This window comes from Pseudomonas sp. SHLD1, assembly GCF_028640935.1.
Taxonomy (GTDB): domain Bacteria; phylum Pseudomonadota; class Gammaproteobacteria; order Pseudomonadales; family Pseudomonadaceae; genus Chryseomonas; species Chryseomonas aestiva.
Genome location: NZ_JAQZAD010000035.1, coordinates 167036 through 224706 on the forward strand (window position 1 = coordinate 167036; position 57671 = coordinate 224706).

42 protein-coding genes and 2 pseudogenes (2 of these 44 running past the window's edge) are annotated in these 57671 nt (G+C 68.0%); 18 read left to right on the forward strand and 26 right to left on the reverse strand.

Annotation, left to right across the window (positions count from 1 at the left end; genetic code table 11):
* From PVZ77_RS24410 to PVZ77_RS24425, 4 genes are all read left to right on the forward strand, one after another.
* Positions 1-130: the final stretch of a type III PLP-dependent enzyme gene (locus PVZ77_RS24410; RefSeq protein ID WP_273808617.1), read on the forward strand. The gene continues 1034 nt to the left of window position 1, outside the view; 130 of the gene's 1164 nt are visible here — the last part of the coding sequence; its start codon lies beyond the left edge, outside the window; its stop codon occupies positions 128-130.
* Positions 131-311: 181 nt separating this feature from the next.
* Entirely contained in the window at positions 312-2528 is a 2217-nt protein-coding gene (locus PVZ77_RS24415) for a TonB-dependent receptor (RefSeq protein WP_273808618.1), read from the forward strand.
* Between the two features lie 61 nt (positions 2529-2589).
* Positions 2590-3273 (forward strand): Fe2+-dependent dioxygenase, encoded by a 684-nt coding sequence (locus PVZ77_RS24420; protein ID WP_273808620.1) that lies wholly within the window; start codon positions 2590-2592, stop codon positions 3271-3273.
* Positions 3258-5762 (forward strand): sulfite reductase flavoprotein subunit alpha, encoded by a 2505-nt coding sequence (locus PVZ77_RS24425; RefSeq protein WP_273808621.1) that lies wholly within the window; start codon positions 3258-3260, stop codon positions 5760-5762. The genes PVZ77_RS24420 and PVZ77_RS24425 overlap by 16 nt, the downstream gene beginning before the upstream one ends.
* 8 nt (positions 5763-5770) lie before the next feature.
* On the opposite strand, the gene PVZ77_RS24430 is transcribed toward PVZ77_RS24425, so the two are convergent.
* From PVZ77_RS24430 to zapE, 3 genes are all read right to left on the reverse strand, one after another.
* Positions 5771-6220 (reverse strand): DMT family transporter, encoded by a 450-nt coding sequence (locus PVZ77_RS24430; RefSeq protein WP_241495391.1) that lies wholly within the window; start codon positions 6218-6220, stop codon positions 5771-5773.
* Positions 6221-6436: 216 nt separating this feature from the next.
* The gene (locus tag PVZ77_RS24435; RefSeq protein WP_173148444.1) at positions 6437-7300 is read right to left on the reverse strand and encodes an MBL fold metallo-hydrolase; all 864 of its coding nucleotides are present in this window, start codon (positions 7298-7300) and stop codon (positions 6437-6439) included.
* 91 nt (positions 7301-7391) lie between these two features.
* The gene (zapE, locus tag PVZ77_RS24440; protein WP_273808622.1) at positions 7392-8492 is read right to left on the reverse strand and encodes a cell division protein ZapE; all 1101 of its coding nucleotides are present in this window, start codon (positions 8490-8492) and stop codon (positions 7392-7394) included.
* Positions 8493-8652: 160 nt separating this feature from the next.
* Between zapE and PVZ77_RS24445 the strand changes: the two genes are divergently transcribed.
* Positions 8653-9873, forward strand: a complete 1221-nt coding sequence (locus PVZ77_RS24445; protein ID WP_273808623.1) for a pyridoxal phosphate-dependent aminotransferase — start codon at positions 8653-8655, stop codon at positions 9871-9873.
* Here PVZ77_RS24445 and PVZ77_RS24450 read toward each other — a convergent pair whose 3' ends face one another.
* From PVZ77_RS24450 to PVZ77_RS24475, 6 genes are all read right to left on the reverse strand, one after another.
* A complete protein-coding gene (locus tag PVZ77_RS24450) occupies positions 9874-10665 on the reverse strand; it encodes a hypothetical protein (protein ID WP_273808624.1) in 792 nt (263 codons plus the stop codon). It abuts the gene before it with no gap.
* Between the two features lie 153 nt (positions 10666-10818).
* Positions 10819-12156: a sigma-54-dependent transcriptional regulator gene (locus PVZ77_RS24455; RefSeq protein ID WP_273808625.1), complete on the reverse strand. Its 1338-nt coding sequence runs from the start codon at positions 12154-12156 to the stop codon at positions 10819-10821.
* A complete protein-coding gene (locus PVZ77_RS24460) occupies positions 12141-13586 on the reverse strand; it encodes a sensor histidine kinase (RefSeq protein WP_273808626.1) in 1446 nt (481 codons plus the stop codon). The genes PVZ77_RS24455 and PVZ77_RS24460 overlap by 16 nt, the downstream gene beginning before the upstream one ends.
* 73 nt (positions 13587-13659) lie before the next feature.
* Positions 13660-14811 carry an L-talarate/galactarate dehydratase gene (locus PVZ77_RS24465; protein ID WP_273808627.1) on the reverse strand — a complete coding sequence of 384 codons (1152 nt, stop codon included), beginning with the start codon at positions 14809-14811 and terminating at the stop codon, positions 13660-13662.
* A gap of 23 nt (positions 14812-14834) precedes the next feature.
* Positions 14835-16193: an MFS transporter gene (locus PVZ77_RS24470; RefSeq protein WP_273808628.1), complete on the reverse strand. Its 1359-nt coding sequence runs from the start codon at positions 16191-16193 to the stop codon at positions 14835-14837.
* A gap of 87 nt (positions 16194-16280) precedes the next feature.
* A complete protein-coding gene (locus tag PVZ77_RS24475) occupies positions 16281-17315 on the reverse strand; it encodes a LacI family DNA-binding transcriptional regulator (RefSeq protein ID WP_273808629.1) in 1035 nt (344 codons plus the stop codon).
* A 143-nt stretch (positions 17316-17458) separates the two neighbouring features.
* Between PVZ77_RS24475 and PVZ77_RS24480 the strand changes: the two genes are divergently transcribed.
* The 3 genes from PVZ77_RS24480 to PVZ77_RS24490 all read left to right on the forward strand — a co-directional run bounded on the left by PVZ77_RS24480 (position 17459) and on the right by PVZ77_RS24490 (position 21031).
* A complete protein-coding gene (locus PVZ77_RS24480; RefSeq protein ID WP_273808630.1) occupies positions 17459-18061 on the forward strand; it encodes a LysE family translocator in 603 nt (200 codons plus the stop codon).
* Between the two features lie 18 nt (positions 18062-18079).
* Positions 18080-18937, forward strand: a complete 858-nt coding sequence (locus PVZ77_RS24485; RefSeq protein ID WP_273808631.1) for an AraC family transcriptional regulator — start codon at positions 18080-18082, stop codon at positions 18935-18937.
* 120 nt (positions 18938-19057) lie between these two features.
* Complete coding sequence (locus tag PVZ77_RS24490) at positions 19058-21031, forward strand: BCCT family transporter (protein ID WP_273808632.1); 1974 nt, start codon at positions 19058-19060, stop codon at positions 21029-21031.
* A gap of 141 nt (positions 21032-21172) precedes the next feature.
* Here the strand turns inward: PVZ77_RS24490 and PVZ77_RS26270 are convergent, their stop codons facing one another.
* From PVZ77_RS26270 to PVZ77_RS24500, 3 genes and pseudogenes are all read right to left on the reverse strand, one after another.
* Positions 21173-21880: a methyl-accepting chemotaxis protein gene (locus PVZ77_RS26270; protein WP_405046274.1), complete on the reverse strand. Its 708-nt coding sequence runs from the start codon at positions 21878-21880 to the stop codon at positions 21173-21175.
* A gap of 153 nt (positions 21881-22033) precedes the next feature.
* Positions 22034-23173, reverse strand: a pseudogene (locus PVZ77_RS26275) (cache domain-containing protein); the annotation flags it as partial.
* A gap of 198 nt (positions 23174-23371) precedes the next feature.
* A pseudogene (locus PVZ77_RS24500) lies at positions 23372-24121 on the reverse strand (carbon-nitrogen hydrolase family protein).
* Between the two features lie 217 nt (positions 24122-24338).
* Here PVZ77_RS24500 and PVZ77_RS24505 point away from each other — a divergent pair.
* From PVZ77_RS24505 to dld, 3 genes are all read left to right on the forward strand, one after another.
* Entirely contained in the window at positions 24339-25475 is a 1137-nt protein-coding gene (locus tag PVZ77_RS24505) for an iron-containing alcohol dehydrogenase (protein WP_273808634.1), read from the forward strand.
* Between the two features lie 163 nt (positions 25476-25638).
* Complete coding sequence (locus PVZ77_RS24510) at positions 25639-26982, forward strand: MFS transporter (RefSeq protein ID WP_273808636.1); 1344 nt, start codon at positions 25639-25641, stop codon at positions 26980-26982.
* An 80-nt stretch (positions 26983-27062) separates the two neighbouring features.
* Positions 27063-28832, forward strand: a complete 1770-nt coding sequence (dld, locus tag PVZ77_RS24515) for a D-lactate dehydrogenase (RefSeq protein WP_273808637.1) — start codon at positions 27063-27065, stop codon at positions 28830-28832.
* Between the two features lie 18 nt (positions 28833-28850).
* Here the strand turns inward: dld and PVZ77_RS24520 are convergent, their stop codons facing one another.
* From PVZ77_RS24520 to PVZ77_RS24530, 3 genes are all read right to left on the reverse strand, one after another.
* Positions 28851-29789 (reverse strand): LysR family transcriptional regulator, encoded by a 939-nt coding sequence (locus PVZ77_RS24520; protein WP_273808638.1) that lies wholly within the window; start codon positions 29787-29789, stop codon positions 28851-28853.
* A 195-nt stretch (positions 29790-29984) separates the two neighbouring features.
* Positions 29985-32264, reverse strand: coding sequence for a beta-glucosidase BglX (gene bglX / locus PVZ77_RS24525; protein WP_273808639.1), 2280 nt, complete (start codon positions 32262-32264; stop codon positions 29985-29987).
* 147 nt (positions 32265-32411) lie between these two features.
* Positions 32412-33689 (reverse strand): glucarate dehydratase family protein, encoded by a 1278-nt coding sequence (locus PVZ77_RS24530; protein WP_273808641.1) that lies wholly within the window; start codon positions 33687-33689, stop codon positions 32412-32414.
* A gap of 182 nt (positions 33690-33871) precedes the next feature.
* Between PVZ77_RS24530 and PVZ77_RS24535 the strand changes: the two genes are divergently transcribed.
* Both PVZ77_RS24535 and PVZ77_RS24540 read left to right on the forward strand, forming a co-directional pair.
* Positions 33872-35533: a VRR-NUC domain-containing protein gene (locus PVZ77_RS24535; RefSeq protein ID WP_273808643.1), complete on the forward strand. Its 1662-nt coding sequence runs from the start codon at positions 33872-33874 to the stop codon at positions 35531-35533.
* On the forward strand, positions 35530-37803 hold the full coding sequence (locus tag PVZ77_RS24540; protein ID WP_273808644.1) for an ATP-dependent DNA helicase: 2274 nt from the start codon (positions 35530-35532) through the stop codon (positions 37801-37803). The genes PVZ77_RS24535 and PVZ77_RS24540 overlap by 4 nt, the downstream gene beginning before the upstream one ends.
* A gap of 317 nt (positions 37804-38120) precedes the next feature.
* On the opposite strand, the gene PVZ77_RS24545 is transcribed toward PVZ77_RS24540, so the two are convergent.
* Positions 38121-38504, reverse strand: coding sequence for a glyoxalase superfamily protein (locus PVZ77_RS24545; protein WP_273808645.1), 384 nt, complete (start codon positions 38502-38504; stop codon positions 38121-38123).
* Between the two features lie 232 nt (positions 38505-38736).
* On the opposite strand from PVZ77_RS24545, the gene PVZ77_RS24550 reads away from it, so the two are divergent.
* A complete protein-coding gene (locus tag PVZ77_RS24550; protein ID WP_273808646.1) occupies positions 38737-40371 on the forward strand; it encodes a glucan biosynthesis protein D in 1635 nt (544 codons plus the stop codon).
* Positions 40372-40462: 91 nt separating this feature from the next.
* Here the strand turns inward: PVZ77_RS24550 and PVZ77_RS24555 are convergent, their stop codons facing one another.
* The 5 genes from PVZ77_RS24555 to PVZ77_RS24575 form a co-directional block, all read right to left on the reverse strand.
* Entirely contained in the window at positions 40463-41197 is a 735-nt protein-coding gene (locus PVZ77_RS24555; RefSeq protein ID WP_273808647.1) for a GGDEF domain-containing protein, read from the reverse strand.
* Positions 41194-41583, reverse strand: a complete 390-nt coding sequence (locus PVZ77_RS24560; RefSeq protein WP_273808649.1) for a DUF1987 domain-containing protein — start codon at positions 41581-41583, stop codon at positions 41194-41196. The genes PVZ77_RS24555 and PVZ77_RS24560 overlap by 4 nt, the downstream gene beginning before the upstream one ends.
* 18 nt (positions 41584-41601) lie before the next feature.
* Complete coding sequence (locus PVZ77_RS24565; RefSeq protein ID WP_273808651.1) at positions 41602-42165, reverse strand: SiaB family protein kinase; 564 nt, start codon at positions 42163-42165, stop codon at positions 41602-41604.
* 5 nt (positions 42166-42170) lie between these two features.
* Positions 42171-43397 carry a SpoIIE family protein phosphatase gene (locus PVZ77_RS24570; protein ID WP_273808652.1) on the reverse strand — a complete coding sequence of 409 codons (1227 nt, stop codon included), beginning with the start codon at positions 43395-43397 and terminating at the stop codon, positions 42171-42173.
* A gap of 114 nt (positions 43398-43511) precedes the next feature.
* On the reverse strand, positions 43512-45656 hold the full coding sequence (locus PVZ77_RS24575) for a polysaccharide biosynthesis tyrosine autokinase (RefSeq protein ID WP_273808653.1): 2145 nt from the start codon (positions 45654-45656) through the stop codon (positions 43512-43514).
* Between the two features lie 575 nt (positions 45657-46231).
* Between PVZ77_RS24575 and PVZ77_RS24580 the strand changes: the two genes are divergently transcribed.
* Both PVZ77_RS24580 and PVZ77_RS24585 read left to right on the forward strand, forming a co-directional pair.
* On the forward strand, positions 46232-47809 hold the full coding sequence (locus PVZ77_RS24580; protein ID WP_273808654.1) for a hypothetical protein: 1578 nt from the start codon (positions 46232-46234) through the stop codon (positions 47807-47809).
* A 37-nt stretch (positions 47810-47846) separates the two neighbouring features.
* On the forward strand, positions 47847-49118 hold the full coding sequence (locus PVZ77_RS24585; protein WP_273808655.1) for a hypothetical protein: 1272 nt from the start codon (positions 47847-47849) through the stop codon (positions 49116-49118).
* On the opposite strand, the gene PVZ77_RS24590 is transcribed toward PVZ77_RS24585, so the two are convergent.
* A complete protein-coding gene (locus PVZ77_RS24590; RefSeq protein ID WP_443218063.1) occupies positions 49115-50326 on the reverse strand; it encodes a YeeE/YedE family protein in 1212 nt (403 codons plus the stop codon). The two genes, PVZ77_RS24585 and PVZ77_RS24590, sit on opposite strands and share 4 nt — an antisense overlap.
* A 221-nt stretch (positions 50327-50547) precedes the next feature.
* On the opposite strand from PVZ77_RS24590, the gene PVZ77_RS24595 reads away from it, so the two are divergent.
* Both PVZ77_RS24595 and PVZ77_RS24600 read left to right on the forward strand, forming a co-directional pair.
* On the forward strand, positions 50548-51651 hold the full coding sequence (locus PVZ77_RS24595; RefSeq protein WP_273808870.1) for a DUF1615 domain-containing protein: 1104 nt from the start codon (positions 50548-50550) through the stop codon (positions 51649-51651).
* Positions 51652-51790: 139 nt separating this feature from the next.
* Positions 51791-52144, forward strand: a complete 354-nt coding sequence (locus PVZ77_RS24600; RefSeq protein WP_273808656.1) for a hypothetical protein — start codon at positions 51791-51793, stop codon at positions 52142-52144.
* Positions 52145-52147: 3 nt separating this feature from the next.
* Here the strand turns inward: PVZ77_RS24600 and PVZ77_RS24605 are convergent, their stop codons facing one another.
* The 4 genes from PVZ77_RS24605 to PVZ77_RS24620 form a co-directional block, all read right to left on the reverse strand.
* Positions 52148-53227, reverse strand: a complete 1080-nt coding sequence (locus PVZ77_RS24605; RefSeq protein ID WP_273808657.1) for an SMP-30/gluconolactonase/LRE family protein — start codon at positions 53225-53227, stop codon at positions 52148-52150.
* A 117-nt stretch (positions 53228-53344) separates the two neighbouring features.
* Positions 53345-54592, reverse strand: coding sequence for a diguanylate cyclase (locus tag PVZ77_RS24610; RefSeq protein ID WP_273808658.1), 1248 nt, complete (start codon positions 54590-54592; stop codon positions 53345-53347).
* Between the two features lie 121 nt (positions 54593-54713).
* Complete coding sequence (locus PVZ77_RS24615; RefSeq protein WP_273808660.1) at positions 54714-55967, reverse strand: sensor domain-containing phosphodiesterase; 1254 nt, start codon at positions 55965-55967, stop codon at positions 54714-54716.
* Between the two features lie 83 nt (positions 55968-56050).
* Positions 56051-57671: the 3' portion of a putative bifunctional diguanylate cyclase/phosphodiesterase gene (locus tag PVZ77_RS24620; RefSeq protein ID WP_273808661.1), read on the reverse strand. It continues 137 nt past the right edge of the window; 1621 of the gene's 1758 nt are visible here — the last part of the coding sequence; the start codon falls outside the window, past its right edge — the gene reads right to left on this strand; the stop codon is at positions 56051-56053.

Genomic DNA, 57671 nt, shown 5'->3' on the forward strand with positions numbered 1-57671 from the left:
CAAGTACGGCCTGCCGCTGAACCTGGCCAGCGGTGACCGCCTGTACTGGCTGTCCACCGGTGCCTACACCACCAGCTACAGCGCGGTGGAATTCAACGGCTTCCCGCCGCTGAAGGCCTTCTACCTCTAAGGGCTTTCCGCGTCGATCGAGCCCGCGCCCCGTCAGGGACGCGGGCTTTTTCATGCCTGCGAAAAAGCGCTGTGTCAGGCGGTTTTCCGAATTGTTAAGAATAATTTACATTCGCTATGGATTTGATAATCGTTTGCAAATAGAATCGCGCCGCATTCACATAAGGAGGCGGCTCGCCATCATGTCCAAGGAAATGTCCTCGCTGTCCCAGCGCCGTTTGCTGGTTTCTACCTTCAGTGTCGCCGTCGCCTCGCTGTCCCTCGGGGCGCAGGCCCAGGACGCCAAGGAGCCGGTGACCCGACTGGAAAGTCTGACCATCGAAGGTCAGGCGCAGCAGGAAGGCTTCAAGGCCGAGCAGTCCGCCTCGCGAAAGTACACCGCACCCCTGCTGGACACCCCGCAGACCGTGACGGTGGTGCCGGCGCAGGTCATCCAGGATCAGCAGGCCCTGAGCCTTAGATCGGTGCTGTCCAACGTGTCCGGCATCACCTTCAACGCCGGCGAGGGTGGTGGCGGCTCCGGCGACAGCATCAACATCCGCGGCTTCAGCGCCAACTCGAACATCCAGATCGATGGCCTGCGCGACAGCACCCAGACCAACCGCACCGACACCTTCAACCTGGAATCGGTCGAGGTCATCAAGGGCCCCAACTCGGTGTTCGGTGGCGCCGGTACCACCGGTGGCTCCATCAACCTGATCAGCAAGAAGCCGCAGGAGCGTCAGTTCACCCGCATCGGCGCGGGCCTCGGCACCGACAGCTATCGCCGCCTGACCCTGGACACCAACCAGCCGCTGCAGGGCGTGGGTGAGGGCAGCGCCTTCCGCCTGAACCTGATGGCTCACGAGAACGACGTGCCCGGCCGCGACCAGATCGATCGCGAGCGCTGGGGCATCGCGCCGTCGCTGGCCCTGGGCCTGTCGGACGATACCCGCCTGACCCTGAGCTACTTCCACCAGACCGACAACAACCAGCCCGACTACGGGGTGCCGGCGCTCAACGGCAAGCGCCTGGGCGGGGTGGATCGCGATGCCTATTTCGGCTTCAAGAACATCGACAAGGAAGACATCAACAACAATGTCTTCACCGTGGAGCTGGAGCATCGCTTCAACGACAACCTGAGTCTGCAGAACCTGACCCGCTACAGCCGCATCGAGCGCGACGTGGTGATCTCGGCGTCCCACGTCAACCTGGGCGGCGTCGCCGCGGGCCGCTATCGCCCGGCCGGTCCCCAGGGCTACGGCCGCGACGTGACCTCGGAGATGTGGATCAACCAGACCAACCTGACCGGCAACTTCGACACCTTCGGCCTGGGGCATTCCTTCGTGCTGGGCGCCGAGTTCTCCCGCGAGGACTACGACCGCGACACCTACAGCTATGGCCTGACCTTCCCCGCCGCCGGCTACTCCCTGGCCGCGCCGCCGGAGCGCTATGACGGCGCGACCGACAAGCAGACCTCGGCCATCGCCAACAACGTGCTGACCGACAAGGCGCTCTATGCCTTCGACACCATCGCCCTCAACGACTACTGGGATGTGAACCTGGGTCTGCGCTACGACTGGTTCGACGGCGACAGCGACACCACGCCGGTCGCCAACGGCGTGCGCGGCAGCAAGACCCGGCTGAGTTCCGATGACGCCAAGCTGAGCGGGCGCGCCGGCCTGGTGTTCAAGCCGGCCCCGAACGGCCGGGTCTATGTGGCCTATGGCACCTCCTTCAATCCCTCGGCGGAAAGCCTGACCTCCACCGGCGGCGGGCTGAGCGCGGCCAACCAGGATCTGGGTCCGGAAAAGAACAAGACCTGGGAGCTGGGCACCAAGTGGGAATTCCTCGACAAGCGCCTGGAGCTGGACGGCGCCCTGTTCCGCGTCGAGAAGAGCAATGCCCGGGAAACCCTGGCCGACGGCAGCACCGCCCTGGCCGGCAAGCAGCGCGTGCAGGGCATCGAGCTGGGCGCCACCGGGCGGATCACCCCGCAGTGGAACGTCTACGCCAACTTCACCTTCCTCGACAGCGAGACGCTCAAGGCCGCCGACACCCTGGACGGGCGCAATCGCGAGGGCCAGGCGCTGGCCAACACCCCGCCGCGTTCGCTCAATCTCTGGACCACCTATGAGCTGCCGGCCGGTTGGCGGGTGGGCTATGGCGCCCGCTATGTCAGCGAGCGCAATGTCACCTCCAGCAACGACGGCGCCAAGCTCGACGACTACTGGCTGCACAACGCCATGGTCGGCTATCGCGTCAATCGCAACGTCGACTTGCAGCTCAACGTCAACAATGTCTTTGACAAGGACTACGTGGAGCGGGTGCGCTCGCAACTGGGCGTGAGCACGAGGTCGTCGGCCATCGAATACGGCGATGCCCGTTCCGCCATCCTGACCGCGACCTACAGCTTCTGAGGTCGCCTGCAGCAACCGAAGCCCTGCCTGCGCAGGGCTTTCGGCGTTAGAGGGAATCACCATGATGATCAGCGTTCCGGGCGTGCTGACGCCCGAGCAGGTAAGGGCGTGCCGCCAGCGACTGGAGGCGGCGGCCTGGGCCGATGGCCGGCACACGGCCGGCTTCCAGTCGGCCATGGCCAAGGACAATCTGCAGCTGCCGGCGGACGAGCCGGCGGCGCGCGCAGTGGGCGAGCTGATCCAGCAGGCGCTGCCGCGGCATCCGCTGTTCGTTGCCGCCGCGCTGCCGGCGCGAGTCTTTCCGCCACTGTTCAATCTCTACCAGGGCGGCCAGTCCTTCGGCCTGCACGTGGACAACGCCCTGCGCCCCTTGCCGGATGGCGGCGGCTACCTGCGCACCGACCTGTCGGCCACGCTGTTCCTGTGCGAACCGGACGAATACGAGGGGGGCGAGCTGGTGGTCGAGGACACCTATGGTGCCCACAGCGTCAAGCTGGCGGCCGGCGACCTGATCCTCTATCCGGCCAGCAGCCTGCACCGGGTGCTGCCGGTCACCCGAGGCGCGCGGCTGTGTTCCTTCTTCTGGATCCAGAGCCTGGTGCGCGATGCCGGTCAGCGCAGTCAGCTGTTCGAACTCGACCAGGGCATCCAGCGGGCGGCCGCCGAGCTGGGGCAGGGGCATGAGGCCTGCCTGCAGCTGACCGGCGTCTATCACAATCTCCTGCGCCAATGGGCTCAGCCCTGATCCGCAGGGGCCTCTTCCAGCTGCACAGCCTGCTCGGCCTGGCCGCGGGTCTGGTGCTGGTGGTGCTGGGCGTGACGGGGGCGCTCTACAGCTTCCAGCTGGAATTGCTGGAGCTGCTCAATCCGCCGCTCACCACCGCGACGCCGGACCGGCGTCCGCTGACGCTGCCGGAGGTGCGGCAGCGTCTTGTTCCTCCAGGCCGGGAGCTGAGCTTCGTCTCCAGCATGGCGGGGGAGGGCTACGGCCTGCTCGGCCTGGCACCGGCGAATGGTCAGGGCCGGGGCGAGGTGCAGCTGTTCGATCGCTATACCGGCGAGGTGCTGAGCGCGCCCCGTGGCCAGGCGTTCTTTCGCCTGATCCTGGACCTGCACCGCTCCCTGGCCCTGGGACCGGTGGGCAAGGCCCTGACCGGTGCCGCCACCCTGATCCTGCTGGTGCTCTGCCTGTCCGGCCTCTACCTGCGCTGGCCGCGTCAGGTCCGGCGCTGGCGCACCTGGCTGACCCTGGACTGGGGCCGCCGGGGGCGCAGCTTCCATTGGGACCTGCACGCCGTGGTCGGCACCTGGTGCCTGCTGCTCTATCTGCTGGCGGCACTGACCGGCCTCTACTGGTCCTATGACGGGTACCGCGAGGCCAGCGAGCGCCTGCTGGGCGCCGCGCCGGAGCCCCAGACCACGGGGGTGGTGGCGCGCCGGGACGTGGACCTGGACGCGCTCTGGCGGAGCTTTCGGCAAGAGACCGGTGGACGCGTCGAGGGCTACGGCCTGCTGCTGCCCAATCCGGCGCGCAAGGTCAGCCATCCCACCCTCTGGTACCTGCCCGACGATGCCGACCATATCCGCGCCCTCAATCGCATCGTCTTCGACGGCGCAGGGCGGGTGCTCGATCATCGCCGCTATCGCGAGCAGCCGCTGGGCGCCCGGTTGCTGCTCAGCGTCTATGCCCTGCATTCGGGGGAGTACTTCGGCCTGGCTGGGCGGGTGGCACTGCTGCTCGCCAGCCTGGCCATGCCGCTGTTCATGGTGACCGGGCTCTGGCTCTATCTGGATCGCCGGCGCAAACGCCGGCAGGCACGCCAGGCGCAAGGCGGGCTGACACCGGCCGCGGCGGGCGCCGCCGACTGGCTGATCGGCTACGCCAGCCAGAGTGGCCAGGGCGAGGCGCTGGCCTGGCAGGCCGCCAGCCAGTTGCAGGCGGCGGGACTGAGCGCCGAGGTGGTCGCGCTCGGGCGGCTCTCGGTCGAGCGTCTGCAGCGGGCTACCCGGGCGCTGTTCGTCGTCGCCACCCACGGCGACGGCGAGGCGCCGGATGCGGCGCGCGGCTTCGAGCGGCGGATGCTGACCCAGGCGGCGACGCTACCAAGCCTGAGCTATGGGCTGCTGGCCCTGGGCGACCGGCGCTATCCGGCCTACTGCGCCTTCGCCCGACGGCTGGATGCCTGGCTAGGTGGGCAGGGCGCCCGGCCGCTGTTCGCCCCGGTGGAGGTGGACAATGGTGACGCTCAGGCACTTGCGGTCTGGCAGGCTCAGCTCCAGGCCCTGGGCGCGGTGGCCGGCGCGCCCGCGGTCGAGCGGCCGCTGCAGGCCTGGCCGCTGGTAGCGGTGCAGCCGCTCAATGCCGGCAACCCCGGTGGCGCGGTCTTCGAGCTGCAGCTGTCGCCACCGCCCGGGAGCAACTGGGCACCTGGCGATATCCTCGAGATCGCCCCCCGCCAGGGCGCCGAACGCGTGGCGGCCTGGCTGTCGTCCCTGGGGCTGCCCGCGAACAGCGTGGTGACGCGCGACGGCATCACCCAGGCCCTGGCCGTGGCCCTGGAAACCCGTCTGCTGCCGGAAGACCAGACCGCGCTGCCTGGCCTGGACGCCCAGACACTGCTCGACGCCCTGGTGCCGCTCGCCGTGCGCCAGTACTCCATCGCCTCGCTGCCCGACGAAGGCGTGCTGCGATTGCTGGTGCGTCAGGAGCGCAAGGCGGATGGCCGCCTGGGTATCGCCTCCGGCTGGCTGACCACGGGGCTACGACCCGGTGACCAGGTGCAGGCGCGGCTACGTGCCCATCCCGGCTTCCGGCCGCCGCTGGACGAGCGCCCGCTGATCCTGATCGCCGCCGGTACCGGGCTGGCCGGGGTGCGCCCGCTGCTGGCGGCGCGTATCGCCGCCGGGCACCGGCGCAACTGGCTGCTGTTCGGCGAACGCACGGCGGCGCATGACGATTTCTACGGGGCTGAGCTGGATGCCTGGCAGGCGCGGGGCGAGCTGGCCCGGCTGGACCGGGTGTTCTCGCGGGACGGCGACGGCTATGTGCAGGACCGCCTGCGGGCGCAGCGCGAGTTGCTGCTGGACTGGCTGGCGGCGGATGCCGTGATCATGGTCTGTGGCAGTCTGCCGGGCCTGGGGCGCGGCGTCCAGGCCACCCTGCAGGCGCTACTTGGCGAGGCCGAGGTCCAGCGGCTGATCGACGAGGATCGCTACCGCCGCGATCTCTATTAGACCTGGACCTAGGCCCGGGCGATGCACCAGACGCCGGCACCGATCAGCACCACGCCGGCCAGCTTGCCGAGGGTGACCGGATCCTGGCGAAAGCCGGCCCAGCCGAAGTGATCCAGGCTCAGCGACATGGCCAGCTGTCCGGCGATCACCAGCGCCATGAATAGGGTGGCGCCGATGCGCGGACCGGCGAAGGCGGCCATGGCGATAAAGAACATGCCCAGCAGGCCGCCGCACCAGTGCCACCAGTGCAATTCGCGCAGGGCACCCAGGGTGGGGACGCCACGCTGCCAGAGGGTCAGGCCCAGCAGGGCGAGCAGCCCGACCATGAAGGAAATGGACGCCGCGGCGAAGACGCTGCCGAGGTGCCGGGCGAGTTGGCCATTGATGCCGGCCTGCAGCGGCAGGCAGGCGCCGGCGATGAAGGGCAGGACGAGCAGCCACCAGACGGGCATCGACAGGACTCCAGGGAAAAAGGGGCGCGCAGTATGCCCCAGGGTGGGGCGAGACGGTCGAATCGGCGACTCGCGGTTGGATGCCCGTTTCCCGAGAGTCATCGTCAGGGCATCCGCCAGCGGAAGCGCGAATGCCTGTCACGCCGCCAAAGGTCAGGACACGGCGGTGTCGCTGCGGCCAACGCCTGTCGCTATTCGCTTGTACGACGGATGGTGCCTGCCCTAGAAGCCGTCGATGGGAATCTTCAGGTAACGGCGGCCATTGGCCTCGGCCGGCGGCAGGGTACCGGCGCGGATGTTCACCTGGATGGCCGGCAGGATCAGCGTCGGCATGGACAGGGTGGCGTCGCGGCGGGTGCGCAGGGCGACGAAGGCGTCTTCGTCCACGCCATCGCGGACGTGGACATTGAGGGCGCGCTCTTCGCCCACGGTGGTTTCGTGGCGCGCTTCGCGGCCGGCGGGCGGATAGTCGTGGCACAGATAGAGGCGGGTGGCCTCGGGCAGGGTCAGCAGCCGGCGGATCGAACGATAGAGATCGCGGGCGCTGCCACCCGGGAAGTCGCAACGCGCCGAGCCGACATCGGGCATGAACAGGGTATCGCCGACGAAGACATGGTCCTCCTCCACCTGGTAGGCCATGTCGGCCGGGGTGTGGCCGGGCACATGCAGGGCGCGGGCGGTCAGGGCACCGATATGGAAGACCTCGTCGGGCTGGAACAGGTGATCGAACTGGGAGCCGTCGAGGCGGAATTCCGCTTCCAGGTTGAAGACGTCCTTGAAGGCGCCCTGGACCCGGCGGATGCCCTCGCCGATGGCGATGCGGCCGCCCAGTTGCCGACGCAGATAGGGCGCGGCGGAGAGGTGGTCGGCGTGGGCATGGGTCTCCAGCAGCCACTCCACGGTCAGCCCCTGGTCGCGCACGAAGCGGGCGACGCGATCCGCCGACAGGGTGGCGGTGCGGCCCGAATGCGGATCGTAGTCCAGCACCGAATCGACGATGGCGCAGCGACTGCCGGGCGCTTCGTAGATCACATAGGTGAAGGTGGACGTGGTGGCGTCGAAGAAGGGTTCGATGCGCGGGGTCATGACCGGGCCTCGTGAAGAGATGGGATGTCCCACCTTACCACGAGGCTCCGCCGCTCCGCGGCGTGCCTCGTCGCCGCAGGTCCGCCCCGGCCTAGTACCGCGCCTGCTGCATCTCCCTCAAGCGGCTCAGGGTGCGGCGGAAGGGGAATTCCAGAAATCCGCGGGTGTACAGCCGTTCCAGGGGGACGGCGGCGTCCAGGTAGAGCAGGTGGCGGCGGTCGTAGGCTTCGTCGACCAGGGCGATAAAGCGGCGCACGGCGTCATCCTGGGGCGCCAGGCGGGGCAGTTCGCGATCGCCGGCGAGGACGTGCGTCGCGCCGTCTTCGGTGCCGCGGGCGATCCGACCCGCGCGGGGATCGCCGGACAGGCAGGGGACGTTGCCCAGCAACAGGGCAGGGAAGCGGGTGCAGAGATCGATGTAGTCGGTGGTGGCCCAGGCGCCCTGGCAGAGTACGGCGAAGTCCAGCCAGATCGCGCTGGAGGCCCGCTGCACCACGGGCAGGGGGCGCTCGCCGAGGATCAGGGGCGCGGTCGTCACGGCTTCCCCCGGGGTGAGGCGGGCAAAGGTCGTGACGAGGGCGGTGGGGTCGTTGACCCAGAAGCGGGGCTCGGGCTGACCCTCATGCAGGCGGTGATCCTGGCCGCCGTCCACCTCCAGCACGTCCAGCTGCGCCTGCAGCGCGGCGATGGCGGGCAGCAGGCGCTCGCGATTGAAGCCGCCGGCATAGAGCTGCTCGGGCGGCTGGTTGGAGGTGACCACCAGCACCAGGCCCTGGTCCAGCAGGGCGCGCAACAGGCCGCCCACCAGGATGGCGTCGCCGATGTCGCTGACGAAGAGTTCGTCGAAGCACAGCACCCGCACCTCGGCGGCCAGTTCCCGGGCCAGCACCTGCAGGGGATTGCGGGTGCCGCTGAGCTGGAACTGGCGCTGGTGCACCCAGCGCATGAAGTGATGGAAGTGCTGGCGGCGGGCGGGCACCGGCAGGCTGGCGTGGAACAGGTCCAGCAGCCAGGTCTTGCCGCGCCCGACCGGGCCCCAGAGATAGAGCCCGCGCGCCGGCCGGCCCGCCAGCAGCGCCGCGTGACAGGCCTCCAGCCGCAGGGCAGCGGCCTCCTGGGCGGCATCGGGCAGGCGTTCGCCCTGGGCCAGGGCCTGGCGGTAGGCGGCGAGGGGAGAGCGGGCGTTCGACATGGTCGCCACTCTAGCGCCCGTGCGGCCAGCAGACCATGCCCCGGCGGAATGACGTGAGTCCTTTATAGCGTTTGAAGGCCGGCCGCGGCGGTTCGATAGTGCGAGACGACGCTGCCGGACGCCGCCGGCACCCGCTTTCATCTCTGCCTGGAGCCCCGTCATGGCCGCCGATTCCACCCTGCACCTCGCCCAATGCTTGTCGTCCGTGGGCGTCTCCGAGATCCTCAAGATCACCGAGCGGGCCAACGCCCTGCGCCGCCAGGGCGCCGATCTGCTGGTACTGGGTGCGGGCGAGCCGGACTTCGATACCCCGGAGCACATCAAGGAGGCGGCGATCCAGGCCATTCGCGCCGGCCAGACCAAGTACACGGTGCTCGACGGCAGTCCGGCGCTCAAGGAGGCCATCCGCCGCAAGTTCGCGCGGGAGAACGACCTGGTGTTCGCCCAGGACGAGGTGACCGCCTCGGCCGGTGCCAAGCAGGTGATCTTCAACGCCATGATGGCGACCCTGGACGCGGGTGACGAGGTGATCATCCCCGCGCCCTTCTGGGTGACCTATGCCGACATCGTCACCATCCTCGGCGGCACGCCGGTGGTGCTGCCGTGCCGTGAGGAGGATGGCTTCCGCCTGACCGCCGCGGCCCTGGAAGCGGCCATCACCCCGCGCACCCGCTGGGTGATGCTCAACTCGCCGTCCAACCCTTCGGGTGCGGCCTATGGCGAGGAGAACTATCGCCCGCTGCTGGAGGTGCTGCTGCGCCATCCGCAGGTCTGGCTGATGGTCGACGACATGTACGAACACATCCTCTACGACGGTTTTCGCTTCGTCACCCCGGCGGCGCTGGAGCCCCGGCTGCGCGAGCGGACCCTGACCATCAACGGCGTCTCCAAGGCCTATGCCATGACCGGCTGGCGGCTGGGCTATGCCGGTGGACCGAAGGCGCTGATCCAGGCCATGGCCAGTGTGCAGAGCCAGGTGACCTCCTGCCCCTGCTCGGTCAGCCAGGCCGCGGCCATCGCCGCCCTGGATGGGCCGCAGGACATCGTGCGCGAGCGCTGCGAGCTGTTCCGCGAGCGACGGGATCTGGTGGTGGATGCCTTGAACGCGGTGCCGGGTCTGTCGGCGCGACGGCCCGAGGGGGCCTTCTATGTCTACGCCAGTTGCGCGGGGATATTGGGTCGGCGGACGCCGAACGGGGCGGTGATCGACAGCGATACGGCCTTTGCCCGCTACCTCATGGACGAGGGCGGGGTGGCGGTGGTGCCAGGCTCGGCCTTTGGCCTGGCGCCTTACTTCCGGGTTTCCTACGCCACCTCGCACGAGGTGCTGGAGGAAGCCTGCCGCCGGATCGCCGAAGCGACCCGGCGGCTGCTGGCCTGATCAGCCGGCCGGCGGAGCGGGGGGCGCCGGCGGTTGGGCACCCGGGGCGACCGGCTGGACGCCGGGGGGCGGGGGCGGCGGCAGACGGCCGGGACCGCGGGGTGCCGGCGGGGTGTCCAGGGTCTGCAGCGAGTTGGCGTCGGCGCCCAGGGCGCTGACCCGGAAGGCACGACCCTGGGCATTGGCCACCAGCTCGCCGCGCACGGCCACGTTCTGACCGGTCTTGAGCAGCGCTTGCAGGCGCAGGGCTTCATGGGGCGGCAGGCGCAGGGCGGTACCGTCCTGCAGCAGGGCGCCGTTCACATCGCCACGGGGACCGTGCAGCAGCTGGACGATCTGGCCCTGGAGGCTGTCGCCATCGCGCTCGGCGCCAGGTGCCGGGGGTGCCGGGGGCGCCGGCGGACGGCGACCGCCCACGCGATCGGGACCTTCATCGGTGACCGTCTTGCCGGTCTGGACATTGGTCAGGGACACCGCCTGGACCAGTGGCAGGCTGGCGGCGCGCAGGCCGGCGACGTTGATGCTGTCACCCGGCTTGAAGGTGGCGGCCAGTTGCTCGGACAGGTGCGGCGGGGTGTTGACCTCGGTGCCGTCGGCCAGGATCAGGCCGTCGATATCGCCGCGAGGATTGAGCAGGAACTGCTTGAGCTGGCCCTGCTGGGTGGGGATCTGGGCGCTGGCCGCGGTGGTGGTGGCGGTGCTGCCGGCGGGTGCGGTTTGTGCCAGGACGAGGCCGCTGACGGACAGCAGGGCGAAGGTCCCGATCACGAGGGTTTGGGTCTTGGTAGGCATGGATGACTCCTGCGGTGGTTGACGACTAGGCTATTGCAGGGCCTGTGCCAACTTTTATTTTATAGATAAATCAATAACTTGTGATTTTAAGCGGCCATTCGGGCCGGGCATGGCGTCCGGCTGGCGGACAGGCCTGTCGGCAAAGCGGACAGCCTATTTAGCATTGTCGTCTTCGCCGACACCCAGGCCCAGCCGGCTCAGCTTGGTGTAGAGCAACTGGCGATGGATGCCCAGGCGACGGGCCGCCTCGGCGCGATTGCCGCCGCTGCGCTGCAGGGCGCGCTCGATCAGCAGGCGTTCCAGGCGCGCGGTGGCCTCGGCCAGGGTCTCCTCCGGCCAGCTGGCGTCGATGGCTAACTCATCCGGCGTCTCGCCCTGCAGGAAGGCCAGGTCGGCGGCGACGATGCGCTCGCCCTGGGCCAGGGTCGCGGCGCGCTGGATGGCGTTGCGCAATTCCCGCACGTTGCCTGGCCAGGGGTGGCGCAGCAGCAGGGCGGCGGCATCGTCCGCCAGCACGCGCCCGCTGGTGGCGAGGAAGTGCTCGGCCAGCGGCAGGATGTCGGCCCGCCGCTCGCGCAGGGCCGGCAGGTGGATGGGCACCACATGCAGGCGATAGAAGAGGTCCTCGCGGAAGTCGCCACTGGCGACACGCTGGGCCAGGTCGCGGTGGGTGGCCGCTACCAGTCGCACGTCCAGCCGTACCGGTGCGCCACCCACTGGGGTCACCTCGCGTTCCTGCAGGGCGCGCAGGATCTTGGCCTGCATGGGCAGCGGCATGTCGCCGATCTCGTCGAGAAAGAGGGTGCCGCCCTGGGCTTCGCGAAAGGCGCCGAGGCGATTGGCGGTTGCCCCGCTGAAGGCGCCGCGCACATGGCCGAAGAGTTCGCTTTCCAGCAGGTCCGGCGGGATGGCCGCGCAGTTGACCGCCACGAAGGGCGCCCCGCGTCGCTTGCCGTGCTCGTGGATGGCGCGGGCCACCAGCTCCTTGCCGGTGCCGGTCTCGCCGGTCACCAGCACCGTGGCCTCGCTGTCCACCAGACGGCCGATGGTCTTCTGCACCTGGCGCAGGGCGTCGCTGCCGCCCACCAGGGTATGGCCCTCGACCGCGGCCGGTGGCGCGCTGGTCGGGCCGCGCTGGGCGGTCATCCCGGCCAGCGCCCGGATCAGTTCTTCGCGGCCGATGGGCTTGGTGAGGTGGTCGAAGGCGCCCAGGCGCATGGCCTCGATGGTGTTGCCGGCGCTGGCGAAGGCGGTCAGCACCGTGACCGCGGGCGGCTCGGGGCGGGTGCGGATGCGCGCCAGTACCTCCAGGCCATCCAGCCCGGGCATGCGCAGGTCGAGCAGCACGGCGTCCACCGTTTCCTGCGCCAGGAGCTGCAGGCCCGCTTCGCCCCCGTCGGCCTGCAGCACCCGGTAGCCCTGGTCCGCGGCGGTTTCCGCCAGGGCGTCGCGCAGACCGGCGTCGTCATCGATGATCAGCAGGGTTGGCATGGCAGGAGGATCTCGAAGCGAGTGGGGACGGAGGGTTCGATCAGTCGCGCCTCGCCGCCGTGGGCGCGGGCGGTCTCGCGGACCAGGGCCAGGCCCAGGCCGGTGCCCTCGGGGCGACCGGTGACGAAGGGCTCGAAGAGCTGGCCGCGCAACTCGGCAGGCGGTCCCTGGCCCGCGTCTTCCACCGCCAGCACCAGCCAGTCGCCACGGCGGCTGGCGTCGAGGCGGATCTCGCTGGCGGCCGGGGCGGCCTGGAGGGCGTTGAGCAGCAGGTTGTCCAGGGCGCGGGCCAGGGCGTCGCGATCGAAATAGCCCTGCTCGACGGCCACCCTGGCGGTCAGGCGGATGCCGCGCTGGGCGGCCTGGTCTTCGTGACCGGCCAGCACCTCGCGGCAAAAGGCCGGCAGCGCGATGGCAGTGGGTTGCAGCTGCAGCGGCTGGGTGAGGTCGAGCAGACGGCGCAGCAGGCGGTCCAGCCGGGTGACCTGCAGCAGGATGGCGTCCAGCGCGCGTTGCTGACGGCCGCTGTCGCCGGCCAGGGCGTTCTCGGCCTTGAGGCGCATGGCGGCCAGCGGATTGCGGATCTCGTGGGCGACCCCGGCGGCCACCCGACCGAGGGCGGCCAGCCGTTCACTGGCGTGGACCTGGGTGGTCAGCCGCTGGGCCTCATCCCGTGCCTGGGTCAGGCGCTGCCCGGCCTGGTTGAGCGCCGCCAGCACCCGATCCAGCTCGCGTTCGCCGGTGAGTGCGAGGGTGGGCAGGTCGTGGCTGGCACTGGCTCCCAGATCGCGCTCGACGCGCGCGACATGGCGCGACCACTGCCAGGTGAGTCGACCGAGCAGCAGGGTCGCCGCGAGCATGGCCAGCAGCAGCAGACCCAGGCCCAGTTTCAGCTGGCGCTGACCGCTGCCCTCGGCGAAGGTCAGGCGGGTCAGGGTCCAGGCGGCGAGATCGGCAATGGGCCCGGACAGCGGGCAGGCGGCGACCAGTACCGTGGCGCCATCCGCGCTGAAACTGTCGCTCAGGCTGCGCGCCTCGGCCAGGGTGGCGGCGGAGAGATCGGCCAGGTGCTGGCGTTCGGCGGTGGTCAGGGAAAAGGGACTGGCATCGGCCAGCAGTCCCGCCTGCTCCTGCCAGAGACCGCCGCCCATGCCGCGATAACGCAGCAGGGCGACACTGGCCACGCCGACGAGACTGCGCTGCAGTACCGGATCGGCGAGGCCGGCGGTAGGGCCGGACCAGCCATTGCTGTAGAAGCGATAGCTGCTGGCGATGGCCTGGCAGGCCTGCTCGGCTTCCACCGTGGCCTGGCCGAGCTGGGCGCTTTCCGACTGGCGCAGCAGCAGGATCATCAGCCAGCCGACCCCGACGGCCATGCCGCCGAGCATCAGCAGCAGGGCAATCAGACGACTGCGCAGCGATCCGAACATGGGGTTTCTCTATCCAGGCCTTGGCCTGGATAGAGTGCCACACCCCGGCGGAGTTCGAGTGCCAGAGCGGGTGTCAGGCGCGCCGGCCGAATTCCGCTTCCTGCGCCGTCCAGCCGGGCACCCGCTCGCTCAGGGACAGCCCGAGCCCCGGACGGGTCGGCACCTGCATCCGCCCGTCACGGGTTTCCAGGCGTTCGTTGAACAGCGGCTCCAGCCATTCGAAGTGTTCCACCCAGGGCTCGGTGGGATAGGTGGCGGCCAGGTGCACGTGCAATTCCATGGCGAAGTGCGGCGCCAGCATCACGCCGGCCTGCTCGGCCAGGGCCGCTACCTTGAGGAAGGGAGTGATGCCGCCAACCCGGGGCGCGTCGGGCATCAGGAAGTCGGCACCGCGCAGGCGGATGAACTCCTGGTGTTCGGCGAGGCTGGTAAGCATCTCGCCGGTGGCGATGGGGGTGTCGAAGGCCGCGGCCAGGGCGGCGTGGCCCTCGGCGTCGTAGCAGTCCAGCGGCTCCTCGATCCAGATCAGGTCGAATTCCTCGAAGCGCCGGCACATCCGCTGGGCGGTGGGTCGGTCCCACTGCTGGTTGGCGTCGACCATCAGCGGGAAGCTGTCGCCCAGGTGGCGGCGCACGCGGGCGACGCGCTCAAGGTCCAGGGCGCAGTCGGGCTGGCCGACTTTCAGCTTGATGCCGCCGATGCCCTGCTCGCGGGAGCGGTCGGTGTTGACCAGCAGCTGCTCCAGTGGCGTGTGCAGGAAGCCGCCGGAGGTGTTGTAGCAGCGCACCGAGTCGCGCTGGGCACCCAGCAGGCGTGCCAGGGACAGGTTGGCGCGACGGGCCTTGAGGTCCCAGAGGGCCACGTCGAAGGCGCCGATGGCCTGGGTGGCGAGGCCGCTGCGACCCACCGAGGCGCCGGCCCAGCAGAGCTTGGTCCAGAGTTTCTGGATGTCGCTGGGATTCTCGTCGAGCAGCACCGGGGCGATTTCCCGGGCATGGGCGAACTGGCCCGGGCCACCGGCGCGCTTGGAATAGCTGAAGCCCAGGCCGCGCTGGCCATCGCGGGTCTCGATCTCGACGAAGAGGATGGCGATCTCGGTCATCGGCTTCTGCCGGCCGGTGAGCACCTTGGCATCGCTGATGGGGTTGGCCAGCGGCAGGAACACGGAAGCCAGGCGGACCCAGGCGATGCGGTCCTGGTCGGCGCTGTAGGAGGTGTCGGACATGGGGGAGTCTCCAGGGTGAGGAATCAGGGACGGGTGGCAGGCAGGGCGGCGTCGGCGGTGGCGGGTGGCTCGTCGTTGAGTTCACCGAGGTCCAGGCGCCTGAGCGGGCCGACGATGACCAGGTAGGAGAAGGCGCCGAGCAGGCCCATGGCGGCGACGTAGGTGAGGGCCACGTCGAAGGAGCCAAGCCTGTTGATCATCAGGCCGATCGCCAGCGGGGTGACGATGCTGGCGATGTTGCCGCAGAAGTTGAAGAGGGCGCCGCTCACGCCCATGGCGCGCTTGGGCGAGACATCGCCGACGATGCACCAGCCCAGGTTGCCCACGCCCTTGGCGAAGAAGGCGATGGACATCACCAGGGTGACCAGGGCGATGGACTGGGTGTAGTTGGCCACCACGATGCTGCTGGAGAGCAGCAGGCCGACGATGATCGGCGTCTTGCGCGCGGCGGTGAGGCTGTAGCCGCGGCGCAGCATGCCGTCCGACCAGAGTCCGCCGAGGACGCCGCCCAGGCAGCCGGCCACCGGCGGGATGGCGGCGATCAGGCCGACCTTGAGCATCGTCAGCCCCTTGGCCTCGACCAGGTAGGTGGGAAACCAGGTGAGAAAGAACCAGGTGATGGTGGTCAGGCAGAACTGCCCCAGGTAGATGCCCAGCATCATGCGGTTGCCGCTGATGGCCTTGAAGGTGCGCCAGCTGAAGGGCGCCCGGGTGTCGCCCAGGTCGGGCAGGCCGCCGCCCGCCTCGATATGGTCCAGCTCGCGCTGGCTGACGCGCCGGTCATGCCGGGGCTCCTGCACGGTGGCGAACCACAGCAGGCCGATGAGGATGCCGGCGCCGCCGGTCCAGAAGAACACGTGTTCCCAGCCGAACTGGTTGAGCAGGATCACCATCAGCGGCGTGAACACCGCCAGGGCGAAGTACTGCGCCGACTGGAAGATGGCGGTGGCCAGGCCGCGCTCCTGGCGCGGGAACCACATCACCGTGAGGCGGTTGTTGGCCGGAAAGGCCGGCGACTCGGCGACGCCCATGAGAAAGCGCAGCACGAACAGCGCCAGCAGCGCCGAGGAGAAGAATTCGACGTAGCCCTGCAGGAAGGTCAGCACCGACCAGAGGATCAGGCTGGCGCCCAGTACCAGCCGCGAGCCGAAGCGATCGAGCACGATGCCGCCGGGAATCTGCATGGCGGTGTAGGCCCAGCCGAAGGCCGAGAAGGCCAGGCCCATGGCCACGGCATCGAAGCCGAGGTCGTGGCGCATGGCCGGCGCGGCGATGGAGAGGGTGGCGCGGTCGACGTAGTTGAACACCGTCACCAGAAAGATCATCGCCAGCACGAGATAGCGGACGCGGGTGCGCCGCGACGGCTCGGGGGAAGTGCGCATTGTTATTGTCCTTTTCAGCGGGCAAAGCCGGCGGCGAGGCCGGCACCTGCAGGAGGACGCTAAGCTGATTACGCAATCATTCAAGCGTCAGCGCGTGCTCTCGCGCATGACCAGGGCGAAGCCGGTATCCCGTTGCCGCGGCGCCTCGGCGCCCGCCAGGCGGGCGAGCAGGGCCGCGGCGGCATGGGTGCCCATCGCGGCGCCGCGCACGTCCACGGTGCTCAGCGCCGGGATCAGATGGGCGGCGCTGGCCAGGTTGCCGAAGCCCATCACGGCCAGCTCCTCCGGGATCTGCAGGCCGCGGGCATGGCCTTCGGCCAGCACCCCGTGGGCGAGGGTGTCGGAGCTGCAGACCACCACCTCGGGGCAGGCGCCAGCGGCGAGCATGCGGGCCAGGCCCTGGCGACCCAGTGCCGGGGTGGCCGGCGGTGGCAGGCTGACATCGGCGGGTGCGGCCAGTCCGTGGGAGGCCAGTTCGGCATGAAAGGCATCGCGGCGCAGCCGCCCGCGGGGATCGTCCAGGGTCAGGCTGGCGAAGTGGCGATAGCCGCGCGCCAGCAGCTCCCGGGCGACGGCCTGGCCCACAGCGACATGGGAAAAGCCCACCAGCATGTCCAGCGGTCGCTCGCCCTGGTCCCAGCACTCCACCAGCGGAATGCCGGCCCGGGACAGGCGCAGTCGGCTGGCGGCCGTGTGCAGGGTGCCGGTGAGAACCATGGCGTCGGGGCGGCGGCGCAGCAGGGCGTCCAGCAGCCGCTCCTCGCGTTCGGCGGAATAGTCGGTCAGGCCCAGCAGGGTCTGATGGCCGGCCTCGGTCAGGGTCTGCATGAGCGCCTGCACGGTGTCGGCGAAGATGGAATTGACGATGGTGGGCACCAGGATGGCGATCAGCCGACTCTCCAGGGGCGCGCCGCCGGTGGTAAGCATGGCCGGCTGGTAGCCGCTCTCGCGCACCGCGCGAAAGACCTTTTCGCGTAGCGCCGGGCGGACGATCTCCGGCTGGTTGAGGGTGCGCGAAACGGTGATCGGCGAGACCCCGGCCAGGCGGGCCACGTCCTTCAGGGTCGGTGGCTTGCCATCGGGACGACCGGGCCAGGACGGGGCGTTGCGATCACCGGACAAGAGCGACTCCGCGACAGGAGGGGGAATGCCCGATTCTGCCGAGTCATACGATGACTCTCAAGATGGACGAGCCACAGACGTACAAGCCAGAACCGGACGTGCTGGCTAGCCTGGGTCTCCCTCTCTAAGTCTGCAGGTGTCCCGTGGAAATCGTCCTCTATGCGCTGAGCGTCATCTACAGCCCCGGTCCGGTCAACGCCCTGGGCCTGAACGCCGGCCTGCGCGGCCAGGCCCGCCGGGCGCTGGGATTCTATGCCGGGGTGGGCTGCGCCATGCTGATCCTGTTTCTGGCCCTGGGCTATGCCGGCGCGGTCCTGGTCTCGGGGGCGCTGCTGCCGTGGCTGGCGCTGCTGGGCGGTGGCTATTGCCTGTACCTCGGCTATCGCATTGCCCGGGCCGCGCCGCCGACGGCGGACGCGGAGGAGGGCGCCGCAACGCGGCTGACCTTCGCCCGCGGCTTCCTGATCCAGGGGCTCAATCCCAAGGGCTGGCTGGCGGTGCTGCCCATTGCCACGGTGATGTTTCCGGCGGCCCAGGTGACCGGTGGCAAGATCGTCCTCTGGTCGCTGCCCCTGGCCCTGTCGGCGGGCGGCGCCCCGGCCAGCTACGCCTTGCTTGGCGCGCTGCTCGGGCGCTACCTGGTGCAAGGACGTGGCTTGCGCGGGGTGAATCTGCTGCTGGGGCTGAGTCTGGTCGGCTGCGCCCTGCTGCTGTTCCACGACGCCTGGCGCGGTCTGCTAGGCTGAGCGCCGGAGGGAGTCGCCATGAGCACCCAGATCGAATTGCCCGGCACCACGGATTGGGTACGCCACGCCCCGGCCCATGCCGAGCTGGAGTCCATCGAGGCGTTTTTCAGTGGCCATGCCTTCGACCCCCATCGGCATGCCACCTATGCCATCGGCCGCACCCTGGCCGGGGTGCAGAGCTTTTCCTATCGTGGCGCCAGGACCAACAGCCTGCCGGGCGAGACCATGGTGCTCCATCCCGATGAGGTCCACGACGGTCGTGCCGGCGCCGCCGGTGGCTTTCGCTATCGCATGCTCTATCTGCCGCCGACCCTGGTGCAGGACATCCTGGGCGGGCGACCCTTGCCCTTCCACCGCGAGAGCATCTCCCAGGATCCGCGCCTGGCCCGGGCCACCGAAGCGGTGTTCGCCGCCCTCGACGCGCGGCCCGACGCCCTCGGTCGCGACGATGCCCTCTATGGCCTGGTCGCCACCCTGGCCGAGGTCTGCCAGGCCTGGCCCAGTCGCGGGCGGGTGGATTTCGCCGCCGCGCTGCGCGCCCGCGAATACCTGGAAGACCATCTGGAGCAGGCCGTCACCCTCGACGACCTGGCCCGCTGCGCCGGTCGGGATCGCTGGAGTCTGACCCGGGATTTCCGCGCCTACTTCGGCACCAGTCCCCATCGCTACCTGACCCTGCGTCGTCTCGACCGGGTACGGCTGCAGGTACGCCTGGGGCTAGGGCTGGCCGACGCGGCCGTGGCGGCGGGCTTCTACGACCAGAGTCACATGACGAAACATTTCCGCCAGGCCTTCGGGATGGCTCCAGCCCGCTGGTTTCGTGGACTGGCCAGACCGCCCGCCGTGTCTGCCGTGGATAGTGCACCCGGCCCTTAGCGCCGCAACGGTCAGGCAGGTTTCGCCCTGCGGCATGCGCCGTTCAATGAGCGCCGCCAGCGAAACGATCCCCGTCGAGGGCAGTCAACCTGTGCGCACTTCATAAACAGGAGCCCTTTTATGACCGGCCAGGGAGAATCTGCCGCTCGTCCCACCTTCAGTCCTCCGGTCTTCTGGACCTCGACCCTGCTGCTACTCGCGCTGGTGCTCTATGCCAGCCTGTTCCAGGCCAATGCCCAGTGGCTGTTCGCCGCCATCCAGGGCTGGATCATCACCAACCTGAGCTGGTTCTACATCCTCGCCGTGGCCATCATCCTCGGCACCGTGGTGTTTCTCGGCATGAGTCGCTATGGCGACATCAAGCTCGGTCCGGACCACAGCGAACCGGACTACGCCAACACCACCTGGTTCGCCATGCTGTTTTCCGCCGGCATGGGCATCGGCCTGATGTTCTTTGGCGTCGCCGAGCCGGTGATGCACTTTCTCAACCCGCCCTATGCCGATGGCCAGACGGTGGATGCCGCACGCCAGGCCATGCGCATCACCTTCTTCCACTGGGGCCTGCACGCCTGGTCGATCTACGCCATCGTCGCCCTGATTCTGGCCTACTTCAGCTACCGCCACGGCCTGCCGCTGACCCTGAGATCGGCGCTCTACCCGCTGATTGGCGAGCGCATCTACGGCCCCATCGGCCATGCCGTGGACATCTTCGCCATCATCGGCACGGTGTTGGGTGTCGCCACCTCCCTGGGTTTTGGCGTGTCGCAGATCAATACCGGGCTCAACGTGCTGTTCGGCGTACCGGTGTCCACCCCGGTGCAGATCGGCCTGATCGTCATCACCACGGCGCTGGCCACCCTCTCGGTGGTCTCGGGGCTGGACAAGGGCGTGCGGCGGCTGTCGGAGCTCAACCTGGGCCTGGCGGTGCTGCTGATGCTGACCGTGATCATCCTCGGCCCCACCGTGCTGATCCTGCAGACCTTCGTCGAGAACACCGGCGGCTATCTCAGCGAGATCGTCAGCCGCACCCTCAATCTCAATGCCTATCGACCCACCGACTGGATCGGTGGCTGGACGCTGTTCTATTGGGGCTGGTGGCTGGCCTGGTCGCCCTTCGTCGGGCTGTTCATCGCGCGCATCTCGCGCGGCCGGACCATCCGCGAATTCGTCTCCGGCGTGCTGCTGGTGCCGGCCGGCTTCACCCTGCTGTGGATGACCGTGTTCGGCAACACCGCCATCCACATGATCCTCACCGAGGGCATCACCGATCTGGCCGCCGCCGTATCCCAGGACAGCTCCCTGGCGCTGTTCGCCTTCCTGGAGCACTTCCCCTTCGCCAGCGTGATCTCGCTGATCGCCATCGTCATGGTGGTGGTGTTCTTCGTCACCTCGGCCGATTCCGGCGCCATGGTGGTGGACATGCTGGCCTCCGGCGGTCAGGACCAGACGCCGGTCTGGCAGCGGGTGTTCTGGGGCGCCAGCATGGGCCTGGTAGCCATCGCCTTGCTCCTCGCAGACGGGCTCAAGGCGCTGCAGACCGCCACCATCGCCAGTGCCCTGCCGTTCACCATCGCCCTGCTGTTCAGCATGCATGGCCTGCTCAAGGCGCTCAAGCTGGACGCCACCAAGCGCGGCCTGCGCCATCAGTCGCTGAGTCTCACCCCGCCGACCAGCCGCACGCCGGGGGGCTGGCAGCGCCGGCTGCGCGGCCTGGCGATGTTTCCACGGCGCAGCCACGTGGTGCGCTTCATCAGTGAGGTGGCCAAGCCGGCCTGCCTGGCGGTGGCCGAGGAATGGCGCAAGCAGGGCTATGTCTGCGGCGTAGAGGACCGCGAGGACGGCGGCGTGCGCCTGAGGGTCGGCCCGGCCGAGCAGCCCGAGTTCGTCTACCAGGTAAGACCCCACGCCTATGCCATGCCCAGTTTCGTCATGGGCAGCGAGCCGAACGATGAGCGCAAGTACTTCCGCGCCCAGGTCTATCTGCGCGAAGGTGGCCAGGACCATGACGTCATGGGCTGGTCACGCGAGGACGTCATCGGCGACATCCTCGACCAGTACGAACGCCACATGCACTTCCTGCATCTGGTGGGCTGACAACCTGTCCACGATCTGTTGCGCGTCGGCCAGACCGCGTTGCACATGCCTCGTCTGTCTCTCGCTCGCGAGATCGTGAACAGATTCTGAAAGGAAAAAGCCGGGCGCAGTGCCCGGCTTTTTCATGGCGCGGCGTTGGTGTCACTTCACCCGGAAGCGCCGGACCACGGCGATCAGCTGCTCGTTGGACGACTGCACCGCCGCGGTGCTCTCGGCGGTACGCTGCCCGCTGCTGACCAGGTCGTCGACGATATGCCGCACGGCGACCATGTTCTGGTTGATCTCGCCGGCCACCGCGCTCTGTTCCTCGGCGGCGGCGGCGATCTGGGTCGACAGGTCGCTGATGCGCACCACCGAACCACTCATCTCGTCCAGGCCGTCGGTGACCTCGCGGGTCTTCTCGGCGGTGCTCTGGCAACTGGTCTTGGTCACCTCCATGGCCGCGACCGCGGAACTCACGCCCTGCTGCAGGCGGCCGAGCATCTCGTTGATCTCGGCGGTGCTCTGCTGGGTGCGTCCGGCCAGGGCGCGGACCTCGTCAGCCACCACGGCGAAGCCGCGACCCTGCTCGCCGGCCCGGGCCGCCTCGATGGCGGCGTTGAGCGCCAGCAGGTTGGTCTGCCCGGCGATTTCGCCGATCACCCCGAGCACGTCGTTGATGCGCTGGGCGTCGCTCTGCATGGCCTGCACCTTGAGGGTGGCGTCTTCCACCTGATCGACCAGGGCCAGGACGCTGGCCGAGGCCTGCTGGACCACCGCGCGGGAGCGCTCGGCCTGGCCGTTGGCGGCCTGGGTGAGGGTGGCGGTATCGCTGGCACTGCGGGCCACGGAGTCGGAGGTGGCGCTCATCTCGGTGATGGCGGTCACCGCCTGGTCGGTTTCGCTGGCATGGCGGGCCAGGATGGCACCGTTCTGCTGGGCCTGGCCGTGGAGTTGCTTGAGACCGGTGTCGATGCGGTCGGTGGCGTCACCCACCTCGCCGATCAGGCGCTGCAGATAGCCGATGAAGCCGTTGACCGCGCCGGCCACCGCATCCACCTCGTCCTTGCCGTGCATCGGGATGCGCCGGGTCAGGTCGGCATCGCCGGCGGACAGGGATTCGATGTTGCGTTGCAGCAGGCCCAGGCGACCCATCAGCTTGCCGAGCGCCAGCACCATGATGCCCACCAGCAGCAGGACCAGCGGCAGCTGGATCGCCGCCAGGGTCTTGAGGATGCCGGTGTTGGTCGCCGCGATGAGCGAGGTGGGCAGCGCCGTGGCCAGCAGCCAGGGCGTGCCGGCCAGCGGGCGCAGGAAGAAGGTGTGGGGCGTGCCGTGCTCGTCGACATAGGTGTCGCGCACCACGGCCTCGCCCTTGAGCTTGCCGAGGTTCTGCTGGATGGCGGCGACGAAGGGCGAACGGGCGGCATAGGCCGAGACGTTGTTCAGGATCTGCGACTCGCCGAGTTCGCTGAGGTTGCTGAGGATCTTGCCGTCGGCCTCGACGATCATCATGTCGGTGTCGTCGAGTTCCTTGCGCAGCTGATCCACCAGGGGATTGAAGAAGCCCAGGGTGAGGTCGATGGTCGAGACGCCAAAGGCCTTGCCGTCGCGCTGGATGGCCATGGCGCAGTTGGTGCGCGGCTCGGCGCTGGCGGCGTCCTTGTAGGCGGCGGCCCAGACGCACTGGCCGGCGGGGGCCTTGAGCCCGGCCTGGAACCAGGGCTGCTCCCAGTAGTTGAGCGACTCGGGGGAATTCCAGTGGGTGTTGACGATCAGCTTGCCGCTGGCATCGCGGTGATAGAAGGTGCTGAACTTGTCGCGCCCCTGCTCGCGCTGGTTGGGCAGCGGCCAGATGCCGCCGCCGAACACCTTGGCATCGCCATACTGGTCCACCAGGCCGGGCAGCACCCGGTCGATGGCGGCACTGTCCAGCAGCGGCACGGTCTGGGTGATGGAGCGCTGCTGCGCCTGGATCTGGTTGAGTTCGCGATAGATGCGGGTGCCCACCTCGTTGACGCGGGTAAGCACGGCGGATTCACCGGCGGCGACCAGATCCGGGGTCACCCACAGGCGGATGCCGATGACGGTGGCCGCGAGGGTCGCGCCGATGAAGCCGAGGAAAATCAGGGTGTAGCGGGTCCGGATGGTGTTCAAGGCCATGGTGTCGCTCCTGCGGTTACAGCGTCTTTCACGCTGCGAAAGGCATCCTTGGCGGTGTTCTGGACGAGGATGTCAGAGCCTTATCGGCGTGCGAGGTGTGACCTTTAGTCGCAGAAGGGGCGAGATATCAAATCGCCATTCCGGTCGTGGCGTGACCTGCTAGCCGCTTTTCAGTCAGAGGACTGCGCCATGCAGCCATCAGGATCGCAAGGCGCGTATTTCGCCCTGCCAGTCATCGGCGACCCGCCGGACAATGACCAGGCACGGGCCGTCTCCTGGCGCCGCGACCAGGCACTGGCCATCGGCCTGTCAGAAGGCACTGCGACCCACGCAGGCATAGCCGCCGGTGGGCGCGCCGTGGTTGGCCATGAGTACCGGCATGCCCAGGCGCCGGGCATGGCCGGCCAACCGGGCGCTGTCGGCGGGGTAGCCGGTCGGGCCGATGACCGCCGAGGCCAGGTAGAGGTCGGCGCCCCGGGCACGGGCGGCCTCGGCATGCGCCGGGTGGTTGCTGTCGGCGCAGATGGCCAGCGCGGCCCGCAGGCCCGGCAACTCCAGTAGCGCACCGCCGTTGCCGGGGACGAAGGGCGGCGCCTCGCCCGGATGCAGGTATTCCTTGGTATGGACGCGACAGCTGCCCTCGGCGCCGAGGATCAGCGCACCGATCTGCAGCCCCGTCGGACCCTGGACCGGCGCCCCGACCACGGCCGTGAGCCCGGCCACGCGGCAGGCCTCGCGCAGGGGCCGCAGGCGGGCATCGGCACCCTCCAGCGTCAGCGCCGCCGCCAGGGTCGGTTCATAGCCGGTCAGGGACAGTTCCGGAAACAGCAGGAGCTCCACCCCGGCGTCGGCAGCCGCGGCGATGAAGTCCAGATGACTGCGCAGGTTGGCGGCGAGGTCACCGGCGAGCGAAACGGATTGCGCGGCGGCCAGGGTGAGGGTGGGCATCGTGACTCCGAAGGAAGCGGCAGCGCCCGCGAGATCGGGGCGCGTCCACCGCTGTTGGTAGGGTGTCCAGGCGGGAAGGCAATCACAGGCCGATGTTACCTGGACATGCTGGGGTTGCCTCCAGGTTATACCGCTATCGCTACCTCTCAGTATTTAGAGCGGAAGCCTGTCGCTATAGTCGAGCCGTCTATCAATTTCAAGAATAACAGGACGAGTCATGGCGATAATCAACTATGTAACGGAGATCCGCTTCGGCGCCGGCTGTGCTGCCGAGCTGGCCGACGTCAACGCCCGGCTGGGCTTCCAGCGGCCACTGATCGTCACCGATCGGGGCGTGGTGGCAGCCGGTCTCATCGAGCAGCTGATGGAGCTCAATCCCCTGGCCGCCTACCAGGTGTTCGACGCCACCCCGGCCAATCCCACCGAGGCTGCCACCCGCGAGGGCGTCGCCTGCTTCCGGGAAGCGGAATGCGACGGCATCATCGCCGTCGGCGGCGGGTCGCCCATCGACCTGGCCAAGGCGATTGCCGTGTCCGCGCGCCATCCGGGACCGCTGAAGCAGTTCGCCGTCATCGAAGGCGGCCTGACGCGGATTACCGCGGCGACGGTGCCCATCGTGGCCATTCCGACCACGGCCGGTACCGGCAGCGAGGTGGGACGCGGTGCCATCATCATTCTCGATGATGGCCGCAAGGTCGGCATCCTCTCGCCCCACGTCATCCCGCGGGTGGCCATCTGCGATCCGCTGCTGACGCTCAGCCTGCCGCCGCACCTGACCGCCGCCACGGGCATGGACGCGGTGGCCCACTGCATCGAGACCTTTCTCGCGCCCGGCTTCAATCCCCCGGCCGAGGGTATCGCGCTGGACGGCCTGCGCCGGGCCTGGCGCCATCTGGAACTGGCGTTCAACGAGCCGGGCAATCTGGAAGCCCGTACCCAGATGCTCAGCGCCTCGCTGCAGGGGGCGCTGGCCTTCCAGAAGGGACTGGGCTGCGTGCACAGCCTGAGTCACTCGCTGGGCGGCATCGATCCGCGCCTGCACCATGGCACCCTCAACGCGGTGCTGCTGCCGGCGGTGGTCGCCTTCAACCGGGGGGCGGAGTCGGTGGTCCGCGAGGAAAAACTCGAACGGCTCGCCCAGTCCATGCAGCTGCCCGCGCAGCTGTCGGTGGAGCAGGCGCTGGCGCACAAGGCCGAGGCCCTGCGCCTGCCGACGGGCCTGGCGCAGATGGGCGTCGATAAGGCGCTCATTCCGCGCATCGTCACCGGGGCCCTGGCCGATCACAGTCACAGGACCAATCCTCGGGAAGCCACGGCCGAGGACTATGCCCAACTGATCCAGGCCTCGTTCTGAGGCCCAGCAGCCGGGGGCGGAGAGTCCCTCCGCTGCAGTGTCGTCCGTCGTCCCGCCGCGCGCCTCGATTCCGTTCCGGGCGGGCAATGGGCTGCGGATGACCGACGGCTGTTCTGCAAGACCCTCGCGCGGCAATCACAACAATTAAAGGACGCGAAACATCATGGCTCATCCCAGTACCGCCGCATCCCCGGTGCAGTTCGATCCGCTCTATCGCAAGGTCGCCTGGCGGGTGTTGCCCCTGCTGCTGCTCGGCTACATCATCGCCTATCTCGATCGGGTCAACGTCGGCTTCGCCAAGCTGGCCATGCTCAGTGACCTCGGCATGTCCGATGCGGCCTATGGCCTCGGCGCCGGCATCTTCTTCATCGGCTACTTCATCTTCGAGGTCCCCAGCAACCTGATGCTGCATCGCGTCGGCGCCAAGCTCTGGATCGCGCGCATCATGATCACCTGGGGCCTGGTCTCTTCGCTGATGGCCTTCACCGGGCCCATCGCCCAGCTGCTGGGCATCAGCCACGAGCTGACCTTCTACGGTCTGAGGTTCCTGCTCGGCGTCTGCGAGGCGGGCTTCTTTCCCGGGGTCATCCTCTACCTGACCTACTGGTTTCCTTCGGCGCTGCACAGCCGCATGATGGCCATCGTCATCCTCGGCAACCCGGTGTCCTTCATCTTCGGCGGTCCGCTCAGCGGCGCCATCATGTACTACATGGGCGCCAGCAGCCTGTTGGCGGGCTGGCAATGGATGTTCGTCATCGAGGCCGTGCCGGCCGTGCTGGTTGGGGTGGTGGTGCTGTGCCTGCTGGACAACGGCATCCAGGACGCCAAATGGCTGAACGATCAGGAAAAGGCCGAACTCACCCGGCGCCTCGCCGTGGAGGCCGCGGAAAAACCCCGCATCGCCCTCAGGCGCCTGTATGCCCTGCCCATCATCTGGCTGCTGACCGGCATCTACGTCCTGCTGATGCTGGGCAACTACGGCATCAACTTCTGGGTGCCGACCATCATCAGGAATGCCGGCGTGGCGTCGGTCCTGGACATCGGCCTCATCACCGCCATCCCCTATGTGTTCGGGGCGCTGACCATGGTCTGGATCACCCGTCAGGCCCAGCGCACAGGCAACCAGCGTGCCTATGGCGCCCTGATGTCGGTGCTGGCCGGGATCGGCCTGATCCTCTGCGCGGCCTTCCCCCAGCACCTCCTGCTGATGATCCTGGGTGTCGCCTTCGCCGTGGGTGGCAGCCTGAGCGCCATCGCGCTGTTCTGGGGGCTGCCGGGGGCCTTCCTGCAGGGTGCCGCCGCCGCGGCCGGCATCGCCATCATCAACTCCTTCGGCAACCTGGGCGGCTTCGCCGGACCCTATCTGCTAGGGCTGCTGACCACCCTGTTCGGGTCGGCGCAAGGGGGCCTGATGCTGCTCGGGGGTTGCCTGCTGGTGTGCGCGGCGCTGATGCTGTGGGTGACACGACGGCCCGCGCAGTCGACTACCGGGCTGCTGGCCGAGTAGCCATGCCGGGATAGCCGCGCGTTTTCGATCGGGAGCGACCGCCGTTCGCTTCCGCTGTCTTTGCCAGTGAAGAGGGCGTCATGGATCTGGTCAGCGAGTTGCAAACCATCGTCGGGCGTCGCCATGTCCTGCAGGGGGACGCCGCGACCCGGCGCTTCCGCCTGGGGATCCGCTATGGCGGCGGAGCGGTGCTCGCCGTGGTGCAGCCCGGCAGCCTGCTGGAGATGTGGCGCGTGCTGCAGCGCTGCCACGGCGCCGGGACCATCATCATTTGCCAGGCGGCCAACACCGGCCTGACCGGCGGCTCCACCCCGGTCGCCGAGGGCTACGACCGGCCGGTGGTGCTGATCAACACCCTGCGCCTGACCCGCCTGTCCCTGTTGCGCCAGGGCGAGCAGGTGCTGTCCCAGCCGGGGGTGACCCTGAGCCAGTTGGAGACGACGCTGAAACCCCTGGGGCGGGAGCCGCATTCGGTGATCGGCTCGACCTGCATCGGCGCCTCCATCACCGGTGGCGTCTGCAACAACTCCGGCGGCTCGCTGATCCGCCGTGGACCGGCCTTTACCCAGCTGTCGCTGTTCGCCCGCATCGACGAGGCCGGGCACCTGCAACTGGTCAATCATCTGGGCCTGGCCTTGGGCGACACGCCCGAGGAAATCCTCGGCCGGCTCGACGAGGGCCGCTTCGACGACAGCGCCGTGCAGGACCCGGTCGGCGCCATGGCCTCCGATCGCGAATACGCCCGCCATGTCCGCGACGTGCACGCGGCCACTCCGGCTCGCTACAACGCCGATCCGCGGCGGCTGTACGAGGCGTCGGGCTCGGCGGGCAAGATCGCCGTGTTCGCCCTGCGCCTGGATACCTTTGCGGCCGATCGCAACACCCGGGTGTTCTACATCGGCTCCAACCGAGCGGCTGACCTGGAAGCCATTCGCCGGCATATCCTGGTCAATTTCGCCCAGTTGCCCATCGCGGGCGAATACATGCATCGCACGGCCTATGCGCTCAGCCGTACCTACGGCAAGGACCTGTTCCTCTTCATCCAGCGCTGTGGCGCGCAGCGGGTGCCCCAGGCCTTCGCCTGGAAGACCCGCTTCGATGCCCTGAGCGAACGCCTGGGGCTGGGTGCCCAGCTCGGCGATCGCCTGCTGCAACGCCTGGCGGCGCCACTGCCCGAACACCTGCCGGCGCGCCTCAACGCCTTCGCCGAGCGCTTCGAGCATCACCTGCTGCTCAAGATGGGCGAAGACGGCATCGACGAGGCCCGCGCCTACCTGCAGTCCTGGCTGCCCAGCGCCGATGCGGATTTCATCGAGTGCGACGCGGAGGAGGGCAACGCCGCCTTCCTCAATCGCTTCGCGGTCGGCAATGCCATGAATCGCTACCGGGCGGTGCACCGGGACAGCGTGGAAGACATCCTCGCCCTGGACATCGCGCTGCCGCGCAACACCCAGGACTGGTTCGAGACCCTGCCGCCGGAACTGGCGGAGCAGGTCGAGGTGACCATGTATTGCGGGCACTTCTTCTGCCACGTGCTGCACCAGGAATACCTGGTGAAGAAGGGCCGCGACTGTGCGGCGCTCAAGCGTCGCCTGCTGGCCCTGCTGGAGGCCCGCGGCGCCCGTTATCCCGCCGAGCACAATGTCGGTCACCTCTACGCCGCGGCACCCGAGCTGGAGCGGCACTATCGCCAGCTCGATCCGACCAACGCCTTCAATCCGGGCATCGGGCAGCTGACGCGGCGCTATCGCTGGCAGGAGGACTGCTGCGCCGAGCACGCTGGCGATGCCATCGCCGCGGCAGCGACGGCGGCCCGAGCGGAGGCTGCGGAGACGAGTCGCACGTCCTGAACGGGAGTGCGGGGCCGCTCAGTCCTCCTGCTGGATGGCGTAGAGCGATTCCACCAGCAGCGCGAACGCCGGGTTCTGCTGGGCGCTGCGCCGCGAAACCAGCTCATAGGGTTCGCTATGGGACCTGAGCTGCAGCGGCAGGCGACTGACCAGGCCGTGCTGGCAGACGTAGTCCGCCACCTCGACCGACACCAGCGCCACCAGGCGGGGATTGCGGCTCAGCAGCGACAGGGTGGTCAGCGCCGAGGTGGTCTCGATCAGGTGCAGGGGAAAGGGCAGCTGCGCCTCGAAGAATTCGTGTTCCAGGGTACGTCTCATGGGCATGTTGGCCTGATAGACCACCCAGCGACTGTCCGAGAGATCCTGCAGCTCGACCCGCTCGCGCCGGGCGGCCGGATGGGAGGCGTGGGCGATGACCGCGAGGGCCTCTTCCTTGATGACCAGGGCATCGTAGCTTTCCGGTCGCTCGCTCACCGACAGGCGACAGATGGCGGCGTCCAGTCGTCCCTGGTCGACCAGGCCGAGCAGGGTCGTGCTGGTGTCTTCCACCACCTCGATCGACAGCCGCGGCTGCAATTCCAGCAGCCGCGAGAGGGCATGGGTGAGCAGGGGGACGGCGCCCATGATGGTGCCGATGGCCAGCTTGCCGCCCGAGCCGCTGGCGATGGCGTGCAGCTCATGGCGCAGGTTGTCCAGGTCGGCCTGGATCAGCCGCGCGAAACGAATCGCGCAGGTACCCGCCGGGGTCGGCAGCAGGCCGCGATTGGTGCGCAGGAACAATTCCACCCCGAGGGTGGACTCCAGCTCCTTGAGCGCCTTGCTGGCGCCCGGCTGCGTGAGCCCCAGGCCTTCCGCGGCGTTGAGCAGCGAACCCTTTTCCGCCAGGGCGATGAGCAGGCGCAACTGCTTGGCGTGCAGGCGCGACATGATGGCGTTGAGGCTGGCGAGATTCTTCATTGACCGACCGTTATACCGCAGTGGCTGCGATCACACCTTCAACAATAAGCAGCAGGTACGAGGCCTGGCCCGATTCGTTGGGCTTCGGCGATGGAGCCGCCTCAACCCAACCTACGGGGTCCGTGTAGGTTGGGTCGAGCGCCAGCGAAGCCCAACGGGACGGATTCTAGGCGCGCATCCGGTCCCTCACCCCCTTTAGAGCAGTGTGAAACTCCCCTCGCGCACCCGCTCCGAATCCAGGCCGACCATCACCTTGAATTCGCCCGGTTCCGAGACCAGCTTGAGGTCGTTGTTGTAGAAGCGCAGGTCCGCCTCGGTGATGGGGAAGTCCAGCTCGCGGCTCTCACCCGGTTGCAGCATGACCTTCTGGAAGCCCTTGAGCTCCTTGACCGGTCGCGCCAGGGAGGCGGTCACGTCGTGCAGATAGAGCTGCACCACGGTGGCGCCGGCGCGGCTGCCAGTGTTCCTGACCGTGACCCGGGCGGTGAGGGTATCGCCTTTCTTCAGGGTGGCGCTGGACAGCTGCGGCGCCGAGACTTCGAAGGTGGTGTAGCTCAGGCCGTAACCGAAGGGGTAGAGCGGACCGTTGACGATGTCGAAGTAGCGCGAGGTGTACTTGTTCGGCTTGGCCGCATCGAAGGGGCGACCGCTGCTCAGGTGGTTGTAGTACAGCGGCACCTGGCCCACTTCGCGGGGAAAGGTCATGGTCAGCTTGCCGGAGGGGTTGTGGTCGCCAAACAGCACGTCGGCCACGGCGTTGCCGCCTTCGGTGCCGGGGAACCAGGCTTCCAGCAGCGCATTGGCCTGCTCCTGTTCCCATTCCAGCGCCAGCGGGCGGCCGTTCATCAGCACCAGCACCAGCGGCTTGCCGGTGGCCTTGAGCGCCTTGATCAGCTCGCGCTGGGTGTCGGGCACGCTGATCCGGGCGCGGCTGGAGGCCTCGTGGGCCATGCCCTGGGATTCGCCGACCACGGCCACCACCACCTCGGCCTGGCGCGCGGTGGCGACGGCTTCGGCGATCAGTTCGCTGGCACTGCGCGGATCCACCGCGACCGCCGGTTCATAGGAGTTGAGGTAGGCCAGCACATCGCGGTCGTCCAGCAGGTTGGCGCCCTTGGCATAGAGCACCTTGCCCTGGCCGGCCACGGCGTTTTCCAGGCCGCGGCGGATGGACACGGCCTGGGCGGCCACGCCGGCGGCGGACCAGTTGCCCATGACGTCGCGCGGGCTGGCGGCCAGCGGACCGACCACCGCCAGGGTGGCGCCCTTGCGCAGCGGCAGGACGGCCTTCTCGTTCTTCAGCAGCACCAGGCTCTCGCGGGCCACCTGGCGAGCCTCGGCGCGGTGCAGGCGCGATTCGGCGTTGGTGTCGACCGGATCCTGGCCCTGCAGGCGACGATAGGGATCGTCGAACAGGCCCAGGCGGTACTTGGTCAGGAGCATGTCGCGCACGGCCTGATCGATCTCGGCCTGGGTCACCTTGCCGGCGGCCAGCAGGGCGGGCAGCTGCTTGCCATAGACGTCGTCGTGCATGTTCAGCTCGACGCCGGCCTTGAGCGCCTGCTCGGCGGCGTCGCGGGTATCCTTGGCCACGCCGTGCAGCACCAGTTCGTTGATGGCGCCGTGATCGCTGATCAACAGGCCCTTGTAGTTCCAGTCCTTGCGCAAGAGGTCCTGCAGCAGCCAGCGATTGGCCGTGGCCGGAACGCCATTGATGCTGTTCAGGGCCACCATCACCGCGCCGGCTCCGGCTTCGGCAGCGGCGCGATAGGGCGGCAGGTAGTCCTGCATGAGCCGTTGCGGACTCATGTCGACGTTGCTGTAGTCACGCCCGGCTTCCACGGCGCCATAGCCGCCGAAGTGCTTGATGCTGGCCATCAGGCTGTCGGGGGCGCGCAGGTCGTCGCCCTGGTAGGCGTGCACCAAGGTGGCGCCGATGCGCGAGGTCAGCCAGGTGTCTTCGCCAAAGGTTTCCGAGGCACGGCCCCAGCGGGGTTCGCGGGTGACGTCGACGGTGGGGGAAAAGGTCAGGTCGAGGCCATCGGCCGCCGCTTCCAGGGCGGAGATGCGCCCGCTGGTGGCGATGGCGTCGAGATTCCAGGTGCTGGCCAGGCCCAGGTTGATGGGGAAGATGGTGCGCATGCCGTGGATGACGTCATAGGCATAGAACAGCGGGATCTTCAGCCGGCTGTGCACGACCTGGTCCTGCATCTGGCGGATATCGGGGCGGGTCACGGTGTTGAACATGGCGCCCACCTTGCCGGCGCGGATGTCCGCCATGATGGCTTCCTTGGGATAGTCCGGCCCGACGCTCACCAGGTTGAGCTGGCCGATCTTCTCTTCCAGGGTCATCTTCGCCAGCAGGGCGTCGACATAGGCGCGAGCCGGATCCTGGTTCTGCGCCGGGGCGAGGGTGGCGCTGACCGCCAGTCCCAGGCCGAGCATGAGTGCGGTGAGGCGTGGTGCGTTCAACATCGTCCCCCAATTCCCTGTGCGTACTTTCTCGTTGTTCTTGAGCACCCTTGTGCGGAGGGGATTGTACAGCCGCGCCGCCGGGAAGCGGAGCCGTTGACGGCCGGCGGCAAGGCCGGTCGTCAGGGGCGTGTGGGGGGGGGCGAAGACCTAGAAACGCGGCTTGCGGGTTTCCCAGTCCGGCTGGTACTTGCGCATCTGGCGCACGTCGTCGCGGCTGCGGATGTCGATGGCGAGGAATTGCTCGTGCAGCTTGGCGAGCTGGTCCTGATCCAGCTCCACGCCCAGGCCGGGTGCCTCGCTGATCGCCACGCAGCCATTGCGGATCGGCAGCTTGCCGCCCTGGATGACCTCTTCGTCCTCTTCCTGCCAGGGATAGTGGGTGTCGCAGGCATAGGCCAGGTTGGGTACCGCGGCGGCCACGTGGGTCATGGCCATGAGGCTGATGCCCAGGTGCGAGTTGGAGTGCATGGAGACGCCCAGGCCGAAGGTGTCGCACATCCGCGCGAGGATCTGGGTGTCCCTGAGGCCGCCCCAGTAGTGGTGGTCGGCGAGCACGATCTGCACGCTGTTCTGGGCCACGCTGCGACGGAATTCGTCGAAGTCGGTGACCACCATGTTGGTGGCCAGGGGTATGCCGGTGCGGCGGTGCAGTTCGGCCATGCCTTCCAGGCCCGGGGTCGGGTCCTCGTAGTACTGCAGGTCGTCCGCCAGCACCTCGGCGATGCGCAGGGACGTCTCCAGCGACCAGTTGCCGTTGGGATCGATGCGCAGCGGTGCCGCGGGAAAGGCCTGGCGCAGCGCCTTGATGCAGGCCGCTTCGTGATCCGGGCCAAGCAGGGTGCCGGCCTTGAGCTTGATGCTCTGGAAGCCGTTCTCCTCAATCATCCGCGCCGCCTGGGCCACCACCTGCTCCGGGCTGATGGCTTCGCCCCAGCGATCGGGTTTGTAGGGCGCATCGATGTGCTCGGCGTACTTGAGGAACAGGTAGGCGCTGAAGGGCACCTCGCGGCGGACCGCACCGCCCAGCAGCTCGACCAGGGGAATGCCCAGGGAGCGTGCCTGCAGGTCGAGGAAGGCCACTTCGAAGGCGGAATAGGCGTTGGCCACCTGCTTGCTCGGATGGGAGCCGGGCGCCAGCTCGGCACCGGCCACCACGCCACCGGCGAGGCTGGCGACGGTCGTCACCACCCGGGCGCGCAGGCCATTGAGGTCCCAGGCGGAGAGGCCGACCAGGCTGCTTTCCATGGCCTTGAGTACCGCCAGCACCGGGGCGTCGCCATAGCTCTCGCCGAGACCGATGTGGCCGTTGTCGCCTTCCACCTCGATGATGGATCTCAGCGCATAGGGTTCGTGGATGCCGCTGGCATTGAGCAGCGGGGCATCGCGAAAGGCGATGGGGGTGACTTTGATCCGTTTGATCTTCACGCTCAGACTCCTGGACTTGTCATTGTGGTGGTCTTTGTCAGTCATCGTATGACTAGCGGTCGGGATCTTCAACCGAAAGAAGCGCCATGACCCCGGCGGGATGACCGCATATCGCATCGGGGTTGCCCGCTCCGGTCGGGGCTGGATAAATAGCCAGCCGCCACCTCATTCGTCCGTTTCGCATGAAAGCTCCGCTCGAAGACCCCTTCTACTATCTGCACAACTTCCAGCGGGTACTGGACTGGGTCGCCCTGCGCTATCCCGACCTGCTCGACGACCGCGAGCAGGCCTTCATCGCCGCCTTCGCCGACCTGCCGCAGCCTTCGCGGGCACTGCTGGTGCGCCTGGTGATGCGCAAGGGCGAGGTGTTCCGCGCCAGCAAGCTGGTCTATGGCGAGATCGGCTGCCCCCGCGCCGCGGCCACCCCCCTGGTGGGTCTCGGCTGGCTGCTTGCCGATCCGGAATTGCACCTGATCGAACTCTTCGCCCTGCTGCGCAAGGAAGAGCTGCTTGGCTGTTTCGGCGCCCGCCTGCCCAAAGCCGGGCGCAAGGAAGACTGGCTGGCCCGCCTGGAAGCCGAACAGGCCACGCCCCTGGCGTTCAGCGGCTGGGCCGGCACCGTGCCCGCGCTGGTGGAGGAGGGCGTCTGGCGGCTGACGCTGATGGATCTCTGCGATCGCCTGCGTCTGCTGTTCTTTGGCAACCTGCACCAGGACTGGACCGACTTCGTGCTGGCCGACCTGGGGATCTTCCAGTACGAGACGGTGGCCTTCAGCGCCGAATCCCGTGCCTTCGGCCAGCGCCAGGAGGTGGATGCCTACCTCCACATCCAGCGCTGCCGGCAGGCGCTGCGCGATGGGCTGCCGGCCGCCGAGCTGCTGCCGCTGCTGCCCGCCGAACGCTTCGCCAACACCTGGCTGGAGTTGCGCCGCGGCAAGCTGCTCCACGAACTGGCGCAGCACCACGAACGCCTCGGCGAACTGGCCCAGGCGCAGGCGCTCTATGCCGCCTCGGCGCATCCCGAATCGCGCATCCGCGCCCTGCGCATGATCGAACGCCTGGAGGACTGGCCCGCCGCCCAGGCACTGGCGGAAGCCATCGTCGCCGCTCCGGCCCATGACGCCGAACGCCAGCAGGTGGCGCGCATCCTGCCGCGGCTGGTGCGCAAGCAGGGCGGGCCGCCCAACAGGCGCCGTCCGGCCAGCCCGGTGGAGCGCCTCGACTTCGAATTGGTCAACGACGGCCTGCGCCGGGTCGAGTGGCTGGTGCGCGAGCACCTGGGCCGCGACGAGGCACCGGTGCACTACGTGGAAAACACCCTGCTCACCAGCCTGTTCGGGCTGCTGTGCTGGGACGCCATCTTCCTGGCCATCCCCGGCGCCTTCTTCCACCCCTACCAGCGCGAGCCCGCCGATCTGCGCCTGCCGGGCTTTCGCGAGCGGCGGGCCGAGGCCTTCGCCGCCTGCCTGGCGCGGTTGGACGACGGCTCCCATGCGGCGGTGATTCGCGAACGCTTCGCCAGCAAGCGCGGCCTGGCCTCACCCTTCGTCGCCTGGGGCATCCTCAGCAGCGACTTGCTCGACCAGGCGCTGGCCTGCCTGCCGGCGCGTCATTTGCGGCTGTGCTTCGAGCGGCTGCTGGAAGATCCGGAAAACAATCGCACCGGCTTGCCCGACCTGATCCAGTTCTGGCCGGCGGAAGGCCGCTACCGGATGATCGAGGTCAAGGGCCCGGGCGACCGTCTGCAGGACAACCAGCGCCGCTGGCTGGACTTCTTCGCCGCCCATGACATCCCGGTCAGCGTCTGCCACGTGCAGTGGCAGGTGGCCGCGACCTCCGCATGAGCTATCGCATCGCCGTTCGCGCCCTCTGCGAATTTACCGCCAAGGCTGGCGACCTGGATCTCAGGTTCACCCCGTCGCCCACCGCCCTGGAAGGCATCGAGGGCCACCAGCGGGTGGCGGCGCGGCGCGGTCCAGGCTATGAGTGCGAGGTCAGCCTGCAGGGCGATTTCGAGGATCTGCAGGTGCGTGGTCGCGCCGACGGCTTCGATGCCGCGGCCCGGCGCCTGGAGGAGATCAAGACCCACAGGGGCAGCCTGGAACGCCAGCCGGGCAACCATCGCCACCTGCACTGGGCCCAGGCCAAGGTCTATGGCCATCTGCTCTGCCAGAGCCGCGCGCTGCCGGAGCTGACCCTGGCGCTGGTCTATTTCGACATCGGCACCGGTGCCGAGACCGTCTTCAGCGAGCAGTGGACGGCCGCGGACCTGGCCGCGCATTTCGAGCTGCGGTGTTCGCGCTTTCTCGCCTGGGCGCGCCAGGAACTGGCCCATCGCGCCGCGCGCGACACGGCGCTGGCGACCCTGGCCTTTCCCCATCCCGACTTCCGCCACGGCCAGCGGCCCCTGGCGGAAGCCGTCTACAAGGCCGCCAGCGTCGGCTGCTGCCTGCTGGCCCAGGCGCCCACCGGTATCGGCAAGACGGTCGGCACCCTGTTCCCGCTACTCAAGGCCATGCCGCGGCAGAACCTGGACCGGCTGTTCTTCCTGGCCGCCAAGACCCCTGGCCGCGCCCTGGCCCTGCATGGCCTGGAGTCCCTGGCCGCACCGGTGCGGGTGCTGGAGCTGGTGGCGCGGGACAAGGCCTGCGAGCACCCGGAGCTGGCCTGCCATGGCGACTCCTGTCCGCTGGCCCGGGGCTTCTATGACCGGCTGCCGGCCGCGCGCGCCGCGGCCCTGGCCGAACCCAGGCAGCTGACCCGGGCGCGGGTGCGGGAGACGGCCCTGGCCCATGAGGTCTGCCCCTACTATCTGGCCCAGGAACTGGCGCGTTGGAGCGACGTGGTGGTGGGCGACTACAACTACTACTTCGACGGCAGCGCCATGCTCCATGCCCTGGCCCAGACCCAGGAGTGGCGGGTCGGGGTGCTGGTGGACGAAGCCCACAACCTGCTCGACCGCGCCCGCGGCATGTACAGCGCCAGTCTCGACCAGCGCCGCCTGGCGGCCGGCAAGAGCGTGGCGCCACCGGCCATCGCCAAGGGCCTGCAGGCGCTCAACCGCGAATGGAATCGCCTGCACAAGGAACAGCAGGTCGACTACCAGGTGCAGCCGGAATTGCCCGCCGCCTTCCTGACCGCCCTGCAACGGGTGGTGGGCCTGCTCACCGAGCATTTCGGCGAATCCGGGCAGCCACCGGCGCCGGAGCTGCAGACGCTGTTCTTCGACCTGCTGCAGTTCATGCGCCTGGGCGAGACCTTTGGCGATCACTCGCTGTTCGACGTCACCCTGCTTAAGGGCCGCGGCAAGGCGCAGTCGCAACTCAACCTGCGCAACCTGGTGCCGGCGCCCTTCGTCGGTCCGCGACTGGCGGCGGCGCACAGCTGCACCCTGTTCTCGGCCACCCTGACGCCGGCGCATTTCCATCGCGACCTGCTCGGGGTCCCGGCCGGCAGTGCCTGGGTCGACGTGGCCTCGCCCTTCGCCGCCGAGCAGTTGGACGTGCGCCTGATGCGGCTCTCCACCCGCTATGCCGACCGCGCCGCCTCCCGCGCCCCCATCGCCGCCCTGATCGCCAGTCGCTATCGCCAGCGACCGGGCAACTACCTGGCCTTCTTCAGCAGCTTCGATTACCTCGACCAGGTAGCCGAGGCCCTCGCCGAGCGGGCGCCCTACGTGCCCCAATGGCGCCAGTCCCGCGGCATGGACGAGGCCGCGCGCCAGGCCTTTCTCGAGCGCTTCCAGGCCGACGGCCGCGGCATCGGTTTCGCCGTGCTCGGCGGCAGTTTTGGCGAGGGCATCGACCTGCCCGGCGACCGGCTGATCGGCGCCTTCGTCGCCACCCTGGGCCTGCCTCAGCTCAATCCGGTCAACGAACAGCTGCGCCAGCGCCTGCAGCGGCGTTTCGGTGACGGCTATCGCTACGCCTACCTCTATCCGGGCCTGCAAAAGGTCATTCAGGCCGCCGGCCGGGTGATCCGCACCGTGCAGGATCGCGGCTGCCTCTATCTTATCGACGACAGATTCACCCAGCCCGAGGTCAGGGCGCTGTTGCCGAGCTGGTGGCAGGTGGAGGAGGGTGCGGTGCCCACGGGCGAACCTGCGCCGGCTTGAAGGCTATCGCGGTCATGGCCGCCCGCCGATGCAACTTATCCTATGGCACTCCGGTGTTTTGTTGATCGCGGCTATGGGCCGCTCCTACGATTACATCGAGCCTGTAGGAGCAACTGTCTTAGCCGTTATAGGGGTGCACCCGTTGTAGAGCCGTAGCGTGGAAAACGGCGCAGCCTTTTCCACTGGGGACTTCGTGGCGAGGGCGCCCTCACCCCAACCCTCTCCCGAGGGGAGAGGGAGCCATCCGCGCAGGCGATCATCTCCATCATCGAGCCTGTAGGAGCAGCCCATGGCCGCGATCACCGTACAGCCGTTGCTTAGGCCTCCGGCGTCTCCTCGCAAAACCTCAGCCTGTTACCGAATGGATCGGCGATCTCCATCACCAGGCCCCAGGGCAATGCCTCGATGCCCGGGCGGGCGAAGCCCTGGTTCCTGGCCAGCAACTCGGCCTGGAAGGCGCGGATGCCGGTCATGCGGACGAAGACCGTGGAGCCCGGGCAGGCGTCGCCGTGGTGACCGGAGAGGTGCAGGCGCAGGCCGGCGCGCTCGACCTCGGCGTACAGCGGCAGGCCGGGCTCGAAACGATGTTCCCAGACCAGGTGGAAACCCAGGAAGTGGCAGTAGAATTCACGTGCCTTTTCGTCATCGAAGATGCGCAGTATGGGGCTGGGTTGCCCGAAGGCGATGGCGGCATTGACCATGAGCGGTCTCCAGGGGCGCGCGAGAGGCATGTCGATGATGCGCATTCCACCGCGTCCGGCAACCCGAAGTGTGATCCGGAAAGCTTTGGTAACCCCTCTGGCAGGCCAGAGCGTGCGCTAGGCTGCAGTTCACCGGTGCGATGGCGAACCTATCCGGGTATCGTGCATTCTTTTTCCTTTCTGGCGGTTCGGCTGGGCCGAATCTTTCATCCTTAGTGACCAAGGTTGATCCATGCAGCGTAGACACCTGCTCAAAGCGTCCCTGGCCCTGGCGGCCTACACTGGCATTCCCTCCACCGGGCTGTTCGCCCTCCAGGCCTTCGCCAATCCGGCCAATGGCGATGGCCAGGCCTTCGATTTCGACTGGCTCAAGCAGCACGCCAAGGAGCTGGCCGGCCAGGCCTACCAGCCCACCGCCCAGAAATTGCCCGATACCCTGGCGAACATGACGCCCCAGCAGTTCAATGCCATCGGCTACGATGCCCAGCATTCGCTCTGGCACGACCTCAAGGGCCAGCTGGACATCCAGTTCTTCCACGTCGGCATGGGCTTCAAGACGCCGGTACGGATGTATTCGGTGGACGCCAAGACCAACGAGGCCAAGGAAGTCCACTTCCGCCCCGAGCTGTTCAACTACAACGACAGCGGCGTCGACAAGAGCCAGCTCAAGGGCGACCTGGGCTTTGCCGGCTTCAAGCTGTTCAAGGCGCCGCACCTGGCCCAGTACGACATCGTCTCCTTCCTCGGCGCCAGCTACTTCCGCGCCGTCGACAAGACCCGCCAGTACGGCCTTTCGGCCCGCGGCCTGGCCATCGACACCTATGCCGATCGGCCCGAGGAATTCCCCGACTTCACCAAGTTCTGGTTCGTCACCCCGAACAAGAACAGCACCCGCTTCGTGGTCTATGCGCTGCTGGATTCGCCCAGTGCCACCGGGGCCTATCGCTTCGACATCGATTGCCTGAACGACCGGGTGGTGATGGACGTGGACGCCAACGTCAACGCCCGCCGCGACATCAAGCAACTGGGCATCGCGCCCATGACCAGCATGTTCGGCTGCGGCACCCACGAGCGCCAGACCTGCAACACCTACCACCCGCAGATCCACGACTCCGACCGCCTGGCCATGTGGAAGGGCAACGGCGAGTGGATCTGCCGCCCGCTGAACAATCCGCCCAAGCTGCAGTTCAACGCCTTCAAGGACGACAGTCCCAAGGGCTTCGGCCTGGTGCAGACCGATCACGAATTCGAGAGCTACCAGGACGTCATGGTCCGCTACGATCGCCGGCCGAGCCTGTGGGTGGAGCCCACCTCCGCCTGGGGCGAGGGTGCCATCCAGTTGCTGGAGATCCCCACCACCGGCGAGACCCTGGACAACATCGTGGCCTTCTGGGCGCCGGCCGAGACCATCACCGCCGGCAAGTCGCTGCACTATGGCTACAAGCTGCACTGGAGTGCGCTGCCACCGGTGAGCACGCCGCTGGCGCGGGTCAACGCCACCCGCTCCGGGATCGGCGGCTTCCCCGAGGGCTGGGCGCCCGGTGAACACTGGCCCAAGGTCTGGGCGCGGCGCTTCGCCATCGATTTCAACGGCGGCGGTCTGTCGTTCCTGCCCGAGGGGACCGGCATCGAGCCGGTGGTGACCGTCACTGACGGCAAGGTGCAGGATTTCCACGTGCTCAAGATCGACGAGATCGGCGGCTACCGAGTGATCTTCGACTGGTACCCCACCAGCGACAAGGCCGATCCGGTGCAGATGCGTGCCTTCATCCGCACCCAGGACCGCGCCCTGAGCGAAACCTGGCTGTACCAGTACTTCCCGCCGGCCGCCGACCAGCGCCGTTATCCGGACTGGAAGCAGTCCTAAGCGACGACCAGGAAAAAGCCGCTGCGCCTCTCCGGCACAGCGGCTTTTTTGTGCCCGGAGCAAGGGCGCAAAGGCTGACAGGTCGCGGTGATCAGTCGGCCAGCACCACCTGGTTGCGCCCTGCGCGCTTGGCCCGGTAGAGAGCCGCGTCGGCCAGGCCGTAGGCGAGCTCGAAGTCGGTGCCCGGCTGGTTGAGGCTGAGGCCGAAGCTGGCCGTCACCGGCGCCGCGCCGGTCGCCTCCCGGGCGATGCGCAGGCGCAGGCGTTCGGTCATGGCCAGGGCCTCGTCCCGTGCCAGGGTCGGCAGCAGCACGGTGAATTCCTCGCCGCCCACCCGACCGACGATGGCCGGCGCTTGGACCAGCTCCTGCAGGCAGCGGGCGATGGCCTGGATCACCCGATCGCCGGCGGGGTGGCCGAAGTCGTCGTTGATGCGTTTGAAGTGATCGATGTCCAGCACGATCATGGCACCGCCCCGCTGTCGCAGCGCCTGGCCGGCCTGGTCGATCACCGCACCGCGATTGAGCATCCCGGTGAGGGCGTCGTGGGTCGCGCGGTATTCCAGCTGCTGGCTGAGGGTCTGCAACTGCTGGTTGAGGGCGTTCATCTCGCGTTCGGCGCGATCACTGCGGGCGATCAGCCGGCGGGTCTCGCGCATCAGGCGTTCGAAATGCAGCGTCAGGTCGCCCAGGGCGGCTCGGTAGCCCTCGGCATCGGCGGCGTCGGCCACATAGAGGGCGCGCGCCGCCTGCAGCACCCCGGCTTCCTGTTCGAACAGGTCGGGGCCCGCTTCAACCGGGCTGCAGCGCCTGACGCTGGCGGTCATGCCGGCAGCTCGGGATGCTCGACGAACGTCAGCGCCTGGAAGTCCAGGCGCAGCTCTTCGCCGAATTCCTGGATGGTCTCGTCCTCGGCATCGTAGTACCAGTGCAGCTCCACCTGGTTGCCGCCTTGGGCCGCCTGGTCCAGGGCGTCGAACAGGGTGAACAGCATCTTGGTGCTGGAACTGTTGAAGTAGGCCAGGGCCACGTGCACTCGGATGTTGGCGTCCTGGCGCTGGTCGAGATAGGCCCGCAGCGACTCGATCACCGGCAGGTAGAAGGCCGCGGCGTTTTCCGGAAAGGATTCGCCCTTGAGCCAGAGTTCGTCCTCGGCGAAACGGAAGTCCACCTCCGGAGAGGTGGCGGTGGGCGCGATGAACACGGTGTCCATACGAGGTCGGAGTCCCTGTCAGATGATGGCTTTCAGGCAGAACAGGGTGGTGCCCGGCGTCTGCGTGGAGGGATGGAAGGCGAATTCCAGGGGTGCGCTGGCATCGCGCGCCATGGTCAGGAAGCCGAGGCCGGCGCCCTTGCTGTCGGCCGGGGTCTCGGCGCGCAGGGATTCGCGATAGGCCTGCTTGATCTGCTCCAGGGACATGCTGCACAGCGGCTCGAGCCGCGCGCGCAGGGCGTCCACCTTGTCGCTGACGATGGGGTTGGCACAGAGCATCTGGTAGTTGCCGTCCTGGCGGGTGATACAGACCGAACCCTGACCCAGCTTGGCGTCCGCCAGGGCGTCCGGGGGCAGGGCATCGGCGGAATAGTGCAGGACGTTCTGTGACAGTTCGATGAAGGAGGAAAACAGCTTGCGCCGGGTGGCGCTGCTGATCCCCTCGAATGCCAGTTGCAGCTTCACCACCTCGGCCATGGCGGCGACGATGCCATGGGAGAAATAGCCACGGTGATAGAAGATCACGTGCTGCTGCTGGGCGATTTCGAGAAAGGCGCCGTTCGCGGGAAAGGAAGCGGTCATGTCGGTCAGGCCACGCGGATGCAGAGAAAGGTGAGGTCGTCGCGACGCAGTTCGTCGCCCTGCCAGCGCGCGAGGTCCGCGCTGAGCTGTTCGCAGAAGGCCGCGGTGGGTGCCATGCGCGACTCGCTCAGCCGGGCCAGGGCGCGGCGCTTGCCGAAGGAGGTGCGCCGCGGACCGCCGATCTGGTCGATCAGGCCATCGGTGGTGGCGAACAGCAGGCTGCCCGGTTGCAGCGGCAGGGTGGTGGCCGGCCAGCACTGGTCGAGCGGGCTGTCGGCGTAGCCGATGCCCAGGCGCAGCGGCGCCAGGGTCAGGACCTCCGCGGCGTCGGGCGCCAGGAGGTGGAGGGGCATGCGGGCGCCGGCGTAGGTCAGGCTGTGGCTGTGTCTGTCCACCCAGAAACAGGCCAGGTCCAGGCCGTCGTTGGATTCGGAGATGCCGCCGGACTGCCCCAGCATCGCCTTGACGCTGCCGTTGATCGCCGCCAGCAGCGCCGAGGGATCGCGCGGCCCCAGCTGTTGCAGGGCCTGGGTCAGGGACGCCGAGGCGATCAGGGTCATGAAGGCGCCGGGCACGCCGTGGCCGGTGCAGTCGGCGATGGCGCCGAACCAGCCGTCCTCGTGCTGGGCGAAGTGATAGAAGTCGCCGCCGACGACGTCGCGCGGCTGCCAGACCAGGGTGGCGTCCTGCTCCATCACCGCCAGGGCCTCGCGCGAGCTGCGCAGCATGGCGCGCTGGATGACGCTGGCGTATTCGATGCTGTGCATGATCTGGCGATTCTTCTCGGCCTGCAGGTCCGCGACCATGCGCATCAGTTGCACGCCCAGGCCGAGTCCGACGAAGCGACCCTCGCGGGTGACGATGAACCCGTCGGCCAGGGCCTTTTCGCCCACCTCGACGGTGCGCCGGGTCAGCTCCTCGATGGACAGGGCGGCGTCCACCACCAGCGGCTCCTTGTCCATGAAGGCGATGCAGCTCTTGCGATCGTAGACTTCGCGGTGATACGGCTTGCTCATCTGCGAGAGAAAGATGTCGCGGTTGATCAGCCCGATCGGACGGTCGTGCTCGATCACCGCGAGACTGGTGATCTCGCGGCGTTCGTTGAACAGGTCCATGACCCTGGCGTTGGTGTGCTCGGCCTCGACCGCGGGCCACTGGGTGCAGAGGTCGAGGGCGCAGCCTTGGCTGGGACGGGAGGAGGTACGCGAGGAGGACAGGGGAGCGGACGACATCGATACGAATCCGTTCTCGGGAGGTCGATGCAGCCTAGGGGCTCCGTATTGAGCTTTGATGACAGAGGATGGCCAGGCGCCAGCACGGGGTGGCGTCTGGGCAGGGGGACTGCGTCAGCCGGTCAGGATGCCCAGGGCGGCACGGGTGAACGGCGGGGGTGGCACGGCGTTGAGCACCGCACCCTGCAGCAGCAGACCGCTGTGAGCGAACTGGCGCTGGGTCGCCTCGATTTCCTTGGCGGTGTTGCAACCGTAGCGCGACACCAGCAGGCAGGTGCCGGCCTGGGCGGCCAGCAGCACGGCATCGGTCACCGCCAGCACCGGCGGGGTGTCGAGGATGATCAATTCGTAGTCCTGCTGCAGACCGCGCAGCAGTTCGGTACAGCGCGCACTCATCAGCAATTCGGCCGGATTCGGCGGACGGATGCCTCCTACCAGGCAGTCCAGGCCGGGTATCGCCGAGGGCTGGATCGCCTGCTCGGGCGTCGCCAGCCCCGCCAGCACCTCGGCGAGGCCCGGGCGACGGGCCAGCTGCAGGCGCCGGTGCAGGCGCCCGCGCCGCAGGTCGGCATCCACCAGCAGCACCCGAGTTCCGCCTTCGGCCAATACCCGCGCCAGTTGCACAGCCACCGACGACTTGCCGGCGGCGGGGCTGGCACTGGTGATCAGCAGCAGGTCGTTGCGCGCCTCGGTACGGGCGAAGGCCAGGCTGGTGCGCAGGATCCGCAGGGCTTCCTGGTAGCCACTGTCCAGCGAGGTCTGCAGGGGCCCGCCGACCTGGCGATTCGGTGCCAGCGGCAGTTGCGCCAGCACCGGCAGGCCGAGGTCTTCCAGGCCCTCGGCGTCTTCGATACCGCGCTCGAGGCTGGCGCGCAGATAGACCCAGGCGGCGCCGGCCAGGCAGCCAAAGAGCAGGGCGCTGAGGATCAGCAGGGGCTTCTTGGGATAGACCGGGGCGATCTGGGTGTAGGCGCTGTCGATGATGCGCACGTCGCTCACCGTGCCGGCGCGCACCACCGACAATTCCTGGATGCGCTTGCTGATCAGCGCATAGACCTTGTCCGCCGCCTCCACTTCGCGCTGCAGGCGCAGCACCTCCTGCTGGGTCTGGGGCAACTTGGCCAGGCGCTGCTGCAGGGCCTGACGCTCGCCGCTGAGCACCTGGCGCCGCGCCAGCAGGCTCTGGTAGAGCGGATGGGTGGGCGTGAAGCGCAAGGCCAGGCCCAGGCGCTCCATTTCCAGGGCCGATAGCTGGCCGTCGAGCTCCACCGCCTGGCTCAGCAGGCTGCGTCCCTCCGCGCCGATGGCGATGGAACCCCGTTGCCGCTGGTAGCGGTCCAGGGCCTGGCGACCTGCAGTCAGGCGCTGGTTCACCCGCGGCAGTTCCTGGCGCAGGAAGGCCAGCTGCTGGGTGGATTCATCGGCGTTGCGGGTCACGTCCTGGCGCACATAGGCCTCGGTGATGCCGCGCAGGATGCGTTGCGCCCTGAGCGGAGCGGTGTCCTGCAGCTGGATCGAGAGGATGCCCGAGCGCTTGCCGCGCTCGCTGACCATGAGCCTTTCCTGCAGCGCCTGGATGGTCACGCCACGACGCTGCTTGACCAGGATGAATTCGGTGCCCGGATAGGCGTGCAGCTGGGCGATGTCCAGGCGCAGCTCGCCGGCGCTGGCCGGCTCGCCCAGCCGACCCTCCAGCAGGCGCTTGCCCTGCGCATCGCTCAGCAGGAAGCGATCCGGGGCCTCGGCGGTGAGGGTGAGCGGCTGGCCATAGAGGGCGTCGGGCACGCTCAGGTGGGCGATGGTCAGCTGCTCGCCGCCCCAGCCGAACTGCTTGAGGCCGAACAGCGGCGGGGCGACGGCCTCACCGGTTCTTTCGTGACGCCGGGCCAGCCAGTCGCCCAGCAGCGGCAGGCGCCGCGGGGTGACGCTCAGATCCAGGCCCTCGGCGTCCACGACCTCGCCGACCACCCGCCGCGAGGTGAGCAGCTGCATTTCGGTGATGGCTTCCGGCGGTGGCATGGGCCGGCCATTGTCGGCTTCGTCCAGGCGCACGATGCCGCGCTGGTATTCGATCTGCACCGTCGCCACCGCCTGATAGCGCGGCGCGGCCAGCTGGGTATAGGCCACGCCCAGGAGGGTGCAGAGGGCGATGCAGACGAGCAGGCTGCGGCGATGGCGCCAGAGGGCGGCGCAGTAGCGGGCGAAGCCGATGTCCGCCACCTGGGTGGCAGCGGGTAGAGCGTGATGCGACTTGTCCATGCAGGAGCGGGCCTTGGGCAGGTACGGAGGAGGACAGCCGTCGCGGCCGTGCGCTGTCGAGGAGACAACGCGCGGCGAACCGGGGTCGAAATCGTCACGCCAGGCAGGGCACAGCTGGAAACGCCAGGCGCTGGATCAGGGATCCGCACCTTGTCGGCTGGAGTGCTGCGTCGACTCTAAGCGAAAGCAAAAGCCAAAAATGTGACACTCCATGCAGAACGTGACAGATGCCCGCTTGGCAGTCTCAAGGTGCTAAGGCAGTCTTCTTCGCGACCTGTCGTGTCTCCGGACGACAACCCTGGCTCGCGCCTGGTTTTCCGGAATCGCTGGTGCCCTGCCGATGCTGGCGGGCGTACCCAGGTATCAGATGCGAACGCCGCTGCCTCCCGGCAACGGCGTGTTCCTGATGGCTTCTTGAATGTAGTCAGCGGTTGAAGCCCGGTTACCCGCCCACGCGCCGCTTGGCCTGCGTGGGCGGTCTTGCACCGGCTGTACCAGGCCTGCGGAAGATGGCGCCTGGTTCTTCACTGCCCTGGACGGCGTTCTCGACTGCATGGCTGTCAGGAGACAGGACAATGAGCGTGGTATCTGACGTTACCCATCCCGGGGTCCGGGTGGGACGGTGGCCTTTCTGGCTGGGCGGTCTGGCGGTCGGCCTGCTGTTGCTGCTGGCCCTGCTGTGGCGCCTGCCGGATTTCCGCGACGGCACCGGGGCGCAGAATCTCGAAGCCAGCTATCACGTCCTGCTCAGTATCAATGCCCTGGACGAGTCCGGCGTGGCCCGGCACTGGTGGTTGCCCACGGTGACCCTGGGTGGCAGTCACGACAAGCAGGTGTCCTGGGGCGCGACCATTCCCACCCACAGCGGCGACTATGTCTACACCAGCTTCAGCAGCTACGGCTTCCTCGCGCCCTATTTCGGTCTCAAGGCCGCGGGCCTCTCGCCTTCGCTGCACAGCCTCGCGCTGTTCAACGCCGCCCTTGGCGCCCTGACCGCGCTGCTGCTGTTTCGCCTGCTCTATCTGGTACTGCGCAGCCATGGCGCCAGCCGCGCCCTGGCCGCCACGAGCGCGGTGCTGGGCTGTCTGATCGCGATCTTCAGCCGCGAGGCGCTGCTCTCCCAGGGCCTGCTCTACTGGGTGCAGAGCTTCTACCAGGTGCTGCTGCTGGCCAGTCTGCTGACCTTCTTCCACTACCTGCGGGCGCCGGCTGGCCAGCGCAACCGCCTGGGCTGGCTGCTGGCCGGCCTGGTCTGCTTCGGCGCCCTGACCGAATGGACCGGCTATGTCTTTGGCGGCGGGCTGGTCGCGCTGTTCTGGCTGCAGCACCGGCACCTGCTGGAAGGCCGGCGGATGGCCTGGCGCCTGGCCTTCGCCACGGCGCTGGCCGGCCTGCTGGTGGTGCTGCACTACAGCCTGGCGGCGGGCCTGTTGCCGACGCTCAAGGCCTTTGCCCGGCGCTTTCTCGCCCGCAGCCCGAACAATGCCCACCTGGCCGATTTCTTCACTGGCTACGGACTGTCCTTCGGCCTGTTCCTGGCCGCGGTGGCCATCGCCCTGGGGGTACTGCTCTGGAAGCGGAAGTCTCTGAACTGGCCGCGCAGCACCGCGTTGCTGCTGGTCGCCGCCAGCGTACCGCTGCTGGAAAATCTGCTGCTGCTGCAGCATGCCACCCAGTTTTCCTTCGATCGCCTCAAGTTCATCTTTCCCGCCGCGCTGCTGCTCGGCCTGGCCTTCCTGGCCCTGAAGACCCCGGGACGCGCCGTACTCGCCGTGGTGCTGGTGGCCGCGGCCCTGCAGAACGGCCAGACCTATCGCCAGGACCTCGCCGGCTATGCCGGCTGGGACGCCATCGACCGGCAGAACCAGGCGCTGGTGGGGCTGGTGAAAAGCCAGGTCGCGCTGGACTGCACCCTCATCTCCACCGACATGACGGTGCGCGGCTACGCCAACCTGCTGTTCCACCGCAGCATCCACGAATTGCAGCGCCAGCCGCTGGACTACCACGGCGAGCCGGGGGCCTGTGGCGGGCTCTATCTGGAAGGCCGGGATTTCCGCGTCGACCTGCCGGAATACACCCGCGCCCGCCTGAGTCTGGCGGACGGCCGCCAGCTGACCTACGCCAAGGTCGAGGGTGACTGGCGCCTGCAATGAACGCCTTATCCATGAACACGCTGCGAGGAAACCGGGCATGCCGGGTACGCTGATCAATCGACTGAGTTTTCTGGCCCTGGGTGGCCTGATGGTCCTGCAGTTCGGCGTCTTCGAACAGAGCCCGACCAACCCGGTGGGCATCCGCTACGTGGGCGAGCTGTACCTGGCGATCTGCCTGGGTTTCTTCGCGCTCTTCACCCTGAGCACCTGGCATCGGCCGCAGCGCGACTACCGGCTGCTGATGGGCTTCTGCCTGTTTTCCACGGCGATGTTCGTCGGCCTGCCGGCGGTGTTCGCCCAGCTGTTCTGGGGCCAGCCGCTGGTCTACGGCCTCATCGAGGAGCGGCGGGTGCTCTACTGCTTCAGCGCCTTCCTGGTCCTGTACCTGGCCAAGCGCCTGAATGCCGTGCAGTTCGAGAATCTGATCATCCTGGTCGGGCTGCTCTCGGCGCTGCTGTGCTGGCTGTCCTACTTCAAGATGCTGCCGGACCTGCGCGACGAGGTGAAGGACCTCAGCCGCCCCGGACGGGCCTCCACGGGGGCGGGCGCCATCTTCTTCGGCTACTTCATCTGCATCTACTTCGCCGGTCGCGGGCGTTCCTTCATCGACGGCCAGTTGCGGCCCAAGCTGCGTCACGGCCTGCTGGCACTGTTCTTTCTGGCGACCATCGTGGTGGTGTTGCAGACCCGCCAGCTGATCGTGGTCTGCCTGGTGTTCACCATCCTCGCCCTGCGCGCGCGCCTGATCGGACCGGCACTGTTCGGCGCCATCATCATCGCGCCGCTGATCCTCTATCCGCACCTCCTGGAAACCCTCGGCTTCAACCTGGATTTCTATGCGCGCTCGGTGCAGGAAGGCCCCACCGACAACGTCCGGGAAAACACCATTTCCCAGATCATCAACCACCTGCAGCTGTACAACGGCCTGCCCAGCGGCAGCCTCAGCCTGATGTGGAACGATGGCTTCAAGCCGATCTTCGGCGACTACTTCTTCCTCTCCGACGTCGGCATCTTCGGCACCGTGTTCCGCTTCGGCTTCCTGTCGATCCTGGTGATTCCCATCGGCCTGGCGGTCCACTACCTGGTGGCACGCAAGCTGAGCCGCGACCTGGAATTCACCCTGGCGGTGTTTCTTGCCTTCATGACCATCTGGCCGCTGCAAGGACTGTTCGAATACCAGGGCACCGCGGCCCTGCTCTTTGTCATGCAGGCGCTGAAGACCTACCACGGCGCGCCCCAGTACGGGGTGGTGAGCCTGCCGGAGCGACCGGGGGCGCTGCCGCCCGGTCGCCAGGTCTTGCCGGTCTAGCAGCCGGTCAGGCGTTCGACGCGGCGTTCGCCGGGAAAGAAGAAGGGGCGCAGGCGCACGCCCAGGCTGTTGCCGAAAAAGGCGGCTACCAGCCATAGCCAGCCGTGCAGGCTGCCCGAGGCGATGCCGCTGAAGTAGGCGCCGATGTTGCAGCCATAAGCCAGCCGCGCGCCGTAGCCCAGCAGCAGGCCGCCAAGCACCGCCGCCACCAGCGACCGCGCGGGGATGCGCAGGCTGGGGGCGAAGCGTCCGGCGAGGCCCGCGGCGGCCAGGGCCCCCAGCATGATGCCAAGGTTCATCACGCTGGTGACGTCGAACCAGAAGGGCTCGGCCAGCGCCCGCGCATTGGCGGGTTGCTGCCAGAAGGCCCAGCCGGAGACGTCCAGCCCGAGCAGACCGGCACCCTTGGCGCCCCAGAGGGCGAAGGCCGAGGTGACGCCCCAGGGGCGACCGGCCAGGGCCAGGGTGACGAAGTTCAGTATCGCCAGGGCGATGGCGCCCCAGACCAGCGGCCAGTTGCCGCGCAGCAGGCGCGCCGCGCCCTGGTGTTCGCCGGGCACCGTGGCTTCCAGTCTGCCGTGGCGACGGCGCTCCAGCACCACCGAGAGCCAGGCGATCAGGGCGAAGGCCGCCAGGCTGACCAGGATGCCGGGCAGCACGCCCAGGCTGGTCACCAGCGAGGTGGGTGGCAGGCTGGGCAGGGCGAACCACCAGCCCAGGTGCTGGGTGGCGATCAGCGAACCGATGACGAAGAACAGCAGGGTCACCAGCATCCGCGCATTGCCGCCGCCGGCGGTGAACAGGGTGCCGGAGGCGCAGCCACCGCCCAGTTGCATGCCGATGCCGAACAGGAAGGCGCCGATCACCACCGAGGTGGACAGCGGCGAGACATTGCCGCGTACCGCCTCGCTGAACAGACTGCCGGCGCCGAGGGCGGGAAAGAACAGCAGCACCGCCAGGGCCAGCATCACCATCTGGGCGCGCAGGCCGGCGCCGCGACGGTCGAGAATGAACACCCGCCAGGCCGAGGTGAAGCCGAAGGCGGCGTGGTAGAGGGTCAGGCCCAGGGCGCCGCCGAGCAGCAGCAGCAAGGCCTGACGACCGCCCACGGCCTGGTTGAGAAAGACCATGCCCACGACCAGCAGGCAGGTCGCCCACAGGGCCGCCCAGGGCAGGCGGGGAGAGGAGAGCGTAGAGGTCTGCTGCATCATGGTTCCGGTAGCTTCGAACTAAAGTCCGACTATTTTAGTGGGACTTGTCTGGGAATCCCAGCGGACTTCCACTGCTGGTTGAATGAAAAGGTTACATCGATATAACCAGAAGTTATCGATCACGCAGCACAGCCATTTGCTCAGCGATGTGGTCAAATCGGCCAAAGGAATCTCCCGGAGTCGCCGTGTCCGCCGCTGTCGTCCTGTCCGCTTCCGCTTTGCCCACCCTGTCGCGGCTGCGCGGCTGGACTGCTCTCGTCGCTGCACTGGTACTGGCCGGTTGCAGCCTGACGCCTACCTCCACGGGGCCCACGCGCTCGCCGGCCGAGGTGCGGGTCGAACTCTTGCGGCTGCTGCCCGCCAGCGTGGCGGATCGGCAGGGCTGGGCGAGCGACATCCAGACCGCCTTCAGCGCCCAGAGTCTCGAGCCCTCGACGGACAACCTCTGCGCCGTGCTGGCGGTGGCGGAACAGGAATCCACCTACCAGGTCGATCCGCCGGTGCCGGGGCTGGGGCGGATCGCCCGGGAGGAGATCGACAGACGCGCGGCGCGGGCCTTTGTACCCCAGTTGCTGGTGCGCACCGCGCTCAACCTCACGTCGCCCACCGGCAAGACCTACGCCCAGCGCCTGGACAGTGCCCGTACCGAGCGCGAGCTGAGTCTGATCTTCGAGGACTTCATCGCCATGGTGCCCCTGGGTGGCCAGCTGTTCGGGCGCTTCAATCCGGTACGCACCGGCGGACCCATGCAGGTCAGCATCGACTTCGCCGAGGCCCATGCCCGCGGCTATCCCTACGACCGCGACGGGTCCATCCGCCACGAGGTGTTCAGCCGACGGGGCGGTCTCTATTTCGGTACCGCGCACCTGCTCGGCTATCCGGCGGACTATTCCACGCCGCTGTATCGCTTCGCCGATTTCAACGCCGGCTGGTACGCCAGTCGCAACGCCGCCTTCCAGAGCGCGGTGAGCCGGGCTACGGGGATGAAGCTGGCGCTGGATGGCGATCTGGTGGTGCCCGGCTCGCGCACCCAGGGCGAGACCGAGCGCGCGGTCAATCGTCTGGGGCCGGCCCTGGGCATGAGCGACATCGCCATCCGCCATGACCTGGAGGCGGGCGAATCCGAGGACTTCGCCAGGACCGATCTCTATGCCAAGGTCTATGCCCTGGCCGAGCGCAAGGTAGGTCGCAGCCTGCCACGCGCCATGCTGCCGGGCATCACCCTGGAAAGCCCCAAGATCACCCGGACCCTCACCACCGCCTGGTTCGCCCAGCGGGTGGAGGAACGTTGGCAGCGCTGCCGGGGCCGTGCCTCGCGCTGAGCGGGCAGGGAGCCGAACGGCGTTTTCCAGGTGACGAGGGTCGGGCCCGGGGATGGCAATTGGCCAGACTATTCGCCTACCATGGGGAGATGAAGCGGCCTCGCGCCGTGCGGTTCTGGTGTAGTCCCTAGAGGTCCAGATGACCGATATCCCCGGCTCCCGGTTGACGCTGATCGTCGACCAGCCCACCCCCACGGCCCGCCATCGGCTGCCGCCCCGCGAACAGGCCAAGGCCCTGCGCCTGCTGCGCACCCTGGGCCTCGAAGCCGATACCCCGCCGGAACTGGTGCTGGCCTGGCTGGAGCGCCGCGATGGCGGCTGCTCGCTTCCGGAAGCGGCGCGCCAGATCGGCCTGGGCAACTGGCTGGGGATCACCACCAGCCTGGCCGATCTCACCCAGAACCTGGCGCGCTTCGAAGCGGCCTATGCCCTGGACAGCGTGCTCGACTCCCTGACCGTCCTGGTCGAGCAGTCGCCGCCCGAGTCCCGCTAGCCGCTAGAGTCCGGCACCGCGGATGTTGACGTAGAGGCTATAGAGCGAGTGGGAGCCGGCCATGAACAGCCGGTTGCCTTCCGGGCCGCCAAAGCACAGGTTGGGGCAGCGTTCCGGCAGGTGGATGTGGCCCAGCGCCTTGCCGCTGGGATCGAACACCCGCACGCCATCGAGCACCTCGGGCTTGGCCGCCGGGGCGCCACTGCTACCCCAGCCGCACCAGAGATTGCCCGCCACGTCGCACTTGATGCCATCCAGGGCGCCGAATTCCAGCGCCTCGATGTGCTTGCGGCGCTCGCCCAGGCTGCCGTCGTCCTTGACCGTATAGGCCCACACCAGGCGATTGGGCTTGGCGCGGCCCTCGACCACATAGAGCAGCTTCTCGTCCGGCGAGAAGGCCAGGCCATTGGGACCGTTGAGATCGCCGATCACCCGGGTCACCGCCAGGCTCTCGCCGTCGATGCGATAGACCCCGTCGGGCTGCTCGGTCTTGACCCTGTGGCCCTCGTAGTCGCTGTTGGCCTGGAACGGCGGATCGCTGAACCAGATGGAGCCGTCACTCTTGACCACCACGTCGTTGGGCGAGTTGAACGGTTTGCCTTCGAAGTTATCGGCCAGCACCGTGAGGCGCCCGTCGTGCTCGGTGCAGGTGACCCGCCGGCCGAGGCCGTGGGTGGTGGAGCCTTCACAGGCGATCAACCGGCCCTGACGGTCGCGGGTCAGGCCGTTGGCGAAATTCGACTGGGCGCGATAGGTGTCCAGCCGGCCACTGACCTCATCCCAGCGCACGATGCGGTTGTTGGGGATGTCGCTCATCAGCAGGTAGTTGCCGTCGCCGATCCAGACCGGCCCTTCGGCCCAGCGCAGACCGGTGGCCAGGCGCTCGACGCTGGCATTGAACAGGCGCAATTCCAGGAAGCGGTCGTCGAGGATCTCGATCAGCGGATCGGGATAGCGTTGACTCAGGGGTTCGGCGGCGCGGGCGAGGGTGGGCAGCGCGAGGGCCGCGCTGCAGACCAGGCCGCCCTGAAGCAGACGACGACGCGACAACGGCCGGGCGAGTCCCGGGGAAGAGTCATGCATGGTGCAGGTCCTTGATTGTTATTGTTCAGACGAGGCTATGCGGATCGACCTGCGGCAGCAGATCAATCGTCAGACATCATATGTCTTGTGGCGCAGCGCGCCAACCCGAGATCGGCGCTACTCGGCGTCCAGCACCAGGCAGGTACGGCCACGGCCCTGGCGCTTGGCCTGATAGAGACGCCGGTCGGCTTCGTGCAGGAAGCCTTCGAGGTCATTGGCGAGCCCGTTGAAGACGCCCGCGCTGAACGACAGCGGCGGCGCGCCGGGGGCGTAGGTCTGGGCGTGGCAGTAGCGCCGCAACAGGTCCAGCGCCTGCAGCAGCTGCTCCGGGGGCAGGCGGCTGACCAGGGCGAATTCCTCGCCGCCCAGGCGGCCGGTGAGGTCCTGGGGCAGGGTGCGCGCCAGCGCCTGGGCAAAGACCACCAGGGCGCTGTCACCGCTGGCGTGGCCGTGTTCGTCGTTGATGCGCTTGAAATGATCCAGGTCGAGCATGGCCACGCTCAGCGAGTGGCCCTCGCGCTCGGCCTGGCGGAACAGTTCCTGGGCCTGGTCCTGGAAGGCGCGGCGATTGCGCAGCCCGGTGAGGGAATCGTACTGGGCGGCGTGGGTGAGGGCGCGCAGCAGATCCCGCCGCTCCAGGGTCGAGACCACCCGGCAATTGAGCTCCTCGGGGCAGAAGGGCTTGCGCAGGAAGTCGTCGGCGCCCTGCTTGATGAACTTGGCGCTGAGCGAGCCCTTTTCGTCGGCCGACAGGCCAATGATGCTGAGGTCGTGGCGGCGCAGCTTCTGCCGCAGCAACTGCACCAGCTCGAAGCCGCTGAGACCGGGCATGCTGTGGTCCACCACCAGCAGGTCGATGTCCGGCTGCTCCTGCAGCAGGCGCAGCGCCTCGTTGCCGTCGCAGGCGTCCAGCAACTGGTAGCGGTGGGGCGTCAGCACGTGGCGGATGTAGTTGCGGGTGGCGTCGGAGTCCTCGGCGATGAGGATCTTCACCGCGGTATTGCTGTCCAGCCGGCGCAGCAGCCGGAAGGCGAATTCGTAGGAGTACTGGCTTTCCTTGAGTACATAGTCGACCACGCCCTTGGTCAGCAGGTCGTCGCGCCGGCGTTCGTCGTAGGAACCGCTGAGGACGATGCAGGGCAGGCGATAGCGCAGCACCAGGTCGACGCTTTCGCCATTGGGCGCATCGGGCAGGTTGAGATCCACCAGGGCGGCAAAGAACAGGTTGGCCGAGGTTTCCAGCATCAGCTCGGCTTCGGCCAGGGTGGCACAGAATACCGGCTCGAAATCGCGCTGCTGACGAAAGAGGTGCGCCAGAATCTTGAGGACCATGGGGCTGTCTTCGATGACCAGGATGGAGCGCACCGGTAACTCCTGCAGGACAAGGATCGGCCGAGAGCGGGTCTGGCGTCAGATGAAGCGATCATTCGCCTAGGCGTATCGGCCAAAGGATCGGCGACTTGAATGGTCGCCGATCCTTGGCATTTCAGCTGTCCGGCAGGCCTTCCAGCCGGCGCTGCCGGGGCAGGCGCAGGGCGTCGTCGCGCGGCAGCGGACGGCTCAGCAGGTTGCCCTGTACCTTGTCCACCTGCAGCGCCTTGAGCGTCGCCAGTTCGGCAAGGGTTTCCACGCCTTCGGCAATCACTTCCTTGCGTGTCTCGCGGGCGAAGGCGATGATCGCCGAGGCCAGCGCCCGGCGTTCGGCGTCGCTGTCGATGTCACGGACCAGACTCATGTCCAGCTTGATCATGTCCGGCCGCAGCCTGAGGATGTGCCTCAGGCTCGAATAGCCGGCGCCGGCATCGTCGATGGCCAGGCGCACGCCCTGGGCCCGTAGCGGTTGCAGCTGGGCATGGAGGGCGTCGTAGTCGTCGACCTCGGCGTGCTCGGTGATCTCCAGCACCAGCCGGCCCGGCGGATTGCCAGCCAGCAGCGCGGGCAGGCGGCCGGCCAGGATGGTCTGCGGCGAACAGTTCATGGTCAGGTAGGTATCGTCCGGCAGGCTCTGCAAACCTTGCAGTGCATAGCGCATGGCGCTTTCTTCGAGTTCGTCGCCCAGGCCGACCGCGCTGGCCTCGGAAAACCACAGGTCGGGGCTGCGCTGCGGCGGGCAATGGAAGCGCGACAGGGATTCCCAGCCAGCAATGCGCAGATCGGCGAGATGATAGATCGGCTGGTAGACGATGCTGGGCTGGTGGGCGGCCACCGCGCCCTGGATGCGCTGGCGCATCTCCACCTGACCGCGGCGACTGGAGACGTCCAGGCTGAGGCGATCGGCCACCAGCTCGGCAAAGGTCCGCACCAGCTCCAGGTCACGGGGACTCAGGGTCGGGTCGGGCTGGTACTTGAAGCAGCAGAAGGTGCCATAGAGTTCGCCATCGCTGAGCCGCACGGGCACGCTCAGGTGCGCGCCAATGGGCACGCTGCGGGTTTCCGGGATCAGTCGCGCGGGGCCGACGGCGCGGGTATCGGGGATGAGTTCGGGCAGGTGGCCGGTGACCACCTGCTGACAATAGCCCTGGCTGAGCGGCAGGGTGTCGCCGGCCTTGATCGGTGCATCGGGCACGGCATCGACATTGCGAAAGACCCGGTCCTGCTGGCGAAATTCGGCCAGGAAGGCCACATCCATGTTCAGATGGGTGCGCAGCGCGTGCAGCACCTTGTCGATACAGCCCTGGCTGCTCAGGTTGCCGGTATCCAGGCCAACCACGTCCAGCAAATCGGTACCTGATTCCCTCATGTCCTCACTCCCGGGAAACTACGACCTGAACCAGTGTAGAGCCTGGAATGAATTTGTCAGTCAAATGACCTCATCCGTTCGGCTTAACCCTGTTCGGCGTACCAGGCCTCGAAGGCGGGCAGGGCCATGGGGCGGGCCAGCAGATAGCCCTGGACCTCGTCGCAGCCGGCTTCCTGCAGGAAGGCCAGTACCTCTGGCGTCTCTATCCCCTCGGCGACGCTGCGATAGCCGAGTTTGCCGATCAGCGCCAGCAGTGCCCTGACCACCTCCTGCTTGCGCGGATCCTGGGGCAGGTCGTGGATCAGCGAGCGGTCGAGCTTGACGCTGGTGACCGGCAATTCATAGAGATAGGCGAAGTTGCTGTAGCCGCTGCCGAAGTCGTCGATGGCGATCTCTACACCCAGCTCGCGCAGGGCATGCAGCTGGGCGATGGCCTCCGGATTGCGTCTCAGCCATTCGCCTTCGGTGATCTCCACCTCCAGCCGGCGGGGATCGACGCCCTCGCGCCGGCAGGTCTCGCGCAGCAGGTCGACCAGGTCGCCCTCGTCGAAATCGCGTGGCGACAGGTTGAGTGACAGTCGCCCCTGATAGCGATTGTCCCAGTGCGCCAGCTGGCTGACGGCGGTACGGATCACCCAGCGGGTGACGCTGTGGATCAGTGCGGTCTTCTCGATCGCCGGAATGAAGTCGCCGGGAGCGATGGGGCCGAGTTGCGGATGGGTCCAGCGTAACAGGGCTTCGGCGCTCCACAGTCGGCGCCCGGGCAGGGCCAGGCGTGGCTGGAAGGCCAGGCTGAAGTCACCGCGCTCCAGGGACTCGGGAATCTGCCGGACCAGCTGGAAGATGCGCTGGAAGGCCTCGTCCTGCGGACGCTCGTAGACGACCCAGTGACGACTGCTCAGCGTCGCCTGATCGACCGCCACCATGGCCTTGCGCAGCAGGTCACGGACTTCGCCCAGGTCGAGCAGGAAGGGCACCACACCGGCCTTGACCGGCGGATCGATGGGGATGCGGTCGGCCTGGACCGGCATCCGCAACTGGGCGATGAGCGCGTCGAGCAGCGGCGGATAATCGCAGTCCTCCGGGAGCAGGAAGGCGAATCTCTTGGTGTCCACGTGATAGACCTTGGCCCGGCCGTTCAGGGCGTCGCACAGGCGCAGGGCCAGGCTGCGCAGGAAGGTCTCGAAGGGCCACATGCCCTGGGCCAGGATCAGCTGCTCCTTCCAGTGGGTCTCCAGCGGATCCACCAGCACCAGCAGGCGCCCCTCGTCGGGCTGGAGTCCAGCCAACTGAGCGACATCGGCCTGGAACTGCTGACGATTGGGCAGGCCGCTGACCGGATCGCGGCGGCGCAGGTGCTGGCGCAGGGCGATGAGCCTCATCACCTGGGCGGCGAAATCGTCCAGGCGCTTGCGCTCCTCCGCCGTCAGTTCGCGCGGCTGGCTGTCGAGGATGCACAGACTGCCGATGGCGTAGCCGCCCTCGGTGACCAGGGTCGCGCCGGCATAGAAGCGCACATGGGGGGCGCGTACCACCAGGGGGTTATGGCTGAAGCGGGTATCGCAGCAGGCATCGTTGATCTCCATCCGGCCATCCTCGGCCTGGATGGTGTGAGCGCAGAAGGCGTCCTCGATGGGCATCTGCGCCAGGTCGAAGCCGACACGGGCCTTGAACCACTGGCGGTCACGGTCCACCAGACTGATC

Excerpts from the sequence above, each read along its gene's own strand:
- PVZ77_RS24415 (WP_273808618.1), top strand. The coding sequence starts at position 312 with ATGTCCAAGGAAATGTCCTCGCTGTCCCAGCGCCGTTTGCTGGTTTCT.
- PVZ77_RS24420 (WP_273808620.1), top strand. The coding sequence starts at position 2,590 with ATGATGATCAGCGTTCCGGGCGTGCTGACGCCCGAGCAGGTAAGGGCG.
- PVZ77_RS24425 (WP_273808621.1), top strand. The coding sequence starts at position 3,258 with ATGGGCTCAGCCCTGATCCGCAGGGGCCTCTTCCAGCTGCACAGCCTG.
- PVZ77_RS24435 (WP_173148444.1), bottom strand. The coding sequence starts at position 7,300 with ATGACCCCGCGCATCGAACCCTTCTTCGACGCCACCACGTCCACCTTC.
- zapE (WP_273808622.1), bottom strand. The coding sequence starts at position 8,492 with ATGTCGAACGCCCGCTCTCCCCTCGCCGCCTACCGCCAGGCCCTGGCC.
- PVZ77_RS24445 (WP_273808623.1), top strand. The coding sequence starts at position 8,653 with ATGGCCGCCGATTCCACCCTGCACCTCGCCCAATGCTTGTCGTCCGTG.
- PVZ77_RS24450 (WP_273808624.1), bottom strand. The coding sequence starts at position 10,665 with ATGCCTACCAAGACCCAAACCCTCGTGATCGGGACCTTCGCCCTGCTG.
- PVZ77_RS24455 (WP_273808625.1), bottom strand. The coding sequence starts at position 12,156 with ATGCCAACCCTGCTGATCATCGATGACGACGCCGGTCTGCGCGACGCC.
- PVZ77_RS24460 (WP_273808626.1), bottom strand. The coding sequence starts at position 13,586 with ATGTTCGGATCGCTGCGCAGTCGTCTGATTGCCCTGCTGCTGATGCTC.
- PVZ77_RS24465 (WP_273808627.1), bottom strand. The coding sequence starts at position 14,811 with ATGTCCGACACCTCCTACAGCGCCGACCAGGACCGCATCGCCTGGGTC.
- PVZ77_RS24470 (WP_273808628.1), bottom strand. The coding sequence starts at position 16,193 with ATGCGCACTTCCCCCGAGCCGTCGCGGCGCACCCGCGTCCGCTATCTC.
- PVZ77_RS24485 (WP_273808631.1), top strand. The coding sequence starts at position 18,080 with ATGAGCACCCAGATCGAATTGCCCGGCACCACGGATTGGGTACGCCAC.
- PVZ77_RS24490 (WP_273808632.1), top strand. The coding sequence starts at position 19,058 with ATGACCGGCCAGGGAGAATCTGCCGCTCGTCCCACCTTCAGTCCTCCG.
- PVZ77_RS26270 (WP_405046274.1), bottom strand. The coding sequence starts at position 21,880 with ATGAGCGCCACCTCCGACTCCGTGGCCCGCAGTGCCAGCGATACCGCC.
- PVZ77_RS24505 (WP_273808634.1), top strand. The coding sequence starts at position 24,339 with ATGGCGATAATCAACTATGTAACGGAGATCCGCTTCGGCGCCGGCTGT.
- PVZ77_RS24510 (WP_273808636.1), top strand. The coding sequence starts at position 25,639 with ATGGCTCATCCCAGTACCGCCGCATCCCCGGTGCAGTTCGATCCGCTC.
- dld (WP_273808637.1), top strand. The coding sequence starts at position 27,063 with ATGGATCTGGTCAGCGAGTTGCAAACCATCGTCGGGCGTCGCCATGTC.
- PVZ77_RS24520 (WP_273808638.1), bottom strand. The coding sequence starts at position 29,789 with ATGAAGAATCTCGCCAGCCTCAACGCCATCATGTCGCGCCTGCACGCC.
- bglX (WP_273808639.1), bottom strand. The coding sequence starts at position 32,264 with ATGTTGAACGCACCACGCCTCACCGCACTCATGCTCGGCCTGGGACTG.
- PVZ77_RS24535 (WP_273808643.1), top strand. The coding sequence starts at position 33,872 with ATGAAAGCTCCGCTCGAAGACCCCTTCTACTATCTGCACAACTTCCAG.
- PVZ77_RS24540 (WP_273808644.1), top strand. The coding sequence starts at position 35,530 with ATGAGCTATCGCATCGCCGTTCGCGCCCTCTGCGAATTTACCGCCAAG.
- PVZ77_RS24545 (WP_273808645.1), bottom strand. The coding sequence starts at position 38,504 with ATGGTCAATGCCGCCATCGCCTTCGGGCAACCCAGCCCCATACTGCGC.
- PVZ77_RS24550 (WP_273808646.1), top strand. The coding sequence starts at position 38,737 with ATGCAGCGTAGACACCTGCTCAAAGCGTCCCTGGCCCTGGCGGCCTAC.
- PVZ77_RS24555 (WP_273808647.1), bottom strand. The coding sequence starts at position 41,197 with ATGACCGCCAGCGTCAGGCGCTGCAGCCCGGTTGAAGCGGGCCCCGAC.
- PVZ77_RS24560 (WP_273808649.1), bottom strand. The coding sequence starts at position 41,583 with ATGGACACCGTGTTCATCGCGCCCACCGCCACCTCTCCGGAGGTGGAC.
- PVZ77_RS24565 (WP_273808651.1), bottom strand. The coding sequence starts at position 42,165 with ATGACCGCTTCCTTTCCCGCGAACGGCGCCTTTCTCGAAATCGCCCAG.
- PVZ77_RS24570 (WP_273808652.1), bottom strand. The coding sequence starts at position 43,397 with ATGTCGTCCGCTCCCCTGTCCTCCTCGCGTACCTCCTCCCGTCCCAGC.
- PVZ77_RS24575 (WP_273808653.1), bottom strand. The coding sequence starts at position 45,656 with ATGGACAAGTCGCATCACGCTCTACCCGCTGCCACCCAGGTGGCGGAC.
- PVZ77_RS24580 (WP_273808654.1), top strand. The coding sequence starts at position 46,232 with ATGAGCGTGGTATCTGACGTTACCCATCCCGGGGTCCGGGTGGGACGG.
- PVZ77_RS24585 (WP_273808655.1), top strand. The coding sequence starts at position 47,847 with ATGCCGGGTACGCTGATCAATCGACTGAGTTTTCTGGCCCTGGGTGGC.
- PVZ77_RS24590 (WP_443218063.1), bottom strand. The coding sequence starts at position 50,326 with ATGCAGCAGACCTCTACGCTCTCCTCTCCCCGCCTGCCCTGGGCGGCC.
- PVZ77_RS24600 (WP_273808656.1), top strand. The coding sequence starts at position 51,791 with ATGACCGATATCCCCGGCTCCCGGTTGACGCTGATCGTCGACCAGCCC.
- PVZ77_RS24605 (WP_273808657.1), bottom strand. The coding sequence starts at position 53,227 with ATGCATGACTCTTCCCCGGGACTCGCCCGGCCGTTGTCGCGTCGTCGT.
- PVZ77_RS24615 (WP_273808660.1), bottom strand. The coding sequence starts at position 55,967 with ATGAGGGAATCAGGTACCGATTTGCTGGACGTGGTTGGCCTGGATACC.